Genomic DNA, 57,671 nt, shown 5'->3' on the forward strand with positions numbered 1-57,671 from the left:
GTAAAATAATGGTGAAACATAAATGTTTTTGATTTTGAAAGTGCATAATTTCATTCTGAAAATCTTTAGAATAATTATACATTGTTTGATTGTTATTTTTTACTGCTGTATTAATTAATTCATCATAGCTCATGTATTGCCTAGAAATATCATCTTTAGTGTTTTCTGGTGAATTTTTTGAGATGAATAAGGCTGTAATTTTTATGATTTCGTAAATAATCAAAGAGGTTAGAATAAATAAAATTTGAGATACAAAAATGACTAGCAAATCATCAATTTTTAGTGTTTCTAGAATAATGCTTAGTGGTTTGTTTAAGAATAAATTTCCCGAAATATCTCCCGCAAGCAGCCAAGTTGTGAGTATTAATAACCAATAAAAGAGGGTATTAAAATTATCAAAAAATTTGTGGATGTTGTTTAGCATAGTTAGTTAGATTAAGTATATAATTTGTTTTATAAATAAAAAACCCGACAAGTTAACTCGTCGGGTGGTATTTATTAAATCTTTAAATTACAGATTTTTAATTATTTAAGCGTTTGCTAATTCTTTGATATGCGCTTTAATTTTTACTTCTAATTCATCAGCTAGTTCTGGATTATCTTTAATTAAGGCTTTTACAGCATCGCGTCCTTGTCCTAATTTTGTATCTCCGTAACTAAACCAAGATCCTGCTTTTTTAACGATTTCAAATTCAACCGCTAAGTCAAGAATTTCACCAGTTTTAGAAACTCCTTCTCCGTACATAATGTCGAATTCGGCAGTTTTAAAAGGCGGTGCAACTTTGTTTTTAACGATTTTAACTTTTGTTCTGTTTCCAATTACGTTTTCACCGTCTTTAATTTGAGAAGAACGACGAATATCCAAACGAACTGAAGCGTAGAATTTTAATGCGTTACCACCAGTTGTAGTTTCAGGATTACCGAACATTACACCAATTTTTTCACGCAGCTGGTTGATAAAGAAAACAGTACAGTTGGTTTTACTAATTGTTCCCGTTAATTTTCTTAAAGCCTGAGACATTAAACGTGCGTGAAGACCCATTTTCGAATCTCCCATTTCACCTTCAATTTCACTTTTTGGCGTTAAAGCGGCAACAGAGTCAATAACAACAATATCAATTGCACCAGAACGAATCAGGTTTTCAGCAATTTCTAAAGCTTGTTCTCCATTGTCTGGTTGTGAGATAATTAGGTTTTCGATATCTACACCTAATTTTTCAGCATAATTTCTATCAAAAGCATGCTCTGCATCGATAAATGCAGCAATACCGCCTGCTTTTTGAGCTTCGGCAATAGCATGTAATGTTAATGTAGTCTTACCAGATGATTCTGGACCGTATATTTCAATAATTCTTCCTTTTGGATAACCATTTACCCCAAGAGCTAAATCAACGCCAAGTGAGCCAGAAGAAATCGTTTCTACCTCCACGATGGCTTTATCGCCCATTTTCATTACGGTTCCTTTTCCGTAGGTTTTGTCAAGTTTATCAAGCGTTAATTGTAACGCTTTTAATTTGGCTTCTTTGTCTGAACTCATCTTTTTATTTTGTCTAAAATTGTTATTTTGTTTCTTTTCAATAAAAATCAAAAAGAGTAAACAGTGTCCTGATTTTTATTTTTTAGGCTTGTAATTTGGTAAAAATACTTCTTTTTTTTGAAGTTTAGGCGACTCAGATTGTCATAAATTGTAACAAATTTTACTATAGAAACAAAGCCTTTAGTTCTGTGGCGTCAGACGGTTGCATTTTCCCAGCAAGAACTAAACTCAGCTGTTTACGGCGCAAAGCTGCATCAAATCGTTGTATTTCAAGTTCAGTTTCAGGTAATATTGGCGGTACTTCAACAGGTCTTCCAGTATCATCAACAGCAACAAAAGTATAAATGGCTTCATTTGCTTTTGTTCTGCTTCCAGATTCGCGATCTTCTACCCAAACATCAATGAAAACTTCCATCGAACTTTTGAAAGATCTTGATACTTTTGCTTCAACAGTTACAACACTTCCTAGTGAAATAGCTCTGTTAAAAGCAACGTGATTTACAGATGCCGTTACTACAATTCGGCGAGAATGTCTGCGTGCCGCAATACTTGCTGCACGATCCATACGTGCAAGTAACTCACCGCCAAATAGATTGTTTAAAGGATTTGTTTCACTTGGTAAAACTAAATCGGTTAAAATAGTTAGGGATTCTGAAGGATGTTTTGCATTCATTTTTTGATAAAATTTTATTTTCTTGCGCCGTTTCCAGATTTAAAAATCTTTTAAATTGCGGCTTACTTTTTTAAAATTATGGTCGACTAATTCAACCAATAAACGGCCATTACAGCAGGAATAAAATAAATTACAATGGTTCTTGCACCATCATAATCTTTTGCTAATCGCTGTCCGAAAAGCATCATTAACAAACAAATACACGAGAAAATTGCTCCATAAAAGCCATATTCTCGGCCGCTGTTTGTTAACAACTGAATTGCTCCAACAACACATAAAACACCAGAAATTAATTCTAATATTAATAAATGAAATAGGGCAAGAGGAACTTGGTTTTTTAGAGGTGTTTTGGCAAAATGACCTTTAAGCCATTCAACATTATCTTTCCAATAAAAAATCTTTTCATAACCTGATTGTAAAAAAGTTATGGCTAAAAATGCTAATAATAAAATAGAGGCGGCATTATTCATCTGAAAATTATTTTTTGTGAATTAAACGAGTCAGTTTTATAGATAAATCGGTTAAGATTATTTTTGCATTTCCGTTTCTTTCAATGTGATACATCGCATCTGAAAGTTCTTTGAAAATTTCATGAATATTATTGCCGTTTACAAAAGGCGCGAAATTCTCCAGTTTAAATTTGTCTACTTTAGGTTCAATATAAACCAAAGTTGGCGCTTGATAGTTAAGCAAAAGTGCTTGACGAAACATTTCAATACAAAACTGAATAAACTTTTTTTGGCTTTCGCGGCCAAGTCCTGCAATTTCTTCGCTCCAGGAAATTAAATCCTGAATTGCGGCAGCATTTCCTTTTGCTCTAAAAGCGGCGCGAACCCAATTGACAAACCATTGTTCAAATGGATATTCAGAATCATCTTCTTTGAGCAGATGAAGTGCTTTATTGAAATTTCCCTGGGCTTGATGTGCAATTTTGAAAGCTGATTTTTCGTCGAGATTTTCTTTTGAAATTAAAGCTTCGGCAATTACTTTTTCCGGCAGTCCGTTAAAGTGAATTACTTGACATCGAGAGCGTATGGTTTGAATAATATCTTCTTCATTTTCAGAAATCAGAATAAAAATTGTCTTATCCGAAGGTTCTTCCAGAAGTTTTAATAGTTTGTTTGAAGCTGCAATATTCATTTTGTCAGCCATCCAAATGATCATAATTTTATAACCGCCTTCGTATGATTTCAGTGAAAGTGATTTTAAAACTTCCTGTGCATCTTCAACTCTTATTTCTCCTTGTTTGTTTTGAACGCCAAGTATTTTATACCAGTCAAATAATCCGCCATATGGCATTTCGTGAATGAAAGTTCGCCAATCCTGAATAAAATCTAAGCTTTTTGGTTTTGTTTTTACATCTTCGGTTGTAACCGTAGGGTAAATAAAGTGCAGATCGGGATGCGAAATATTTTGAAATTTCAGGTTACAGGAATCGTTACCATTTTCGTTTTCATTTCCAGAGTTATTGCACAAAATATACTGCGCATAAGCAATTGCTGTCGATAATGTACCGCTTCCTTCGGGGCCGATGAATAATTGTGCATGCGGAATTCGTCCAGAAGACGCGCTTTTTATTAAATGGCTTTTGATGTAATCCTGACCTAAAATTTGTGAAAATTGCATGAAGCAAAGATAGAAGAAAATGATGTAGTCAAAAATTTTCCAGATAAAGATTATGCTGCTGCTTTAATTTATGAGATTCTGATGGATTTTTATAAAAATATTTGTGGTTTGTTAACGGACTTTTGTTAATAAAATAGTTCACGCGAGTAAATATCAAGACTTTTTTGTTAATATTTTTTTCAAAAAAATGACGAACATATGTTTTTTTTGGTTATTTAGAGTAGATTTTGCTCTATTTTTTATGGCTTAAATCTTACGGTTTGGATTTTAACAATTTTAACAGAAAGCACGGTAAAACGCACATTTTCTCGACATAACGCTGGTTTTTAAGCTTTTTTTAAGCTTTTTTTTTGAAAAAACAAATCAATAAAGTTGCAATTTAAGTTAATTTCTATATTTTTGTTTTCATCAACAACCAATTATTTAATAAGAATTTATGAAAGGGAAAATTATTTTATTAAGTGCATTTTTTATCTTGACAACTGCAGCTGCTTCAGCTCAGGCAAAGAATGCTCCAAGAAGTATAATTAGTACGACAGCTCTTATTCGTAAATATCACGATCAAAAAGAATTGAGTGGTATGCAAAAAGGAGAATTGTTAGAGTTATACATTGAACGAATAAAAGTTTTAGTAAAAACTCTCCCTTACATTGCGTTGGTTACAAAACCAGGTGTTACAATGGCAGACTTAGGTATTCCAGACGATAACGAACACAAAAAAGTTTTAGATGCTCAGGCTGTTGGCACAACAAATTTCTTAGACACTACGGTAGAATTTCAAAGAAAAATGATGCCATATTCAGATAAAGGAAACTTAATCGCAGCAATTTTATTTTACGAAAGTACATTGAAATCTTTACACGAATTCAACGATTTGAACGAAATGTAATTTTTATAAAAATATTTTAAATCACTTTTTTGATGCTTGTACGGCTTTTAAGTTTATACTGCATTTTGAAAGAAGAAAGAAAATTAACTCGTTCTCGATGTGTTCTGGATACCAACAGAAAATTTCGAGATGAGTTTTTTCATTTACGCATAACCAAATTTATTATTAACCCCCAATACCCCCCTTATCATGAAAAAAATTACTCAAATGATCTGTATCTTTTTGACAGTCACAAGTATGAGTGCTCAACAAGAGAAAGGAATTATGGGCTACACCAATTGGTTAAACAACTGGACCGAATTTAAGCCTAACAAAGTAGATTACGGAGAAGCAAACCAAATTTTAGCAGGAAACATTTCTGTTAACACAAAATTGCTGAAGAGGAATATTTATGTTTTGCAAGGTAACGTGTATGTTACAAATAATGCAGTTTTAACAATTGAACCAGGAACATTAATTATTGGTGATTTTGAAACAAAAGGAACATTGGTAGTTACTAAAGGTGCACAAATTATGGCCGATGGTTTAGAAACTGATCCAATTGTTTTTACTTCTAACAGAAGCTTGAAAAAAGCTGGAGACTGGGGTGGAGTTGTTATTCTTGGAGATGCTCCAATTAACAAATTTGGAAATGTAGGTTCTTATAACCTAGATCTTGACCCAACTCTTACTACTTATGGTGGTGATAATACAGCTTCAAATTCTGGTATAATGCGATTTGTTAGAATCGAATTTGCTGGAAAAAAAGTTAAAGGTTTAGATACTTTCAACGGATTAACTATCGCTGGAGTTGGTAGTAAAACAATCTTAGAAAATGTAATGGTAAGCTACTCTGGAGGAGATTCATTTGCTTTCTTTGGAGGTGATGTAAATGCTACAAAATTTGTTTCTTATAAATCAATCAACGACGATTACAAATTTACTCAAGGAGTTCAATGTCGTTTATACAATTCATTAGCCGTTAGATCATCTTACTTGTCTAGTAACAAAGATGGATCTCGTTGTATGGAAGTAAAATCATATGAAAAGAAAAGTGAAACAGATTTTACTAAAAAACAAACGCTTGTTGTTGCTACGAATATCACAATGCTTAACGACAGTGAAAACATCAATGCTGATATTCAATCAGGTTTAGTAAAAGAGGCTGTTTATGTGGCCGAAAATGCTTCTCTTGAAATGAAAAGAAGTGTAATCTCTGGATTTAATCCTGCTGTATTGTTAGACAGTAAAACGGAGATCAATGATGCTAATCTTAAAAAAATCAAATTTGAAGAAATGTACTTCAACCTATGTAAAGGAAATATCTTTACAGAGTACAATTCTAACAATGAAGATTTAGAGAGCTGGTACGGAAACAGCGTGTTTTTTAACGTTTATTCTCAAAGCAGCAACAAGGAAACATTCATTGACATTTTCAACGCTAAAAAACCAGATTTTAGATTACAATTAGGAAAAATCACAGCTTCAAGCGGCAATAGATAAATAGATTTCGATTTTTATTTCAACGCGTAAATTTTATTAATAAAGTCCCCAGACACAATTTATGTATCGTCTCAACCGGACCAAATAAAGATCAAGACATAATGGCTCAATCTACAAAAAAGTATTTTTTATATACAATATTTTTGTTTTCGCCTATATCGTTAAGTCTATATGCACAAAGTGCTGCAACAACAGAATCTATAGTTTCTGTTGAAGCTCAGTGCAGTTTGACTTCGTTTAAAGCGACAAACCAAAAAAATGATCCTGCTAAAGGGATCAGTCAATTAGAGAATTCTAATCAGTTTATAGCAGGGCTGTCCACCCCCAAGGACAGCCTTACTATTGCAACTGAAATGAAGGATCTAAGTGCAGACTGTAATGAAAATTCATTAATTAGTGCAACTTCAATTCTTGCAAAAGATATTATTGAGAACTATAAATATGATTTTTCAGAAACATTCATAGATATCTTATTTTTTGAACGTATAGACTTATCTAGAACACGTACTATATGATTCAAAAAATTACTTTTTCTTTTACCAGATTACTTATTTTATTTAGCATAATTCTATTTACTAAATCGAGTTCTTATGGGCAGACTATTATTCCAAAGCAGCTTGATGGATTGGAAAAGTTATGTGCGGGAAGTTCATTTAATGAGTTTTATGCATCATTTAGTTATGTTAATTTTCCTGCTGGAACCACATTTGTCATAGAAATTTTAGACAATTCAAATAATCCTATAGCAACAACTTTTTTAGATGCTGTGGATGTTAGTTCTACACAGAAAACGATAAAATTTGCAGTTCCTGTAAGTTTGACCGGTTCAGATTTGTACGGATTGAGAGTTAAAAGTTCAGGAGCATCTCCTGTTACAAGTGTTCGATTTAAAAACTCTATTGGAGACACTTCTTTTCCTGTTTATTATAAAGATTTTGAATCTAAATTCTTTATTAATAATCAAAATACTAATGTAACGATCTGTCCAGGTGGAAGTGTAACTCTTTCAATAGATAATAGTACACCTTCTATACCTAATTCATCACCTTTAAACTTTACAAAACTTACATATACGTGGTATAAAGACGATATTGCTATTGCTGGTCAAAGCGGTAAAGACCTTGTTGTAAATACAGCAGGGAGTTACTATGTTGTGGTCAATTACGGTAAATGTTCAGATGTTAATATTAGTTCAAACAAAGTGACAGTCGCTACTTCGAGCGGAGGTTCTGGCGTTACAATCGATTCAAACTTAGGAAATCCTTTTTGTTCAAACGGCACAGGTACAATTTTAACAGCAACCGCAGGAAATAAGTATCAATGGAAAAAGAATGGAGTTGCGATTAAAGATGCTGTAGGTCGTTCATATGCCACAAATGAATCTGGTGTTTATTCCGTTGATGTCGATTTTGGAGGCTGCAGCGCTTCAGGATCTATCGATCTTAAAAGTAACGGTTTTACAGCAAGTATAGATGTTGCAGATACTACTTCTCTTAATGAAGGTGAAACAGTTAATGTGAGCCTTACTACAGACGCTGCTAGTCCAGAGTATGAGTGGTCATTAAATGGAAATGTAATCGCAGGAGCAACATCAAGATCATATTTGGTAGCCGCACCTGGTAACTATAAAGCAAAAATTTCTCAGACTACAGGATGTATATCTTCTCAGGAATTTAGTTTTAAAGTTACTGGTCCAACAGCACCATCTACAGTTATTCAGAATATAATTAAGCTCAGCAGTGCAAATCCATATTGGAATATTCCTGATGCTTATAAAAATGCTAGTACTAAAGTAATTATTCTAAGTTCAAACGGCGAAAAAGTGCTTGATGTTTACAACTATCAAGGCGATTGGCCGCAGACGGCAATAGATTTTAAAAATGTAAATCCAGTATATTACTATGTCATTCAATCAGACACCGGTGAAAAAAAAGGATCAATAACTGTGATTAAATAAGATGAAGAAAATTTTACTATTCATAACTTTATTTTACGGTTTTTCAAATGCACTCTATTCTCAGGAACAAAATGAGAATGGAGTTGTTTCGTTTTCAATGCCTATAAGAAATTCTTTAAAGTTCAACAGATATTTAATTAACCCAGCGTTTAGTTTTGTTCGAGAAACAAATGCCTATGCAAGTTTTTATAATAAAAGACAATGGGTACAATTTGACAATGCGCCGCAAACTTATTTGGCGGGTTATTCAGGTCGTTTTAGAGAAAATGAAGCTTTCGCTTTTGGTTTATTTCAACAAAATTATGGTTTAATGACTGTTTTTGGCGGAGTCGGAAATTTTGCTCACAACATCGTATTACAAGAAGACAGCAACTTAACATTCGGTTTGAATGTAGGTGTTTATAAAAGCGGATTAGACAGAGGTAAAATCGTTTCAGATGATATTGAAGTTTTAAACGGAGAATATCCCTCAAATACTTTATTAACTGTTAATCCAGGTATTAATTACGGAACTGCTTTTCTAGATTTCGGATTATCGATAAACAACTTAGTGCTTTACAATTTTGGTTCAGGAATGGTAAAGGATGATCCCGAAAGAGCCATACAATTGCATGGAATGTACACCGGTTATTTGGATAGTTTTGGTTTTTTTGACAGAAGTAAATTTTCGGGACTTGTAAAAACAGAGATTAAAAAAGATAAAACAGTTATTTCTGGACTTGCTATGCTTGCTATTCCGCAAGGAGTTTGGGCGCAGGCAGGATATAATACTTTATATGGAATTTCGGCTGGTTTAGGGGTTAATATCTCGCCTAGCATTTCGATCGAATACAATTATGAAAGAGGAATGGGAAATTTTACCAATATGGGAGGTTCTCATGAGTTTGCAATTGCATATAAATTTAAAAGTAAAAATTACTATTACGGTGAAGATGAAGAAGGTTCATTAATAGATCCTGCAAAACCAAAACCAGTAATGGCTAAGAAAACTACAAGTGCTCCAGTTACGAGAGTGAGTGGTGCCGAAACAGCTAGATTAGCAGCTGAAGCTAAAGCTATTGCTGATGCAGAAGCAAAACAAGTTAGACTTGCCGCTGCAGAAAAAGTGAAGGCTGATGCCGAAGCCGCAGCAAAAGCAAAATTAGAAGCAGATAATAAAGCGAAAGCAGATGCGGAAGCTATTAAGATAAAATTAGCAGCCGATGCTAAAGCGAAAGCTGATGCCGCGGCCAGTGCGAGAGCACAAACCGCAACAGCAAATAGAGCAGTTGCCACAACACAAAAAACACAAACACAATTGGCTGCAGATAAAGCCAGAGCAGATGCTGAAGCGCGCAGAATTAAACTTGCCGCAGATAATAAAGCAAGAGTTGATGCAGCTGCAGCAGCGAGAGCTCAAGCAATTGCAAATAAACCTGCAGCAGCTAGTGCAGCTCCACAAAAAACACAGGCTCAGTTAGCAGCTGATAAAGCAAAAGCAGATGCAGAGGCTCTTAAAGTTAAACTTGCGGCTGATGCCAAGACCAAAGCAGATGCGGAAGCATTAAGAATAAAATTAGCAGCAGATGATAAAGCTAAGGCCGATGCGGCTGAAGCAAAACGAAAAGCGGAAGCTAAAGCGAAAGCAGAAGAAGCAGATTTACAATCTATACTTGCTGCAGATGCAAAAGCAAAAGCAGATTCGGATGCATTGCAAGCTAAGTTAGCTGCCGAAGCAAAAGCAAAAGCTGCAGCTGAAGCAAAAACTAAAGCTTCAATTGATGCTGCAAATAAGGCGAAACTTGCATCAGATGCAAAAGCGAAAGCAGCTGCGGATGCGGCCTTAAAAGAAAAATTAGCTGCCGATGCAAAAGCAAAAGCAGATGCCGAAGCAAGACAAGCATTAATAGCGGCAGAAGCAAAAGCGAAAGCTGATGCCGAAGCTTTAAAAATTAAGCTGGCTGCAGATGCTAAAGCAAAAGCAGATGCCGAAGCACAAGCAAAATTTGCCGCAGAAGCAAAAGCGAAAGCCGATGCTGAAGCACTTCAAGCAAAATTAGTAGCTGATGCTAAAGCAAAAGCCGATGCTCAAGCTAAGCTGGCTGCTGAGGCTAAAGCAAAAGCAGATGCAGAAGCATTACAAGCGAAACTGGCAGCTGAAGCAAAAGTGAAAGCTGATGCAGAAGCGGAACAAGCGAGATTGGCAGCAGAAGCTAAAGCAAAAGCCGATATGGTCGCATTACAAGCGAAACTAATTGCCGATGCTAGAGTGAAAGCTGATGCAGAAGCAACTGCGAAAGCAAAGGCAGACGCTGAAGCTAAACAACTACAACAAGCTGAAGAAGCTCGCTTGGCTAAATTAGCTGCAGATGCAAAAGCGAAAGCCGATGCTGAAGCTCTGAAAGCAAAACAAGCGGCTGAAGAAAAAGCAAAACTTGATGCTGAGGCAAAAGCTAAAGCCGATGCACTTCAAGCTAAACTTGCAGCAGATGCGAAAGCTAAAGCAGATGCAGAAGCCTTACAAGCGAAACTTGCAGCCGATGCAAAAGCTAAAGCAGATGCAGAAGCACTACAAGCTAAGTTAGCTGCAGATGCTAAAGCCAAAGCAGATGCTGAAGCTCTTAGAGCAAAACAAGCAGCGGATGAAAAAGCAAAAGCGGATGCAGAAGCGCGTCAAGCAAAACTAGCAGCTGATGCAAAAGCAAAAGCAGATATGGAGGCGGCTCAGGCTAAATTATTAGCAGATGCCAAAGCTAAAGCTGATGCAGAAGCGACTGAAAAAATGAAAGCGGAAGAAGAAACGAGACAGTTAAGATTAGCAGAAGAAGCACGTGAAGCAAAATTATTGGCAGATGCGAAAGCGAAAGCCGATGCTGAAGCTCTTCAGGCAAGATTAGCAGCTGAAGCAGCTGCAAGAGTGGCAGCAACTCCAAAAGACGATACTGCTAAAGCTATTGAAAACTTAACACAATCGTTAGAAAGTTCAAGTAAAGTACAGAAAGATTTATTGTCTCAGTTTAATACAACAGTAGCTAATAAACAAAGAGACTTGAACGACTTAAGAGAAGAAAACGATTTAAGTGAAAAAGGTATTTATAAAGAGCCAAAACCATTTAAAAGCGTTGCCGCCGAAAACAGTCAGTTAGAAGCTTTAAAAGGACAGCTTGCTGATGCGAGCAGAATGCAAAAAGAAGAGATTGCAAAGCTGACTAATTTGTACAACGAAAGACTTAAAAAAGTTCCAAATAAAAATGACGCTTTAAATAAAGCTTATCTAGATAAGATAAATGAGTTAAAAGCAGCACAGTTAAAAATGGAGCAAGACAGTGCGGTTCTGCTTTCGAATTTGGAGCGTATTAAGACTGAAACAGAGATTGAGAAAAAACGTAGAATTAAACGTGCAGCTTATGAAAATGATCAAGGAAGATATGCACAGGACGTTGCTGCTCTTAAACGTATAAAAGAGACAACAAAATTAAGCAGTACACCATTGAAAGCAAGTGACTTTGATTTTGGTGAAGACCAGTCGAATATGCAGATTATTAAGAATATTAAAAATTCTGATAATGGTTATTATTTAATTATTGCTGTTCACAACAGCGTTGAAAAAAGAGATGAATTCTTAAGAAAAGCTGTAGCAGCTGGACGTGCAGATGTTAATTTCTTCTACAACGTTACAACAAGTAAATATTACATCTATTACGATAAGTTCGATGGATTGCCAGAAGCAACTAAGGCATTAGAAGCTAAAGGATCTAAACCATATAACGGGAAAATGGCTATCGTAAAAGTGGAGAATTAAAAAATATATACAGCTCTCAGCTATCTGAGAGCTTACAGAAATAAATGTTTTAAATACTAATTATTTTGCTTTATGACGCCCCTCAGACAGCAAGATGAAAGTAAACAATAGATTGACTATGAAAAAACCTACTATTTTAAGAACGCTGATTTTTGCCGTTGCAATGTTATTTAATTTTGTGTCCCATTCGCAGAATTTAATAGCATTCGATTCTAAGTTCGATAAGAACTTGAACGAGAATGTATTTTTTAAAGCTGCAAATCAGCTCGACAACTCAATTAGTTTAAGTGATAAAAAAGAAACGTCAAAAACTGAAGCTGTCGCAGAACTTATTAATCCTATAATTCCGTATGCACAAATACCGTATGCAGGGCAAGTTGTAGAATGTCCAAATGATGGAAAAAAACTGCCTAAATTATTTTTATGTGGTGGAAACGATTCTCGACCTATCGACATAAAAATAACAGATGCTCAATCTATTGTTTGGGAAAGATTTATTTCTGGAGGTAGTTGTGTCACAGTTTCAAACAGTGATTGTGCTAATGAAAATGCTGCACCATCTTGCTGGGTACAAGTCGGAACTGGAAAAGATTTTTTAGCAAACTCTGCTGGACAATTTAGAGTAAAAATAGTAGATAAAGCAGGTGCTCCTAGTGTTTTCTATTTTAATGTATATCAGAATACTTTAATTCCAACGGCTGTTACTAAAAGCGATATCATTAAAAATAGTTCCGGAACATGTCAAATTGATGGTAAAATTACCGTTGGTGGTTTCGGAAATGGTTATGAATATAGTTTTACTACAACTGGAGCTCCTGGAAGATGGCAACCAGGTAATACCTTTACTACCAGTACTCCGGGTAATTATACTGCTTTTATCAGAATAAAAGATGTAGTTGGGTCATGTGAATTTAAAGTTATAAATCTAGATATTAAAAATGTGACGCTTGCAGTCACTACAGAAATTGTTTCACCAAGATGTTTCGATGGTAAAGGAAGTATTAAAGTAATTAAAAATGAAGCCACTAAAGAATATATTTATAATATTTATAAGCCGGTAAACAGTACAAGTCCTTTAACATTTTACAATACTAAAGTTGGTGAATTTGATTTTACATTTGATGATTTGGATCCTGGTACATACAGAGTAGAAACATTAGATAAGATTACAAAATGTGTGATTGATAATAAAACGAATGTAGTTATACCAAATGCCCCTGCTCAGTTAACATCAACTTTGACTAAGGTTGATTTTACACCTTGTAATTCCGGTTCTATTACAGTTACGGCAGGAGGAGGAGTAACTCCTTATCGATATTTAGTTGATATTGATAATGGTGGATTTGTTCAGAACGGGACAAAAGTAATTACAACAGTAAGACCAGGAGTTTACACAGTGCGTGTTATAGATGCTAATGGATGTTCTATTGATAAAAAAATTACTCTTGATGAAGTAAATAAACCGGTTTATACAATTACAAAAACCGATGGGGATTGTGCAAATCCTAACGGATTTATAACTGTAGATGTTACAGATAATAATGGATTTGCTCTTGAGTATAGTATCCTTGGTGGTCCTTATGCGACAGCAACATATACAACTTCTGGATCGGTAAATGGTGCAAAAGAAAGTAAAGTTTATATTAATCTTCCTCCAGAGAATTATATTATAAGTGTTAGGTACAAAAAATCTGGAGTTAATAGTGGAAGAAGTTGTACGGATCCTGATTTTCCTATTGCAATTGGTCTTACTACCGCTTTAACGGCATCTGCAGGAGTAGCAGAATTATCTGGTTGTGGTCCTACAGGAAATGTACAACAAGGAAAGGTTAGAATCACAAATGCTGAGGGAGGTGTTCCTTTCACAGCACCTAGGGGGCCTTACGAATACAGTTACGATGGTAAAAAAAACTGGACAACTGATAAAGAGGCCTATGTTGAACCTGGTACACATGTTTTTTACATCAGAGATGCCAAGTGTGAAATTCCTTTAAAAGCAATTACTTTATTGAGTCAGCCTGCCCCGCCAACAATATCAGTTGATAATCCAGTTTTTAATTGTGATGGTTCCGCAACAACAACTGTAACTGTTAAAAATGAAGGAAGCCCAACGACCCAATTTACTTATGACTATTTTATAGATGGTGCTCTTAATACTAATAATCCAACAAATATTTTTAAAAATGTAACACAAGGAGATCATACGATATCAGTAAGTTATAATGTTGTAAACGTTCCTACTGAAAGTGTTTTGTTAAATGAAACTTTTGGTGCAGGACCTGATGTTAGTTCTCCTGGTATTAATCCTAATTTTTGTTGGGAGAGACAGGTAGAAGCCACAAAATGTAATAATGATAAATTATTTGGTAATGGTGAATATACTGTTACTAGTTCTTTAAGAAACAATCCTTATGGTGGTTGGTGGAGTCCTAAAGATAATACTAGTAAAGGTGCCAACACTAATGGAAGATTTTTGGCAGTCGATGCTGGAAATGCAATTCCTAATAATGCGGTTCTTTACAGAAAAACCATTAAAGATATTATTCCAAACGTACCTATTAAGGTTACGTTTGTTGCTACCAATTTACTTATAAAGACCAATACTCAGCCAGATGCTTCACTTACTGTAGAATTACAAAATGGTTCAGGGGTACCTTTATCTTCACAATCTACAGGAAAAATACCAAAAACAGAGTCTTGGGTTCCTTATACGAGAACTATTGATCCAGGTAATAATACTACTTTAGATTTTGTATTGCGATTAGAGCTTTCTCAGGTTAATGGTATTGATTTCGCAGTTGATGACTTGGTAGTTACCCAAATGCCAAAAGCGTGTAATACAGTAGCTAATTTCCCGGTTTATGTTGATGGAAGTAAGGCTTTCTTTGCTGGTATAACAGGATATAAAGATGTAAGATGTAGTGGTGAGCAAAATGGAGAAATTACATTATCAGCTAAAAACTTTGACGCTGCAAAAGGATTCCAATATTTGGTAGCAGGTGATCCTGCTGGCTGGCAGACTGTAATCCCAGTTCCTGCTGCAACAAGCGGTAGTATAACGTTGAAAAATTTAGCCAGTAAAATTTACAACATTAGTATTCGTTACGATAACACAGCTGGCAGTTGTGTTTTTCCAGTAGCTCAGGAAATTAAATCTCCAAAAAAATTAAAAGTAGATGCTTGGGTAGAGCAGGTATTAAAATGTTCCGCTGGAGCAATTATTAAGGCTAAGGCAAGTGATGGAACTCCTGGTTATAAATATGAATTAAGAGAAACAGACGGTGTAACGGTTGTAAAAGCTTTTCAGGATTCAGATACATTTCTAGATATTAAAATAACTGGAAATTATAAAGTTGTAGCCAAAGACTTAAACGATTGTGAGACAGAAGTTTTGGCATCTGTGGATATTGTTGCTCCAGTAAAACCAAAATTAGAGAATATTACATCAAATGTATGTTTTGATAAGAACACAGGAACGAATATTACGATAAAAGTTACAGATGGAGTACCAGATTATACCTATACAGTAAAATATAATGGAGGTAATCCAATTGGGCCAAGTGCAACATTTACCGGACCTAATTTTACCTATAAAGCTGCGAACGAAGGATCTTACGAATTTATAGTTACAGATAGTTTTGGATGCAGCTCAGATCCAATTACTCAAGTTATAACTGCTCAATTACTTGCAGTGACTCCCGTTACAACTCCGCTTGATTGCGATCCCGCACCAGCAAATCGTGCAGTAATTACGGGAACAATCGAAGGAGGTAAAGCACCTTTTACAGTAACAATTACTACTGGAGATAAAACAGGAGATTTGGTGCCGCCTACTACAACTGGAAATACTTTTACGTATACTACAGCGGTGGCTGGTAATTATACTTTTACAATTAAAGATGCAAATAATTGTACAACAACCAGCGATGCTAAGATAGAGGCATTGGTTCCAATTACATTGTCATCAACAGATGTGAATCCAAAATGCAGCAGTTCTTCTGACGGAACAGTATTATTGAAACCAGGTGGAGGATCGGGTAAATTTACTTACAGTAGAGATGGAATTTCTTATGACAATACATCATATTATACAGGTCTTAGTGCTGGTGTAGAGTACACTTTTTATGTAAAAGACGACAATAAATGTACAAAAAGTATAAAGGTTACTTTAACAGCGCCAGATCCAATTAGTGGTACAGCAACAATAACAACTCCGTATACTTGTGACAGCCCTGCTACAATAACTGTTGGCACAGTAGTTACAGGAGGAAATGGTGTTTACAAATACACGCTGAATAGAAATGGAGTTGCATTAATTACTCAGACGACAAAGGTTTTTGATAATATTTCTGTAGCAGGAGATTACACAGTAACTATTACAGATAGTAATTCATGTACATTTACAACAACACCAAAATTAACTATTGTAGATTTGAATCCTCCAAAGGGAATGACAATTTCGACAACTACAGCAGCTACCTGTCCATTGAAAGAGGGAAGTGTCACGATTACTAATGTTGTTGATGCTACAAATACTCCTTTACCAACTGCAGGTTTAGAATATAGAATTGTTTCGCCAACAGCAACAGCATTTCAACCAAGTAACGTATTTGATAATATTAAAGCTGGTGTTACTTATAAATTTGAAGTAAGAGATGCTAATAAATGTACATTTGAAAAAACGCATTTAATAGATTTGCCTAAAGACTTTACAGTAACAGGTACTCCAACTAATATAAAATGTTTTGGCGCTTCTGATGGTTCTGCTATATTTACGGTTAGTGGAATGGTTGTAGGTACAAGCTACTCATATTCAGTAGATACAACACCACCAATAACAGGATCGGGTACTTCGACAACTGATCCTTTTGATATTACTGTTTCTGGATTAGGTGCAGGTTTACATACTATTGCCGTTACAAATTCAGTTACAAAATGCATAGTTAGAGAAAAGGTAACAGTGGCAGGTCCGGCATCTGCATTAAAATTGGATCCTTCAGATCTTACACATGTTACCTGTAAGGTTTTAGGAACAGCAAAAATTAATGCTGTAGGCGGATCAGGAACTTATACATACACTGTTACACAAAAAACGCCAGTTGCTGGAACAGCAATTATTCAAACGAATGATAATCTGTTTAAAAACTTAGCGGCAGGAACTTATAGTGTTTCTGTAACCGATGGTACAGGATGTAATGTAGCGGGTACAGATTTTACGATTAACCCTGAAGTAAAACCAATAGCAAGTATTGATGGATCTTCGGTTTACTGTGCCGGCGGAAGTGGAGCAACTTTAAAAGTAAATCCTAATACACAAACAAATTACACCTACAGCATTAATAAAGGTACATCAAAAGGTGATGGAACTTTCTCAGGATTAACACCTGGAAAATATACAATTAGAGTTACAGATACATCTACCGGATGTTTTATAGATTTAGATGAAGAAATTATTGCTATTCCAATTTCAGCTTCAACTAAATTACTGGCAGATCTAGATTGTGATGTAGCTCCAGCTTCTTCGGATGCGTCAATTGAAGTAACAATTTTAGACGGATATCCAGATTATAAATACAGACATAATACAACAGGAGTTTTTTCTACAGAAGCGTATACTGATGTTGCTGCAGGATCGAATACATTTACTTTTGATACCGGAGCTTCTGGAACTCATTATTTTGAAATTACAGATAAAAAAGGTTGTACAACTATTGTTTCTAGAGTAATTAATGTAAAAGAAACGCCTAAAGCAGTTGCTGCACCAACAAATCCGAAGTGTTATAATGGAACCGATGGTTCTATTGTAGTAACGGCAAGTTTAGGTTTGTCACCTTATACTTATGAAGTTTCAACTACTTCTGCAACAACTGGTTTTAGTACAATGCTAACAAATAAACTTAGTAATGTTGGCGCTGGTACTTATTGGATTAAAGTTACTGACTCTAAAAAATGTTTTGTTGTAGTTTCACAAACACTAACTAATCCAGCAGAATTAACAGCTCATGCAGATGTTACTACTCCATTAACTTGTGGACCATTAAATGGAACGCAATCGGCAACAATTACAGTAACAATTGATAATCCAGGAACACCATTTACAGGTCCTAATAAATATTTATACAGTTATAATGGTGTATTACCAGCTGTAACTTCAAATACGTATACAACAACTACATCGGGCACTGTTTCGGTCGTGGTATACGATGCTAATAACTGTCCGTTTACAGTCGTTGATTCACCAGTTATTGAGGCATTAGATGCGCCAAAGAACATGACATTTGTTGCACCGGTACCAGTTACATGCGCGCCGGGTTCTGATAAAACTAATTTAACGGTTAAAGTAGATAACGGTGTTGCTCCATTTAAATTTGAAATAACAGACACTGATGCCACAGTTGTACCAACAGCTCCTATTGCAACTGGAGTTCTTACACAAGATCATACTTTTAATAGTCTTGCTCCAGGTAAATACTACTTTAAGGTTACTGATGCTAATAAATGTACTACCGACGGAGAATTTACTATTGATAAACCACTACCCGTTCTGGTAGACGGTTCATTAGTTTCGAATGTAGTTTGTAAAGGATCATCTGATGGTAAACTTACCTTTACAGTTTCAGGTAATTCAGGAACATTTACTTATGAACTTAGAAATAGTGCAAACGCTCTTGTACCTATTATTCAATCTACGCAAACAGTAAATGTGATCGATTATATTGGATTACCAGCAGAAACATATACAATAACAATTACGAATCCAGTAACTAAATGTACAGCTTCAAAAACAATAGAAGTAAAAGAAGCTTCAGTGAAATTTGCATTTAATTTACCTACAATAATACCGATTACTTGTTCACCTAATAATGGTAAAGTAGTTATTAATACAGTTGGTGGATGGGGTAATAACAGATACACACTTACCTTGCCAAATGGTACTGTAGTAGGACCGCAATCGAATTCAACATTTAGCAATTTGACTCAGTCAGGAACGTACGGTATCTCTGTTACAGATTTAAGTGGCACTGGATGTACAATTACTAACACATTTGATGTTGACGCTCCAATACAACCAGATGCGAGTATTGATGTAGATGCTTCAGATTTGTGTTATGATGAAACAGGAAAAGCAGAAATCGTTGTGATTCCTGCTGCTGTGTCGCCATCATACAGGTATAATATAAATGATGGAAATTACCAGGTTAGCGGTACTTTCAGTAATCTAATTCCTGGTTCTTATGTTGTCAAGGTAAAAGATATGACTACAGGTTGTATTTTAACATTACCTGCACAAACGATTGAAACAGAGTTAAAATTTAATGCTGGCCTGAATATAGCAGCAGATTGTAAGGGTCAGAATACCGAAATTAAAGGTACCGTTTCAGGAGGAAAAGAACCTTATACATATACTGTAACTATAAATGGTACAGTAGATGCAACTGTTAGAACAGTAACAGGTAAAACGTTTTTATACACAGATCCAAATGCTGCAAACGCATCAATACACACGACTTATTTATTTACTTTAACAGATAATTCTACCGGTAAGTGTAGTGTAACTTCTACAGTAGAAGTAGCACCAAAAACAGACCCTGCATTTACAGCTGCTCCAAACTCTACTATTTTATGTAATGGTGCAGAAACTGGTTCTATAACCGTAACTATTGATCAAAGTAAAGGAATAGGCCCTTATGAGATAAAAGTTGTAAAAGATAATTCGGCTTTAGTTCCCTCAATAGCTGATGTTGATTATGGAACTAAAACAACAGGTTTACCAGCAGGAGACTATAAAATTACAGTTACAGATAGTAAAGGTTGTTTTAAAGTTGAAACTGCTAAAATTGAAGAACCAACTAAAATTGATTTTAAATTAGTTGATACTCAAATTACATGTATTGGTGGTACTACAGGGACTACTTTTGGCTCTATTGCAGTAACATTACTAACAGGGGGTTCGAAGAATGCTGCTCCTGCAAAATCAGGGTATACATATACTTTAACAAGTAACACTAGTCCAACCCAAGTTTATAAACCTACTACAAATGAAGATCATGTATTTCAGATTTTAAATTTTGGTTCTTATGAATTAACTGTTTCTGATATAAATGATTGTTCAGTTACGAAGAAAGTAGACATGGCATCTCCAGTAGATGAAATGGAGATTGTGGTGGCGCCAGGAACTCCATCATGTACAACAGCAAGCCTAATCGTAACCGCTAAGCCAAAAATAGCTGGGGGACCATATTATTTTGCAAAGTATCCATTAGATCCATTAGATCCAAATAAATATGATTATGCAACATATGCTGGCTTATATCAAAGTGCAGACGGAGTTATTCCTACAGTACCAGCTGGAGACCCGCTTTTATTACAATCGACTTTTAATAATCTAAAACCAGGAGTAATTTATTCGTTTATTGTTTATGATTTTACGACAAAATGTTATTACTTTAAACAGGCAGAAGTTGCTACAGAAACAGCATCAACGTTAACTAGTGATGTAAAATCTGCTAATGTAACTTGTACAGGCTTGGGGAATGGAAATGTTTCCTTTACGTTTGACAATGTGCAAGGAGGTACAGATAAAGTTAAATTTGAAATTTATAATTCGTTAACCAATACGTTAGTTTCTCCACCAGTTAGCGGAACTGTAGTTTTACCACTTAAAGGCGCAAACAATGTAGGACCTCTTGTTCCTGGATCTTATTATATTTTGTTTACAGAACAGGATGCTTCTGGTGCTACCGTTTGTGTTAATTCATCAAAACCATTTACAATATCACAATCTGTTGTTCCATTAGCACTAGAGGCTAAATCTAATGTAAATGATAATTGTGGATTGAATAAAGGTTTGGTTGAAGCATTTGCGCGAGGAGGAACTCTTAGAGCTGCAGATGTTGCATTAGGGATAACAGCGCATCCTTATTTGTATCAAATTTATGCTGATACTGGAGCAGTAGGAGCTATTGATGGTACAGATCCAAATCCTATCGATGAAACAACTTTCACTACAGCGTTTGATGTAGCAACTCAAACCAGTAATACTTTCAATAAAGAATTTGGTCATTATATTGTATATGTAAGAGACGCAAATGGTTGTATTCAGAGTGCATTTGTCGAAGTAAAATTAGATGATGAACCTTTTATTACTGCTGTAGTAAACAGTTTTTGTGCTAATGAAGGTTCTTTTGCTATCGATGTTGAGTTAACAACAACAGGTATTGGAACTCATTATTATAATTTAGACAATACAGGATTTGTTCAAATACCTTCAGCAAAATTCTCTATTCCTAACCTTTCGTCAGGAAATCATAGTATAAAGATTAAAGATTTTAACGGATGTGGTAACACAGTAACTTTACCGCTTATTGTTGAGCCTCTTACGATCAAAGCAAGTTTTACAACTCCTCCTAAATGTGAGGATACAGATGGCGAAATTACCGCGGTTGTAACTGGAGGTGCTTTGCCAAACAATTTAGAATATACTTTAGAAAAAACTTCATTGCCAGCGATTACAAATATTGTACAAAACAATGACCCTAAATTTGTAGGCATTGGAGCAGGAAATTATAAGATTACAGTTAAAGATCTTACTACAACGTGTTCAAGATCAACAACCGTAGATTTAGTACTTCCAACTCTTATAGATTTGGTAGCAGCAGATATTAGTACTACTCCTGTAGATTGTACTGGTGCGCAAGGAACAAAGAATAACGGAACACTTACTGTAAATTTAAAAGCAACTAATAATAATCCTGATTACACATATATATTAACACCGGTTTTACCTGCTGGTGCTGCAATTTCGCAGCCAAATAATAATGTATTTACAGGATTAAGTGCAGGAGATTACACTGTAACTGTTAAATCAGGAAGAGGTTGTGAGAAAACAGTACCTGCAAATGTACCAGCTCCACTTGCAGTGGTTGCTAGTGCAGTTGCAACACCATTCAGCTGTGCAGTAGATCCTGCTATAACGACAGTTGTTGTAACAGGTTTAGGCGGTACAGGAAGTTATAATTTTAGTAAAAATGGAACTGACTACTTTGCAAGTAACAGTGCGACGCCAGATAATAAATACACATTTGAAATCGGAGATATTGGAACCGTTCAAAATCCGATTTATTGGGTAAAAGATTCAAATGGATGTGTGCAAACAACAACCTTGACAACAGCATTACAGCCGTTGCCAAAACTAATATCTGCAACTGCGGCAAGATCTAGTCTTCCAGATTCTCAAATTGATTGTTTAAACAATCGAGAGTTAATTGAGGTTACTGTAGTAGGTGGTTCAGTACCGACTAATTTGAAGTATGAAGTTTCTGTAAACAGTACTCCATATTCAATTATTTCGACATCTTCAGCATTACTGACTATTAACTATCCCGCCACAACTGCTGGTGCGACTTACAGATTTAGAATAACAGATAATGTAACTGGTTGCGAAATTTTGACAAATTTATACAGCGTACCATTATTCAATGCAATCAATGTAGTAGCTACAACAGTTGCAGATGTTGAATGTAAATCGGCGAAAAACGGAAGTATTCAAATTACTGTATCAGGTTATTCAGGACCATATACATACGAAGTTTTTGATGGAGCAACTGCAGTAGCAGGATCTGCAGGAACTCATGATACCGCAACTTCGAATCCGTTCATAATTCCATTCGGATTGGGACAAGGAGGAAATTATACAGTTAAAGTTGTAGAACAAGCTTACCCAAACTGTAATACAACTTCTACTGCTGTAATCGTTAAAGAACCAGCAGCTGCTTTAAACTTAGATCCTTTAGATGTTACACCATTAGGTTGTTCAACTGATGGTGCGGTTACAGTTACCGCTCAAGGCGGATGGGGTAATAATGTTTATACACTTACACCTCCATCAGGTCCTGCAATAGTTAATAATGATGGTATTTTTGGAAACCTTAGACTAGATGGACTATATGGAGTATCTGTAAAAGATGCTAATGGTTGTGTCGATACAGACTTATTTACTTTAGTTCTTCCAACTCCTCCAATAGCGACTATTACAGCAACATCTGACTATTGCTATGATGCTGCAAATAAGGCAACATTGGTTGTAAAAGCATCGTTAGGAGTAGGCCCTTATCTTTTCAGTATTGATAATGGTGATACATTCTTACCAAGTAACACTTTGCCTTTACCAGACGATACTTATACTTTTAGTGATTTATCTCCAGGTAGTTATGATATTTTTGTAAAAGATGCTTATGGATGTCAATCTTTAGTTTCTGAAAAAGCAGATATTAAATCGCAGCTTTTTGCTTCAGCAACAAACGAGAAAGATATCTTCTGTGCAGGTACAGTTGATGGAACTATTAAAATTACTGCCGTAGGTGGTTATGGTTCTTATACTTATACCGTTAAGAATCCTGCTGGCGTAGTATCTGCTCCAACAGCATTCCCAGCAGGATTAGACACTGCTTATTATACAGTTCCGGCTGCAGATTCAGGAAACTATGAAATTGTAGTTTATGATGCAAAAAATTGTTCTTATGTAATTACAAACGCAGTTGTTATGAATCCGCCAACTCCAGTAGATTTGTTAATAACAGATATTGATATTACACCAGTAGATTGTAACGCTCCACAAGGAACAAATAACAACGGTACTATTACTGTGAATTTAAGACCAGTAAATGATAGCGATAGTTATAATTATACACTTACACCAACAACACCAGCTGGTTTACCTAAAACACAAAGTATCAATGTGTTTAGCGGATTAGCTCCTGGAAAATATAAGGTAAGTGTTACTTCAAACTTAAATTGCGAAGCAAATGTAGATGTTGAAATATTAGATCCTGTCGCAGTAACAGCAACTGCTGATGCAGTACCATTTAGTTGTACCGTAGATCCAACTAAAACAACCGCAGTTGTTACAGGTGGAGGTGGTACAGGTACTTATACTTTCAGTATAGACGGTATTCGTTATTTCGCAAGTAATAGCATACCTGCAGATAATAAATATACATTTGAGTTAGGAGATAATGGAAGTGTTCAAGATCCAACTTTTTATGTAAAAGACTCAAAAGGTTGTATACAAACAACAACATTGACTACGGCACTAGATCCATTGCCTAAATTAATTTCTGTTGTTGGTCTTTTTGGTACTGACATGGATTGTCTTAATAATAAACAAGAAATAAATGTGACCATCAGTGGTGGAAGTAATGTACCAAATCCGTTTACTTATAACGTATACAAAGACGGTACATTTATTGACGGACCACTTCCAGTTACAGGAAATAAATTTACTTATGATGCTTTATCAGTAGGAAGCTATTATGAGTTTGAAGTTTTGGATAATAACACAAAATGTAGTTTAAAATCTACTTCATACGAAATTCCAGTTTTCGACAAAGTAAAAGTTGTTGCAAGCACTTTTGCAAACGTAGATTGTAGCGGTAATAATTCTGGTTCAATTGAAATTAATATCTTAAATTATTCTGGAAAATATGATTATGCAGTTTATAACGGAACAACTCCAGTAGCTGGAGCTTCAGGTTCTCATGATACTGCTACTTCTAATCCATTTGTTATTCCTTTCGGATTAGTTGAAGGAAACAATTATACAGTAAGAATTGTAGAAACTGATTTCCCAAGTTGTCCTGCAACTTCAAATTCAGTTATTATTACTGAGCCGGATCCTTTAGATTTAAGCGGATTTAAGGTAAGCGTTAAAAATCAGAACTGTCATGATTTAAAAGCAGTTCTTACTATTGACGAAACAACAATTGTAGGAGGAACATCTGTATATATGTATGCAGTAGTACCTACAACAACGCCGCCAACAATTCCAGCAGGTGGAGATTATAATCCATTTACTACTATAGAAATTGCTACAAGTGAGGTGTCTCCGAAATTCGATTCTTACGATGTATATGTAAGAGATGCACAAAATTGTTTTGATCATGTAACAGTTAACATATCACGAGATCCAATGCCAAGTATTACTTCGGCAATACCTACGCAATGTCCAAGTACAGCAGGTACTTATGATATTCCTGTAATAGCATCAGGATTTACTCCAAATCTTCAATACAGTTTAGACGGAAACAGCTGGGGAACAAATAGTATTTTGGTAGTAAAAACTACAGGAAAACATACTGTATATGTTCGTGACGAGAACAAATGTGTGGTTACTCAAGATGTTATTATTTTAGAGCCATTGAAATTATTGTATGATATTACTGGTAATCCTACTTGTAATGGAAATCAAGGTGAAGTAACATTGATTCCATCTGGTGGTACAGTAACACCAAGTTATGAATACACTAAAGACAATTGGTTAAATACTCAAACAACACCTGTATTTAGTGGCTTGAGTCCTGGTAAATACACATTTAGTGTTAGAGATACAGGAACAAATTGTACAAAAGACGTAGAAGTTGTTTTTGAAATTCCAAATACAGCGATCGACTTTAGTTTAACTCCATCAAAAGTACTTTGCAACGGAGGAAGTACAGGAAGTATTACTGTAAATATGGCCGCTCAAACAACAACAGTAAACAATAATCCTGTTTATACTTACGCAATCGATCCATCACCAATTGGAACGGTTTTAGTTGGTAATGTATTTACAAATCTTCCTAAAGGAAGGTATACAGTTACAGTAACTTCAGGAAAAGGTTGTCCAGTTGACAAAATTATTGATGTTGAAGAACCGTTGGCAATCACAATTCCTAATCCAAATGTATTAGAATTTGGATGTACAACGATAAATAAAACGAATAATGCAACAATTACAGTTGGTCTGCCATCTGGTGGTTCTAACGATTATAAAGTTTATGAATTTTTGAAAAATGGAAATCCTATTCCAGTTCAAAGAGGAGATAATCCTGTTTATATCGAATCTGATCTATTAGGAGGTAGCTATGTAATCAATGTTTACGATACTAATGGTTGTTTAGGAACAACAAATGCAGTAATCAAACCATTCGTGGCTATTGATTTTGCAACTCCTTCAGCTATTACAGTAACTAAGGAAAATACTTGTATCAATGATCAAGAGATTCAAGTTAATGTTACCATGACGGGAACAACAACTCCTATGCCGGTATTGAGTTACAACGTAAAAGGAGTTAGTGCAGGAAGCACATATGATGTTATAAATAATGATGGTGCCTTCTCTGGATTAACAATAGGAAATTATTTAGTTAAAGTTACTAATCTTAGTACAGGATGTGTACTAACAATGATTCATTATGTTAACGATCCAAATACATTTGAGTTAGTGGCAGATAATATTAAAAATGTTATTTGTTATGGTAGCTCAACAGGAAGTGTTGATTTAACGATGGTAGACAAGGAACTTATTCCAAGTAATAATGCAGGAGCATTTCATTACACTATTACGGGACCAATAACTGCTGCTGGACCGCTAATTATTAGTGGAACATCAGGAGGTGCTACAATAAATATTCCTAATTTACCTGCTGGAAGATATACAGTTAAAACACAATTAGTTGGACCCCCAACTTGTGATGTTGAAACTAGTTTCTTGATCGAACAGCCGGAATCTGCGTTGGTATTATCAGAAATTCACACTCCAATTACTTGTGATCCTGGTAATGATGGTACAATTCAGGCAGCTGCCGAAGGTGGATGGCTAGGTGGAGACTACCTTTATGAATTGGTAGGTCCAGTTAGTGTTGCATACTCAACTCAATCTTATTTCGAAAACTTAAAAGACGGAGTTTACACGTTAAATGTTAAAGACATTAATGGATGTACAGATACTAAAACAATAACATTAAAAATTCCAGATCCAATATTGGTAACTGCTAATGCAACTGTTGGTAATTTACTGTGTAATGGTGATAACAGTGGTGAAATTACAGTTGATCTTCCAACAGGAGGACAGGGAACTAATTATTTATATATTCTAAATTACCATTCTGTAGTTCCTGCAGTTTCATCTGCACCTCAAAGTTCACCTGTTTTCTCAGGACTAACAGCTGGAACATATTCAGTAACAGTTGTAGATGGTCTTAACTGTGTTTCACAACCAAGTGCAGACGTAGTAATAAATGAGCCATCTAGAGTAGAAGCCGAATTAAAACTGGCTACAGGAATAACTTGTAAAACAAGTGCAACATTGACTTTAAGTGCAATTGGAGGAACTGGACAATATGAATACAGTATAGACAAAACTTTTGCTGTAATTGCGGGTCAATTCTCTTCATCAGTAACATTTGCTGTTGGATTAGGTGATCATCAGTACTATGTAAGAGATTCTAGAGGATGTATTGGAGCGATCTCTAATAATATTACCATAAATCCTGTAACACCTTTAGATCTTAAGCTAGATTTAATCAATGCAGTAGTTTATTGTAAAGGAAGTTCGACAGCAGTGATTGATGCTGAAGCAGTAGGCGGTTTAGGAAATTATATATATACTTTACTTGATAGCGCAGGCGGAATAGTTAGACCAGCGCAACCTACAGGTTACTTTGATCTGCTTCCAAAAGGAGTTTATGTTGTAAGAGTAGACAGTGGTGATTGTCAGTACTCTTCACAAGCAATAACAATAAATGAACCTGCAGAAGCATTATCTGTTACACCAACAGTAACCGATGTGACATGTTTTGGAGCTGACGATGGTAAAATAGTAATCGCTGCAACTGGAGGAACAGGAGTTATTAAGTATGCAATTTCTCCAAATTTAGGTTTGTTCGATACTAAATCTGTCTTTGATCATTTAGTTCCAGGTTTATACCAAATTATTGTTCAAGACGAAAATTCATGTTTCCAAATTATTGAGCGTGAAATCAAAGAACCAACAGTTTTAGAGGCGAAAGTAGTAGGGCCTATTATACAAGAAATATGTGATGGAGATAAAGATGGTGCATTTACCATAGAAATTACTGGAGGAAAACCACCTTATAGTATTAGTCTTGATAATGAAAACGGAACTTATGCACCAGTTATTGGTACACAGCATAGTTTTGCTAACCTTAAAGGAGGAGCACATAAGGTGTTTGTTAAAGATGCTACTTGTTTAACTTCAAGAGACGTTATAATGGACAAAGCAGTTGTTCTTGATCCAATTACCGAAGTATCTTACCACTGTGTTAACAATGCACAAGCAAACATGGTAGTAGTAAAAATTAACGACAGCAATGATATTGCCGATGTTGATTACTCACTTGACGGAACAGGAACTTATCAGCCAAGTAACGTCTTTATGAATGTAGCGCCAGGAACTCACTTTATTGTGGCTAGACATACAAACGGATGTGAGACGCAAACAACAAGTTTCAAGATCGTTTCATACGAACCTTTTGCTCTTACATTAGCTGAAGATAAAGGAGTATGGAACATTATTAAAGCTACAGCTACCGGCGGTGGAGGTGATTATGAGTATAGTATTGATGGCGTAAACTTTAGCACTAAAAATGAGTTCAAAATTTACAAAACAGGTACTTACACCATAACCGTAAGAGATAAAAATGGCTGTACAGTTTCTCAAGATTACTACATTAAATACATTGATGTTTGTCTTGATAATTACTTTACACCAAATGGAGACGGCGTTTACGACACTTGGGGACCTGGATGTACAAATATCTATGACAAACTGGAATTCTCAATATTTGACAGATACGGTCGTACAATTGCTAAGTATCACTATGGTCAAAAATGGGATGGTAGATACAACGGTGCTGAATTACCTTCTGGTGATTACTGGTATGTTCTTAAACTAAATGACGAGAATGATGCAAGAGAGTTTGTTGGACATTTCACTTTATACAGATAACAAAATAAATGCCCCTATGATGTTGTCTAAAAAAATTATTACAATGAAAAAGTTTATTTTATCCTTAGTACTCATGGCTGTAACAACAAGTTACAGCCAAGAGTTAAACCTACCAGTATTTACTCAGTATTTGGCAGATAACCCTTTTGTAATTTCACCAGCTTTTGCGGGTATTGGTGATAATCTTAGAATACGTGCCAACGGCCTTACACAATGGGTTGGGATTAAAGATGCGCCCGACAATCAATCGCTGTATGCCGATTTTAGAGTTCTAGATCGTTCAGGAGTTGGTTTAAATGTCTACAATGATAAAAATGGATATACCAGACAAACAGGAGCAAAAGTTTCATTTGCACACCATTTGATTCTCGATTATTATTCAAAACAATATTTGTCTTTTGGACTTTCATACAACTTCAATACGTTTAGAATTGATATTGATGAATTTAATAACACGATCGAACGCCCAATTCTTGATCCAGCCGTAACAGACAATCGTTATACAACAAACAGTAACTTTGATATTAGTGCGCTGTATCGTAACAAAGGGTTTTATGTAAGTTTCAACGCCAATAACGTCTTAAAAAAGAACACAGATAAATATCGTGGTGTAGAACCAAGTTTGCTTTCAAACTATCAAATCTATTCCGGTTTTGTATTTACTGACGGCGAAAACAGACGTATAGAATATGAACCATCAATTTACTATCAGTATTTTGCCAGCGATAAGCGTTCAACAACCGATTTCAACTTTAAGTACAGACGTTATAATCGTTACGAAGATTATTATTGGATTGGAGTTTCATACCGTTTCTTAAACGATCAATTTCCTAAACCACTGTCAGTTGGACCAATGGTTGGTTTCATGAAATCAAAATTCTATTTTGGATACTCCTATCAAGTAATGTTCAATAATTTAGGAAGTTACAATACCGGTACACATTCAATTACAATTGGTTTTGATTTCTTCTCATCAATCAGTAACTGTCCTTGTACACAAAGTCCAGTACACGATTAATAACAACCGCAGTAAAAATTTATATTTTAAAACATTTTTTGTTTTATTTCCTAATTTACATCGTTTTCGTTGTTAATCAGCAGTTATTTTTGTTTTTTTCGAATTTAATACAACCGTAAAAGTTCTATATTTGTTTTTCTTTCAAAAAAACTAAAAAATTATCAAATGAAAACTTTAAACGATTTCGATTTTAAAAATAAAAAGGCAATTATCCGTGTTGATTTTAATGTGCCGTTAGATGAGAATTTTAATGTAACAGATACAACACGTATTGATGCAGCAAAACCAACAATTGATGCTATTTTAGCACAAGGCGGAAGCGTAATTTTAATGTCGCACTTAGGAAGACCAAAAGGAGCAGAAGAAAAATATTCGTTAAAACATATTTTAAAAACAGCTTCTCAAATTTTAGGAGTTGAGGTTAAATTTGCTGAAAACTGTATTGGAGAACCAGCACAAACAGCAGCTAAAAATTTAAAGCCAGGAGAAGTTTTATTACTTGAAAATTTACGTTTTCATGCTGAAGAAGAAGCTGGTGATGTTGCTTTTGCAAAAGAATTAGCATCTCTAGGAGATATTTATGTAAATGATGCATTTGGTACAGCACACAGAGCGCACGCTTCAACAACAATTATTGCACAGTTTTTTCCAAACGAAAAATGTTTCGGAACATTATTAGCAAAAGAAATTGAAAGCTTAAACAAAGTACTTAAAAACAGTGAAAAACCAGTAACAGCAGTTTTAGGAGGTTCAAAAGTTTCTTCTAAAATTACCGTTATCGAAAATATTCTTGACAAAGTAGATCACATGATTATTGGTGGTGGAATGACTTTTACTTTCGTTAAAGCACAAGGCGGTAAAATTGGTGAATCAATCTGCGAAGATGACAAACTAGATTTAGCACTTGAAATTTTAAGATTAGCAAAAGAGAAAAATGTGCAAGTTCACATTCCAGTTGACGTAGTTGCTGCTGATGACTTTTCAAATACAGCAAATACACAAATTGTAGATGTAACTGCAATTCCTGACGGATGGCAAGGACTTGATGCAGGACCTAAATCTTTAGAAAACTTTAAAAAAGTGATTTTAGAGTCAAAAACAATTCTATGGAATGGTCCATTAGGTGTTTTTGAAATGGAAACATTCTCTAAAGGAACAATAGCTTTAGGTGATTATATTGCCGAAGCAACAGAAAAAGGAGCATTTTCATTAGTTGGAGGCGGTGATTCAGTTGCAGCCGTAAAACAATTCGGTTTTGAAGACAAAATGAGCTATGTTTCTACTGGTGGCGGGGCAATGCTTGAAATGTTAGAAGGAAGAACTTTACCTGGAATCGCTGCGATTTTAGACTAAAATATCACATTTAACATTTTTTTGCATAGTTTTCTTCGTTAAACCATTTATTTTTGCAAAAACGAGGTCTTATAATTGTTTGAATTATAAGAGCTTAAAAAAAGATGTTATATGATTGTAAAAAAAATCTCACTAGCGGTATCTGTCCTTTTTTCGATGTCGATGTTTGCGCAGGAAACGGCAAAAACCGAATTAGAACTTAAGCCAGTTGTTAAGTTATCATATTTAGATTCAATAAAAAGCACTTTCAAAAAAGATGACATGGCAACACGCGTTGACAGTCTTTGGATGAATGAGTTAGTAAGTCTCGATATTTATGATGATTTAACAAAAGATATTCAAACCATTAACTCAGATGTTACAGTAGATGAAGAACTGCCAACAGAACTTCTAAAACAACGTCTGCAGGCAATGAATGAAAAATCACCATTTGATATTCAATACAATCAAGGTTTAGAAAATATCATAAAGTCATTTCTTAAGAATCGTAAAAAATCGTTTTCTCGATTAATGGCTTTATCTGAATATTACTTTCCAATTTTTGAGGAAACGTTTGCCAAAGAAAAAATTCCTTTGGAAATTAAATATTTAGCCGTTGTAGAATCTGCTTTAAACCCTAAAGCAGTTTCTAAAATGGGCGCTACCGGACTTTGGCAGTTTATGTACGGAACCGGAAAACAATACGCTTTAAAAATCGATTCTTATGTAGATGAACGAAGCGATGCACTCAAAGCTACAGCCGCAGCTTCAGATTACATGACCAGAATGTTTAACGTTTTTAACGATTGGGAACTAGTTTTAGCTTCATACAACTCAGGGCCAGGAAACGTAACAAAAGCAATTCGTCGCTCCGGCGGAAAAACAAACTACTGGGACATTCGTAACCATCTTCCAAAAGAAACTCAAGGATACGTTCCAGCATTTTACGCTACAATGTACCTTTTCGAATACCATAAAGAGCACGGAATTAATCCAGAAAGAGCAGTTGTTAAAAACTTTGAAACAGACACAGTTGCAGTAAAAAACCAAATGTCTTTCAAACAGATTGCCGATTTACTCGATATGCCGCAATCTCAGATTCAGCTCTTAAACCCTTCTTATAAATTAAATGTAGTCCCTTATTACCAAGGAGAGCAGCATTTCCTTCGTTTACCGAAAGATAAAATTGCCACCTTCGTTTCAAACGAAGATAAGATTTATGCCTACGTTAAATACCAATCTGGATTTAAAACAATGTCGACACAATTAGCAATGAAAGTGGCGCCAAAAGTAAAACCAGCGGTAACCAGAGAAGCAGTTACAGCATCAAAAGACATCCAATTTTATAAAGTTAGAAAAGGAGACAACTTAGGCGCAATCGCAGATAAGTATAACGTTAACATTTCTGATTTAAAAAAATGGAATAATCTTAAATCCAATGCAGTTGCATTTGGAAGAACATTAAAAATCAAATCAGAAGCAGAAACAGTTTCTAAAAACATAAAAGAGCCTAAAACTCCGGCAATTATCGAAAGAAATCACGAAGAAGCTATTGCCGCTGCTGACGAAAAAGATAAAAATGCTGTGCAAACTCAAGAGTACACCGTTGCAGCTGGAGATAATTTAGGAAACATTGCTAAAAAATTCGGTACGACTATTGCGGACTTAAAAGAACTGAATAATCTAAATTCAAATACAATTGCTTTAGGAAAAACATTAGTAGTTTCTAAAACAGTTTCTGAAATAGAAGAACCAGCATCAACTGCAATAGCACTTAATTCTGTTGATTCTTTCAAGAAAAAAGCACCATCTGCAAAAAGTTTGGGTGAAGATTATTACGTAAAAAAAGGAGATTCTTTATACAGTATTTCTAAAAAATATCCAGGAGTAACAATCTCAGATATTAAAAAATGGAATGGTATTAAAGATGAAGACATTAAACCCGGAATGAAACTTAAAATAAACGGATAATAAAAAATCTTATTTAAATTTGGGTTTTATTTCATAAATTAAGAAAATGAATAAAACCCATTTTTTATTGCTGTTAATCCCATTTTTACTATTGTCTTGCTTAAAGACAGATAAGCAGTCAGAGCCAGTTTCAGGAAAAACAAATACTATTTCTATCATTATTGACGATCAATTGTGGTATGGAGAAGTAGGCGATAGTATTAGAAACAAATTTGCCTCACCAGTTTTGGGATTGACCCAAGAAGAGCCCTTATTTACAATAAATCAATATCCGGCTAGACTACTTGAAGGTTTTGTAACAGACAGCCGCAGTATAATTGTAGTTAAAAAAACTGCAGTAGATAAATTCGAAATTACACGAAGCAAAGCCCTGCCGCATAATACATTTCGCATTTACGGAAAATCAGTTGATGATATTATTTGCAGCATCGAATTAAATTCAGCGCAAATAATCAAAATGATTCGTGATGCCGAAATCCAAAAAATTCAAGAAGACAACAGCAAATCACTATTAAACCCAGCTGTTATAAAAAACAAATTTCATATCGATCTCCAAATTCCAACCGGATATGAATACATGCTGCACAAAAAGAATTTCATTTGGCTTAAAAAAGATATTATAAGCGGCAATACAAGTTTACTTATTTATCAAATACCGCTTCATAACTTTAAAACTAAAGGAAACGTTGTTGGTAACATAATCAAAATGAGAGATTCGATTGGTTATTACATCAAAGGGCGTGAACCCAATACACGTATGATTACCGGAGAAGCTTATGCACCATATTTCTCAAACACAACTTTAGACCAAAAAGAAGCCTTTGAAACAAAAGGAACTTGGGAGCTCAAAAATGATTTCATGGCAGGACCATTTATCAATTACGCAATCGTCGATCCAGTTTATAATAGAATCTTAGTTATAGAAGGATTCTGTTATTCCCCATCCAATCAAGAAAGAGATTTAATGTTAGAACTAGAAGCCATAATAAAATCCGTAAAAATCGATAAACGTTAATTTCTAACTTTGCAGCTAAACTGCTCAAAATAAAGCATCAAACAATTCTAAATTAATATATTTCTTACTTTTGTTTTATAACAAACAATAAAACAAAGACTTATGAAAAAATTAACCACAACATTGTTATTGCTTGCATTGTGTTTTACCTCTTGTAAAAAAGAAACAAAAACAGAAGATGCCGAAAAAACAATCAAAGACAGCGTTGCTGTAGAAGAACCAGCTGCAGAACAGCCTTTAGACTCAGCAGCACAAATGAAAGCTTGGGCAGCTTATGCAACTCCAGGAAACGAGCATAAATTAATGGCCGATGAAGTTGGAACTTGGAATTGTGAAATGACATTTTGGTATGAACCAAATGGCAAACCTGAAAAAGCCACTTCAACTGCTAATGTAAAAATGATTCTTGGCGGACGTTATCAAGAAGCTATTTATATTGGAACCATGATGGGACAACCATTTGAGGGCAAAAGCACATTAGCTTACAATAATGCCAGCAAAGAATTCACCAGTACTTTTATCGATAATATGGGAACTGGAATGATGGTAGGATTTGGTAAATACGACGAAAAAACCAAAAGTATCGAATTTAAAGGCGATATGGTAAACCCAATGAACGGTATAAAAACACCTTATAGAGAGATTTATACTATTGTAGATCCTAAGACCCGAAAAATGGAAATGTTTGACATGAAAAACGGAGAAGAATATAAAAGCATGGAAATCATAATGAAGAAAAAGTAATTTTCTATTTACATACAAAGACACAAAGACACAAAGGTTTATTCAAGGAGATGGAACTTTGTGTCTTTGCAATTTCTATAAGAAATTTTAACGCAGCTAAAAAATTATATAACTTAGCGCCTTCGTGCCTTTGTGGCAAAAAATAAGGAAGAATGGAATTAAAATGGAAAATAAAGCCGTTTGAGGCATTAAATGTAAACGAGCTATATGATTTACTCAAATTAAGAAGTGAGATCTTTGTGCTAGAGCAAAACTGCGTTTATTTAGATCTTGACGGCAAAGACAAGAAAGCATTGCACCTAATTGGTGAGTACGACAATAAAATTGTTGCCTATGTACGTTTATTTGATGCAGGAATCACTTTTGATAACGCTTCAATAGGGCGAGTAGTTGTTGATGCCGATTATCGTGATAGAAAATGGGGACATGATTTAATGCGTGAAGCAATTTCTGCAATAAAATCAAACTTCAATAAAGAAAAGATTACCATTGGCGCACAATTGTATTTAAAGAAATTTTACGAAAGCCACGGCTTTGTACAATCAAGCGAAATGTATTTAGAAGATGATATTCCGCATATTGAAATGATTAGAGAATAATAAAGAGGATACTTTATTGAAATTAAAAAGCTTGGTGATTTTGTAATTTAATCTCGCAAAATCGCCAAGTTTTATAAGCAGATTCCTTTTTTACTATTCGTTTAAGACAGTAGTCTTTAATTCATGTAGTCACGAAAAAAGATTAAATCTTAGTAATCAGAAATTCAACACGGCGATCATAATTATCGCCCTTTTTTAAAGGAAATTTATTGCCGCAGCCTTGATAAGTCATTCTGTTTTTAGAGATTTTTTTAGAGCTTAAATAGTAAAAAACCGTTTTGGCACGATTCCAAGACAAGCGTCTTTCCTTTGTGTCCTTGTCAATTCCATCACTATAGATTTCCGGAGTACAGCAAACGTGACCTCTAATTTCGAACTGTATGTTTTTTTGCTTTTGCAAAAGGACCGCAATTTTGTCTAACTCCTTTTTAGAATTATTCGTAAGTTTTGCACTTCCAAGATCGAAGAGGATATTATCCAAATAAATCCTGTCACCAACCTTTAATTTATCTTTAAACGAAGAATAAACACCTTTGCCAAAACTGTTGCGTTTAACAACAATCAAATCAACCCGCCGATTTCTAGATCTCGTTTCGTACAAATTTTCGACCGTATCTGGTCGAAGCACCACACGGCCCTTTCCTTCTAAAACAACAATTTTAGTTTGATTAAATCCAGAAGCAAGCAGCAAGTCTTGAATTGTATTTACTCTGTCATGAGACAGTCGAAAATTATAATCATCACTTCCTCGATCATCGCAGTAGCCGTAAATTTGTATAGACTCAACTTTAGAGGTATCTATTGTTTTAATAAAATTCTTTACAACTTCGATCTGCTGGCTGGTAAGATCAAATTTATCGAAATCAAAATAAACCGTTTCGATAGGTTTTTGCTGTGCCGATACATTGTAAATTAAAAACAGAAATAGGGCTCTATAAAGTTTCATTCATTACATTTTTAGAATCGTTTTATATTCCGTTTGATTATTTAATACACTTACAGCCTTTTTAATTTCCGAATTATTTTTGATGTAAAACTGATACAAACCTTCCTGATATTGGTATCTTTTTATGAGTTCTTCCTGAATTAGATTTTTAATTTCTTTTTGATTTTTATCCAATAAAGTGTTTTCACTTTTCTCCAAAGCCGCTATTAACTGTTGGTATTCAGGAGCAATTGTTTCATCAATTTTCTCGTTTTTAGCAGCAGCCAAAGTATTTTTTAGAGCAATTTCAGTTTCAGTATCAAAACTAATTTTGTTCGATTTTAAGTATTGTTTAAAACTTCCGTAATCAGCATCAGTAATCACAGGAATTTTATCTCCTAAATTTGGATTCTTGTAATAATACGACGTTGCATAATCAAAAATTCCGTCATTTTTTAGAAGAGCAGTCGTAATCGGACTCATTTTTGTCTCGTCCAATTCGATATCTGGTAAAACTCCGCCGCCGTCATAAACCGTTCTTCCTTTTCTCGTTTTAAAAGCATTAAAATTTTTAGCATCCGTTTTTTGCGCTACGCCATTTTTGTCCTTATGAGCATAATCCAAAGCCTGAATACATCTTCCAGAAGGAGTGTAATATCTAGAAATAGTCACTTTTAACTGCGTTCCGTAAGTAAGATCTACAGAGCGCTGCACCAAACCTTTACCAAAACTGCGGCTTCCTAAAATAACTGCACGATCCAAATCCTGCAAAGCTCCAGAAACAATTTCAGAAGCCGAAGCACTGCGTCCGTTTACCAAAATTGCTAAAGGAATTTCAGTATCAACAGGTTCTTTGGTCGTTTTATAAGTATTATTGTGTTTCTCAATTCTCGATTTAGTAGTTACAATAATTTCATTTTTAGGAACAAATAAATTACAAATATCAATTGCTTCATTTAATAAACCTCCAGGATTTCCTCTTAAATCAAGAACAATTTGTGTTGCCCCGTCAGCCTTTAATTTTTCAAGAGCATCTTTAACTTCAGCAGAAGCTTTTCGGCTGAAGTGAGACAAAACAATGTAACCCGTTTTGTTGTCGATTTTACCATAAAAAGGAACCGATTTGATATCAACCTCGTCCAAAACCAATTCAGTAGTATACATTTTTCCCTGACGAAGGTATTTTACAGCAATTTTGGTGTTTTTCGCCCCTTTTAAAAGCTGCGAAGCGTCATCTTTAAAATCAGCAATTAAAACATCACCAATTTGTATAATTTCGTCGCCCGCTTTCAATCCCGCTTTATCAGCAGGATAATTTTTATAAGGCTCGCGAACAATTAAGCGGTCTTTTTTACGCGCTATCATAGCGCCAATTCCAGTATATTCGCCAGTATTATTAATTTTAAAATTAACAACATCCTGTTCGTTAAAGTAAACCGTGTAAGGATCTAAACTTCCAAGCATACTTTTGATAGCTTTATCCATCAAATCACCAGGATTCGTTTCATCTACATAATTAGTGTTAACCGCTTTAAATAGAGTAGTAAAAATTTCTATTTGCTTGGCAATTTCAAAGAAATCATCTTTAAAACTGGTTCCAACAAATAAAAACCCTGCCGCAACAGCCGGTATGATAAATTTCTTTTTGAAATAAGGATACATGATTATTGTTTTTTTCTTTTAAATCTTCTTCTAATAAAATAAACCGCCGCACAAACCATCAATACAAATGGCCAAACACTTAACAGCCAAATGAAAAAACTGGATAAGCCAAAAAATCCAGATTTAAATGCCGTCCAGATTTTAGCACCATAAGATGTTTTAACTCCTTCCTGTTCTGCGATTGTTTTGTAAAATTCAATAGTAACGGTACTTTCAGAAACTCGGTTTTCCAAATATTTTAGTTGACCTTGTTTCGCTTCAATTTCTTCACGAATCGCCGAAATTTGCTTTTCAATTTCTAAAATCTCACTAATTTTAGTCGCTTTTTGAAGAATTTGCAGATAACGCTCTTCCAGTTTTTGTTTCGTTTTTAATCGCGAATTCAGATCAATGTATTGTTCCGTAACATCTTCTGCCGAAATATCTTTGCGTTCAAAATACGAAACGCCTTTTGAGACCGAACTTAAAAAAGGATCAAAATTCTCACTTGGAACTTTTATAGTTAAATTTCTAAAAATAGTGTTATAATCTTTTCCTTCAGAATCACTTAGAATAGTTCCTTTATTAGCCGTAATAGCCGTTTTGATTTGATCGAAAGTTTTTTCTAAATCATTAGTTTCAAATCGAAGCGAAGCTTGTTTGATAATTTTCTGCGGAATTTCGGGCGAAGCCTCATTTTTATCTTGATCTTTTCTATTAGATTCACTTGCACCTGCTGGCGGTGGCGGTGGCATTTCTAAATTACTTACGGCAAGATCTTCATGCTTTGCATCAGCTTTATTGCAGCCCGAAAGAACTAAAAAACAACATGTTAAAAAGAAAATATATCGCATAAAGTTTCAATTTAGAGCTAAAACTACAATTTTTTTATAATTTTTTGTCTAAATTAAGATACAAAATGAGTTTTGAGGTCTACAACTCTGTTTTATTTTCAGATTCCTGAGTTTTCTTAATTTGAAGTATGAATTTTTCAAACAATTGAATCGTTTTAGTGTTGATTTCTTCGTAAGATAATCTGTCTTTTGTTTGATAAAAAAACATGAAAGAATAAGGCTGATCCAGATTATCTAGAAGTAAATGCTTGTTTAAACGATAGGTTTCTCTTAAAACCCTTTTGAAATAATTACGATCGACCGCTTTTTTAAAATATTTTTTAGATACCGAAACCCCAATTTTTGTTTGTTCTTCTGAATTTTCTGCCACTGGACGATAAACCAAACGAAGCGGGTATTTTGAAACCGATTTCCCTTCAGAAAACAGTAATCCAATTGTCGTTTTGCTCTTTAAGCGTTCATTTTTAGGGTAAGTAAAGTTCATTTAATTCAGAAAAAATTTGCAAATTTTAGCACAAAGGTACAATTAAAGCATAAAAATGGTTATTGTTTTTAATTTTTATACCGCTAAAGATATATTTATTACTTTTGGCCTTTAATTTTAGAAGCATGCAAAAGGTAATTTCGTATCCTATATCTGTAATTTATTATTTATGTTTTGGATTATGCTTAGCGGTTTTTCATCCGATACAATGGGTTTGTTTGAACCTTTTTGGTTACCAAGCGCATAAGAAAAGCGTTGATTATTTGAACTTTTGCCTTTTAAAATGTACAAATCTTGTTGGAACAACCTATAAAATTGAAGGCGTAGATACAATTCCTAAAGGAGTGCCGCTTATTTTTGTCTCAAATCATCAAAGTATGTACGATATCGTGACAATGATTTGGTACTTTAGACGTTTTCATTGTAAATTTGTAAGTAAGAAGGAGTTAGGAAGCGGAATTCCGAGTGTGTCTTTTAATTTACGCCACGGAGGATCTGTACTAATTGACCGTAAAGACCCTAAACAAGCGATTCCAGTAATCAAAGGCTTGTCTGAATATATAGAAAAAAATACTAGATCTGCTGTGATTTTTCCAGAAGGAACCCGCAGCAAGACTGGAAAACCAAAAGAATTTGCCCAAAGCGGTTTAAAAATTCTTTGCAAATATGCGCCTTCAGCGTATGTTGTGCCAGTAAGTATTAACAATTCATGGAAAATGGTGCGTTATGGAATGTTTCCTGTTGGTTTAGGAAATCGCCTTACCTTTACAGTGCATAAAGCTATGGCTGTAAAAGATTATGATTTTGCAGAACTGATGGCTTTAACAGAAAAGGCAGTTGTAGAAGGAGTAAACGAGTATAAACAGATTTAATTTTAGTAAAAAGCTAAACTTAAATCCAAATTTAAAATAAGTAATGTCTATAAAAAACATTAGATTAGAAGTGATGCAGTTTTTGGAAAAAAACGTTGACAGCTTCGTTGAACAGTATTTAATTCCTGTGGAAAAAATTTGGCAGCCGTCTGATTTTTTGCCTAATTCAGAAGGTGAAAACTTTTTTGAAGAGGTAAAAGAATTGCGTGAAATTGCCAAAGAGCTGCCATACGATTTCTGGGTAACACTTGTAGGTGATACAATCACCGAAGAAGCTTTGCCAACTTACGAGTCTTGGTTAATGGATGTAGAAGGTATAAACCAAGTAGAAAATGGCGGTAATGGCTGGTCTAAATGGATCAGACAATGGACAGGAGAAGAAAATCGTCACGGTGATCTTTTAAATAAATACTTGTATTTGTCTGGTCGTGTAAATATGCGTGAAATCGAAATGACAACACAGCATTTAATTAACGACGGTTTTGATATTGGAACAGGAACTGATCCATACAAAAACTTTGTATACACCAGTTTTCAAGAATTAGCAACTTACGTTTCACACAATAGAGTAGCACAAATCGCTAAGAAATTTGGTGATAACAAGTTGTCTAAAATGTGTAAAATGATTGCTGGTGACGAAATGCGTCATCACCATGCTTACAGTGAATTTGTTACCAGAATTTTCCAAGTTGATCCAAGCGAAATGATGTTGGCTTTTCAATACATGATGAAGCAGAAAATTGTTATGCCGGCTCACTTTTTAAGAGAATCAGGTCAAAAAATAAGCACAGCTTTTGAGCAATTCTCAGATTCAGCACAACGTATCGGTGTTTACACAGCTAACGATTATGTTGATATTATGCAGAAATTAATCAACAAATGGGAAATCGATAAAGTTTCTAATTTGACTGATGAAGCTGAAAAAGCACGTGATTATTTAATGAAATTACCAGCTCGTATGGCTAGAATTTCTGAAAGATTAGTAATTCCTGCTGAAGGACACATCTTTAAATGGGTTGAACCAGCAAGACTATAAATTTTAGATTGCAGATTACTGATTTTTAGTCCCGAAGCCTCAGGATAAAATTGATTTTTGCAATTGATATTGAAAACATTGTTGATTGTTAAAGTCTTAAAGCTTTAACAATCAACTTTTTTTATTTTGAATAATTAAAAGCAGCATAAAACCGTTTAATCTGATTTATCTGTGGCATTTTATCACAAACCATAATACACCTATGAATAATTCTGAACTTATAACTAAAACAATCACATTTGTAAAAGAGAAATTAAATGATGCTGAAGGCGGACACGATTGGTTTCATATTGAACGTGTTTACAAGAATGCACTCTTAATTACTAATGATACCAATTGTGATCTTACTATTGTTCAGTTAGGAGCTTTACTTCATGATATTGCCGACAGTAAATTTCATAACGGAGACGAGACAATTGGACCCAAAACAGCACGTTTGTTTCTAGAGTCAGAAAATGTTTCAGAAGAAATTATCCAGCACGTTGTCAATATCATTGAAAATATCTCTTATAAAGGCGGAAATTTTGAAAAAAAGTTCTCTTCGATCGAATTAGATGTTGTTCAAGATGCTGATCGTTTAGATGCAATTGGAGCAATTGGAGTTGCAAGAGCATTTAATTACGGCGGATTCAAAAATAGAGCCTTGCACAATCCTGAAATTGCGCCCATTACAAACATGACAAAAGAAGAGTACAAAAAAAACAGCGCGCCAACAATAAACCATTTTTACGAAAAGCTGTTACTCCTAAAAGATAAAATGAATACAGAGAAAGGAAAACAAATTGCAGCCGAAAGACATCGTTTTATGGAAACATTCCTCGCTCAGTTTTACGCAGAGTGGGAAGGAGTGAAGTAAAGCAAAGCGAAGCAAAGTTTTCAAAGACAGTCAAAATATCCAGTCTTTCATCTTCAATCTTCAATCTTTCATCTCTCGTCTTTTCATCTTCAATCTTTCATCTTCAATCTCCCATCTCCCGCCGTCAGTCGTTTTTCTGCACAAATTTCTGCACAGCATTTTTAAACTCTGTGTTCTCTTCGTAGTATAAAATATGGCCTCCCTTAATAATTTTAACCTCTTGATTTGGGAATTTGAACAAACGATAATGATCAGGACCAATGCTGTGGTCATTTGATCCTGAAATTACAAGTGTAGGAACTTTTATAAATGCTGTTTGCTTTGTAAAATCGCTTAAATAAATAGGCATTCCTAATGCTTGTTGTGCAAATGAGGAGTTTCTTTTAAAACTGCTGTCAATACGGTCTAGTTTTTCTACATTCTTTTCAATGTCAGATAATATTTTATAATCAAGACCTGCTTTTTTAATACGTTTTTTTGCTTCTATAAAAGGCATCAATGGAGATTCACCGTTTTTAACAGCTATGTTTTCACCAAGAGTTTTACCCATAAAAGAAATTTGATTAAGAAGAGAATCATTTATGTCAAGAGTGGCATTTAAGAGAATTAAGCCCTTAACATGTTCAGGGTATTTGCCAGCATAATTTGCAGCTAAAATTCCTCCGAAAGAATGCCCTATTATAAATACTTTTGGAGCATTTAGACTTTTACGAATGTCCTCAATATCGTCTAACATTCTATTTAAGCTATAATCATTGTTTGGTGAAGAAGCAGAGCGTCCGCAGCCTCTTTGGTCAAAATAACACATAGTTAATTTATCCTCAAGTACATTTCCTCCCATCTCTTCAAAAGATTTGCTCCAAGCGCCGGGACCGCCGTGTATAAAAATACATACATCACCTTTTCCGGATATTTTTAAATATAATGGCACTCCATCTGAAGCAATAATAGTACTGTCGTTTATTTTTTTTGGGAAAGTGTTTTTTTGACTGAAACCATGATTTGCAAAACACAAGATGAAGAGAAAAACAAAAGAAACTTTTTGTGTCATTTTAGATCTTATTTATCAATTATTTGTTGAGTTTAAAGACGTGTAAAATTAGGATTAAAACAACGATTTTAAAAATAAAAAAAGCTTCACAAAGAGTTTTGAAAATCTCTGTGAAGCCAATTAAAAAATATTTTAAAATGTATTAGTTTTTGAACCTAAAAATCAAGAACATCCGCAATTACCGTCGCCGCAGTCTTTTTTCTTTTTTGACTTCCAAAAAAACTTTTTGATCAAAAAAGCAACCGCGATAAAAAGGATTCCAAAAGCAATTATTTCTTGTATCATGGTGATTTATTTTAAAAATTGATAAGCCAAAAGAGCCGTAAAATAAGCTAATCCGGTCATAAAGAAAAGCTGCGCTGCAGGCCATTTCCATGAATTAGTTTCTTTTTTTGTAATTGCTAATGTACTCGCACATTGCATTGCAAAAGCATAAAACAATAACAATGAAATACCGCTGGCAAAATTGAATATCTTTTCGCCCGTTTCAGGATTTACTTCCTTTTGCATTTTGCTCTTAATTGTCGATTCATTATCACTGTCTCCAACGCTGTAGATTGTTGCTAACGTTCCTACCAAAACTTCACGAGCGGCAAATGAACTAATAATAGCTATTCCTATTTTCCAATCATAACCCAAAGGAGAAATTACAGGTTCGATAGCCTTACCCATAATCCCGATATAAGAATTCTCTATTTTTTGAGACGCTACTTCATTTTCAAATTGAGCCTCATTTAAAGTCGTATTTGCGAATCTTTCTTTTACAATGTTTTCCGCGTCGTTAAAATCTTTTCCAGGTCCGAAAGAAGCTAAAAACCATAAAATAACAGATATTGCTAAGATGATTTTACCCGCACCAAGAACAAAAGCTTTCGTTTTTTCGACAACGTTGATTCCAACATTCTTTAAAAGGGGTAACTTGTAACTTGGCATTTCAACAACAAAATACGATTTTGAGTTTAGTTTTAAAACCTTATTTAAAACATATGCCGAAAGTATAGCCGCAACAAATCCTAGTAAATACAAAAACATTAAAGACAATCCCTGCAGATTAAAAATTCCTAAAACGCGTTTATTAGGAATCACTAACGAAATCATGATCGCATAAACAGGTAATCTCGCAGAACAAGTTGTAAAAGGTGTTACCAAAATAGTAATTAAACGCTCTTTCCAGTTTTCGATATTTCGTGTCGCCATAATTGCTGGAATCGCACAAGCTGTTCCTGAAATTAACGGCACAACACTTTTTCCAGAAAGCCCAAATTTGCGCATTATTTTATCCATTAAAAAAACAACACGGCTCATATAACCGCTCTCTTCCAGAATTGAAATAAATAAAAACAAGAAGGCAATTTGCGGAATAAAAATAATAACCCCTCCAATTCCTGGAATAATTCCCTGCGAAAGCAAATCAGTCAAAATACCGCTTGGCAATTCAGCAGCAACCCAGCTGCTTAACGATGCAAAAGAGCTGTCAATAAAATCCATTGGTATCGTCGACCAGCTGAAAATAGACTGGAAAATGATAAACAAAATACCTAGGAAAATAGCATAACCCCAAAATTTATGAGTTAAAACACGATCTAGTTTTGCTCTAAAATCTTTAGCCATCGAAGCATCGACTTTTAAACCTTCCTTTAAAACATCATTTATAAATTGATACCTTTTAATGGTTTCTTTTTGCTGCAGACGTTTTAATTCTGAATGCGATTTGGTAAAAGTGCTTCGAATTTCATTTCGATCTAAATTAGAGAAATTAACATCCTGCGTAATTACCAGCCACAATTTGTACATTAATTGATTAGGAAATGCCTTTTGTAAATTTTCAAAATATTCAGGATCAATTACAGAAGCATTTAAACATGGTTCGTGCGGAATTGTTTTGTACGAAACAATTAATTCTTTTAATTGCTCAATTCCCAAACCTTTACGAGAACTTACTAAAGCAATTTTAGTTTTTAGTTTTTCTTCTAAATATGGAATGTCTAAACTAATTCCCTTGCTTTCCATACGATCAGACATATTAATAACCAGAATCGTCGGAATTTCAAGATCTTTTATCTGAGTGTAAATCAGTAGATTTCGTTTCAGGTTTTCAACATCAGTTACCACAACAGCAACATCAGGATACAATTTGTCGTTTTTGTTCAACAAAAGTTCAATAACAACACTTTCGTCCATCGAACTTGCATTCAAACTGTACGTTCCCGGCAAATCCAGAATGTTAGCTTTGATGTTATGCGGTAGTTTACAGAAACCTATTTTTTTCTCAACCGTAATTCCGGGATAATTCCCCACTTGTTGATTTAGACCCGTAAGTTGATTAAAAACAGAAGTTTTTCCAGTATTTGGATTCCCAATAAGGGCAACATTGATATTTTGAATGCTCATTACAAATTGTTTTTGATAAGTTCAACTTCAATTTCACGAGCAGTTTCAACACGTATCGCTACGTGCGAACCATTTATATCTAAATATAAAGGATCTCCAAAAGGAGCAATTTGAAGCAATTCGACTAAGCTGCCCGGCAAACAACCCATCTCTAATAATTTTAAAGGAATCAAATCGATATCAAAATCTTTGATAATGGCTTTATCGCCTTTTTTCAGGGTATGGATTGTATTTTGCAAGCTTATTTAGATTGAGTTTAGATTGCAAAAATAGGCAATAATTCTTTATTTCAAGGCATTTAACAGTTTTCTAAATGCTAAATGTTTCTAAAAATTTGGTTTAGTAATTTTGTTGCTTATTTTGTTTTTAAAGAAATATGCTACATTTGGTTTAAAACAATACTAAAAACTTAAATAATTAGGAATAAAATTTTTATAAGTTAACATTTACTTGTTTCCTTGTCTCATCTTTAGTTAGTTCATGTTCTATGGAGGATTTAAAGAATGAAAACAATGAAAATAGTAGTAGAGTAAATCAAGCTGAAGAAGACTTTAATAACAATGAAGTTTAAAATAAAGTATAATATATATATCTGACGCACCAGATTGGAAGAATGCAAGCTTTAAAAATGACTCAATACTAATATCTGTAATATTTGATAGTCCTTCTATCTATGGAGGATATGAATAATTGGCGTAAAGAAACCAATTAGAAACATCTTGAAAAAATAAAACGATGAAACAATTAAACAAATTATTTCTAATCATTTCTTTCTTTACTTTATCGTGTGTCAGTGCACAAGATATAGAAAATTATGAGCCTATCAATGTGTTTTTAGAAACTCAGAAAATTGATAAGAGCAAAAAACACATACTGCAAGCTAATAAGGCTTTAAATAGAGAAGCTTTAAGGATTTTTAATGGAGGCAATGGACCTGATCATATTATAGATCCAAAGAATTATATAGATCATACAGATAGTTTATTTGTAGAAAAACATTGGAAAAAAATGTATGAAGAATACGCGCATGATACCATAAAAAGATACTGGAAAAAAGAAGATTTTCCTGAATATAATTTTATACTTGAAAATGACGCAGGGGCATTTAAATACGATTTTATGATTAAGTATATGAATACTGGATTGCAATATGAAGCTATAGTGATTTCGGAACCCATGTATTACATGAATAGAAAATATATTATGTTTTTTTATGGTGAAGCATCTGCCGCGGGTGGTGGAAAATATTCTACTGTCATTATGGAAAAACAAAAGGAAAAATGGGTTGTTGTCAGGGTAATAGGAGATTATGCTTTTTATTAATTATATCAGATAATTTTCTAAAACCTGCTCAAGTATATAACGAACAGGATTTTTTATAAAGAAGTTAATGTGTTAAAGGAAGCCCTTTGTTAAAATTTATATATGAAACAATTAAATAAATTATTCGTAATCATTTTTTTATTTTCTTTATCGTGTGTCAGTGCACAAGATATAGAAAGATTATAAAAAAGTATTGTAACCCGTTGGGTGTATTCATAAAATTCAATTTAACACATAGAAACATAGATTTTATTTATGAAGAAGGATACAAAAAGAAACGTATTCCTTTCACATAACCAGCTAAGGTAAATGGACAGTTCTCGGAGAGATTAGAGATGGCATTTATTGTTGATTAAGTTTTTTAAGATAAAGAACTTTTTAAATTTAAAAAAAGACGTTAAGAATTTAAACTAATATTCTTAACGTCTTTTCTATTTTATCGTCTAATAAACGTTCAGTTTTACTCCTTACACAAGAAATCGATGTCTTCCAACAGACGTTTAATTTCTTCTTTGTTCGTTCCGTCATAAAAACCGCGAACACGTCTTTTTTGATCAACCAAAACAAAATTTTCGGTATGAACCATATCGTACAATTGATCAGGTCGACCTAATTTTACCGCCAAATACGATTTTCTCGCCATCGTATAGATTTCTTTTTTGTCGCCCGTAACCAAATTCCATTTACTGTCTACAACGCCATGTTTTACTGCATAAGCTTTCAAAACAGGAATGCTGTCCACTTCTGGAAAAACAGTGTGCGAAAGCAGCATTACTTTTGGATTGTTTAAAACGGCTTTTTGCACCTCTTCAAGATTCGTTGTCATTTTTGGACAAATAGAACCGCAGGTTGTAAAGAAAAAATCTGCAACATAAATTTTTCCCTCGTAGTTTTTTTGAGTAATCGTGTCTCCATTTTGATTTACAAACGAAAAATCAGCAATTGTATGGTATTTACTTTTGTATTGAACAGTGCTGTCAACTAATTCTGGATTAACATCAGCAGGATTAAAAATAGGCAGCGTTTTTTGTGGTTTTAAAGCCGAATAAAATAAAGATATAGTGACAACCGAAAAGACAATTAATACAATAAAGAATTTGCGGTATTTGTATAGAAGCGATTTCATAAAAACAATTTGGCGCAAAAATACGAAAAGAGCACTTTAAAAGGCACAATTATAACGCTTTTTAACAGCTTTGATTTTTTAATCTTGTAAAGGTGCAGTGCTTTTTGTTTTATGTGGATTTTACAGATTTAAGTAAATTTTAGAACAAAGGCACACACTGCTGAAACCTGCTTTTATAGAAATTGTACACGGTTTAAATCTTAAAAAGCAGAAATGGCGGAGGTTATACTTTTTACTAAAAAACCGCCGCAAATTATTGCTTTGATTTTAACACAAAATTCCAAATATTAACAATATTTTTGTATTAACACAAAAATCACACTCGAAAATGAACAAACAATTTACAAAACCCTTATTTTGTGTTTTTTCTGTAATGTTTTCATTAACTGCAGTAAAAGCTCAAAATACAGCTCCAAAAGAGCCCGGTATTAATGTTTCCTACATGAATACCAAAGTTAGTCCAGGTGAGGACTTTTTTCAATATGTAAACGGAACTTGGTTAAGCAAAACCGAAATCCCAAGCGATCGTACAACTTGGGGAAGTTTCAATGAATTGATAAAAAAAACAGACAAAGATGCAATGTCTATTTTAAAAGAAGCATCAAAAAACCCTAAGTACAAATCAGATACTGATCAAGGAAAAGCAGTAAATTTATTTGCAACTGTTCTAGATACTGTGGGCAGAAACAAACAAGGAATTGCACCTTTGCAAACCTATTTGAAAAAAATTGATGCAATTAAAAATGTTGCGGATCTTCAAAAATACTTAACTGAAGTAGAACAAGAAGGAGCTGCTGGTTTTTTTGGAACTTATGTTGGTGCTGACGAAAAAAACAGTTCTAAAAATTCGGTATACCTTGGAGTAAACCAATTGGGATTGCCAGATAAAGATTATTATATTTCAGAAGATAAAGATTCTAAAGAAAAGCGTGCAAAATACCTATTGCATGTTGCAAAGATGATGCAGTTTATTGGCGAATCTCCTGAAAAATCAAAACAAAGCGCTTCAGCTATTTTAGCTTTAGAAACTGAATTGTCAAAACCAAGATTGAATCGTGTTGAAAGCAGAGACAGCCGTTTACAATATAATCCAATGACAATTGCGGAACTTCAAAAGTTAACACCAGCTATAAAATGGGAAGCTTATTTTACTGGAATAGGTTTAGCAAAGCTGGATACAGTTATAGTTATGGAGCCTAAATACATGAAAGCACTTCAAACTGTTTTTACAGCTAACAAAGTAGCACAATGGAAAGAGTATTTAAAATGGGATTTAATCCATACTTATGCAACGAAATTATCAACAAATGTTGAAACTGCTAATTTCGATTTCTACAGCAAAACTTTAAGAGGTGCAATAAAACAATTGCCGCGTGAAGAAAAAGCGTTGCAAATTGTAAATAACGATATTGGTGAAGCACTTGGTAAATTGTACGTTGAGAAAGTTTTTCCAGCTGAAGCTAAAACTAAAGCTTTAGATATGATTCAAAATGTAATTACTGCATACCAAAATCGTATCAATAACTTAACTTGGATGTCTGCGCCGACAAAAGTAAAAGCAATCGAAAAATTAAATAAAATTACCATTAAAGTAGGTTATCCTGATAAATGGAAAGATTATTCAGCGCTTGAAATTAAAAGTATTGCAGATGGCGGAAGTTATTTTGAGAATTCACGCAATATAGCAAAATGGAATTTCAAAAAAGGAATTGAAAAATTGAAAAAACCAGTTGATAAAACAGAGTGGGGAATGTCACCGCAAACAGTAAATGCGTATTACAATCCATCATACAACGAAATTGTTTTCCCAGCAGCAATTTTACAACCTCCATTTTACAATTATCAAGCTGATGAAGCTGTAAATTATGGTGGAATTGGAGCTGTAATCGGACATGAAATTTCACATGGTTTTGATGATTCTGGAGCACGTTACAATGCCGAAGGAAATCTTGTAGACTGGTGGACGCCTGAAGATTTAAAGCAATTTACTGCACTTGGAGATAAATTAGCAGATCAATACAGCGCTTTAGAACCTTTACCGGGAATTAAAGTAGATGGTAAATTTACGTTAGGTGAAAACATTGGAGATTTAGGTGGAATAAATGCGGCTTATGATGGATTACAGCTGTATTTAAAGAAACACGGAAATCCAGGTTTAATTGACGGATTTACACCAGAACAGAGATTCTTTATTTCTTGGGCAACAGTTTGGAGAACAAAATCAAGAGATGAAGCCATAAAAAATCAAGTAAAAACTGATCCGCATTCTCCAGGAATGTACAGAGCTTATGTTCCAATTCAAAATATGGATGCTTTTTACAACGCTTTTGGAATTAAAAGCGGCGATAAAATGTTTGTAAGTCCAGATAAAAGAGTAAAAATTTGGTAACATAATTCCAAATCATAAAAAACGGCGCTGAATCAGCGCCGTTTTTGTTTGTATAAAGTGTAAAATCATGATTTTCATTTGTCCATTTTATTGAATCTGTTAGGTTTAATTAGAGAATGGCACCCATCAAATTAATTATTTGATGTATTTTATACATAGTTTAGAATAATTGCAATATGTTTGTATATATACTAAAAACCATAAATAAAAATGATTAAACAACTAAGAAAACCTATGTTTTGTGTTGTTTCTGCAATGATTACAATTACTGCAGTTCAGGCACAAGACGCCAAAAAGAAAGAACCGGGAATCAATCTTTCTAATATGGACACGAAAGTGAGCCCAAAAAATGATTTTTTTCGTTACGTAAATGGAGCTTGGCTGGACAAAACAGAAATTCCAAGTGATAGAAATTCATGGGGAAGTTTTAACGAATTGCGTCAGAAGACTGATAATGATGCGCTTGCTATTTTAAAAGAAGCATCAAAAGATCCTAAATACAAATCAAATACAGATCAAGGTAAAGCAATTGCTTTGTTTAACACGATTATGGATACGGTTGGTCGTAATAAAAATGGAATTACGCCTCTTCAGCCTGTTTTGAAGAAAATCGATGCTATTAAAAACGTTACCGATCTTCAGAATTTCTTTATCGAAATGCAGCCGCAAGGTGGTATTGGTTTTTTTGGAGTATATGTTGGAGCAGATGCTAAAAACAGTAACAAAAACACCGTTAACTTAGGACCAGGAGGTTTAGGATTATCTGATAAAGATTACTACAATTCAGACGATAAAGATTCAAAAGAAAAACGTGAAAAATACGAAGTACACGTTGCGAGAATGTTACAGTATATTGGAGAATCTCCTGCAAAAGCTAAAGAAAGTGCAAAACAAATTTTAGCTTTAGAAATTGAACTTTCTGCTCCAAGATTAGACCGTGTTGAAAGAAGAGACCGCAGAAAACAATACAATCCAACTGCGATTGCTGATTTAAAGAAAAATACACCTTCTATTCAATGGGAGAAATATTTCACTGGAATCGGAATGACGAAATTGGATTCAGTAAACGTAGCACAGCCACGTTATATGATTGCTTTAGAAAAAACATTTTCGGAAAAAAAAGTAGAAGCATGGAAAGAATATTTGAAATGGTCTTTATTGAACAGAAATGCTTCAACGTTGACTACAGATATTGAAAAAGCGAATTTTGATTTCTACGGAAAAACCCTTACAGGAGCGTTGAAACAACGTCCTCGTGAAGAAATGGCATTGCAGGTAATTAACGGTGCTACCGGAGAAGCTTTAGGAAAATTGTATGTAGAAAAATTATTTCCTGCTGAAGCAAAAGACAAAGCAAAGAACATGATTGCTAATGTAATGTTAGCTTACGAAAACAGAATCAACGCATTGCCTTGGATGTCTGCGCCAACAAAGACAAAAGCAATTGAAAAACTAAAGAGACTTACCATTAAAATTGGATATCCTGATAAATGGAAAGATTATTCTAAACTAGAACTTAAAAACGTTAACGAAGGCGGAACTTATTTTGATAACATGAAAAACATATCAAAATGGTCTTATGCAGAAAGTTTAGCGAAATTGGGTAAACCAGTTGATAAAACAGAGTGGGGAATGTCACCTCAAACGGTTAATGCTTATTTCAATCCATCGTATAACGAAATTGTATTCCCAGCGGCAATCTTACAACCGCCTTTCTATAATTACCAAGCTGATGAAGCGGTTAATTACGGTGGAATTGGTGCTGTTATCGGTCATGAAATTTCTCATGGTTTTGATGATTCTGGAGCACGTTATAATGCAGATGGAAATCTTGTTGACTGGTGGACACCAGAAGATCTAAAACAATTTACAGCTCTAGGAACTGCTTTAGCAGATCAATACAGCGCTTTAGAGCCTTTACCTGGAATTCACGTAGATGGTAAATTTACTTTAGGGGAAAACATTGGAGATTTAGGCGGAATCAATGCTGCTTATGACGGGTTGCAATTGTATTTGAAAGCAAACGGAAATCCTGGTTTAATTGACGGATTTACGCCAGAACAACGTTTCTTTATTTCTTGGGCTACCGTTTGGAGAACAAAATCTAGAGATGAAGCAATTAAGAGTCAGGTTAAAACTGATCCGCATTCTCCTGGAATGTACAGAGCAGTTGTGCCAATTCAGAACGTAGATGCTTTTTATCAAGCTTTTGATATTAAAAAAGGAGATAAAATGTATATTGATCCTGCTAAGAGAGTTAAAATCTGGTAAGAATAAAATCCATAAAAAAACGGCGCTGATTCAGCGCCGTTTTTGTTTTTATGTCTTATCGAATTGCGATGTAAATATCAACTTCTGCATTTTTTGGGTCTTGGACTTTTTCTCCATAAACTTCAAAATCTGCTGTAAAAATACGATCTAGATCTGAATTCCAAATCTCCAGCCATTTATTATAAACAATACCTTCGGTCAAATTTCCTTCGGCAATAATTTTTTCATAATCAGCTGCTTCAACTGTTTTACCAACCATATTTTCAGGTACGAAATCTAAACTTTCAACTTTACAGCCTAAAATAGTCGTGTAAGGTTTGGTGTGATCTTTTTCATAATCGGTATAAATACAAAAAATCTCTTCTGAAATTTTACCTGGAATTTTTTGCTGAATTCCTTCTGTCATAAATTTGTTCCAAAGAGCAGGAATATCCTGAGCTGATTGACCATTTTCGTTTGTGGTTCTTACCGAAATACCAATAATATCGAATTTCTGAATTTTCATTTTACTTCATTTTTGTTGAATTGTAAATTTAAAATGAGGTAGTGACAACTGTATGTCAACAGGAACATAAAACTATTTTAATTGACTGTAGATATACGTTTCAATAGCCTTTAATTCTTCATCAGACATTGCCTGCGTTATCGGAATATTAGTTTTCATAACTGCAAATTGACTTGGATCAACAATTGGTTCCGCTTTTCCTTTTAAGAATGTAACGATATCAGCATTTTTATCTTTGTAAATCTGCGCTATTTCTTTAATGCTTGGTCCAATTACTTTTTGATCAACTTGATGACAAGAAGTACAGTTTCCTCTTCCTTCAAAAATTTCTTTTCCTAAAGCTTCCGGTGTTTTGGCTTCTGCAGATTCTCCTTCAGTATACGTTTCAGTTGGATTATGATCTGGGTTTTCGGCCGCTTCTTTTTTGCATGAAGCAAATGCTAAAACAGCAGATAAGAATAATACTTTTTTCATGCTATTTATTTAAAATTACGGCAGCTTCTTTTGCGAAATATGTAGAGATAATACTAGCGCCTGCACGCTTAATGCAATAAAGTTGCTCTATCATAATTTTATCGTGATCTAACCATCCTCTTTCGGCTGCGGCCTTTACCATAGCGTACTCACCAGAAACTTGGTAAACAGCAACAGGAACATGAACCGCATTTTTTACCTCACGAACAATGTCTAAATATGCCATTCCTGGTTTTACCATAACAATATCTGCACCTTCTTCAACATCTAATAATGCTTCGCGAATTCCTTCAATTCGGTTAGCGTAATCCATTTGATATGTTTTCTTGTCTTTTGGAATATTCTGAGAATCTACTGGAGCAGAATCTAAAGCATCACGAAAAGGACCATAAAATGCCGAAGCATATTTAGCACTATAACTCATAATTCCAACATTATGATGTCCGTTTTCTTCCAAAGCCTTTCTAATAGCCAGAACTCTTCCATCCATCATGTCACTCGGAGCAACAAAATCAGCTCCAGCTTCTGCGTGACTTAGACTCATTCGAGTTAAAGCATCAACAGTCGCATCATTGATTAATTGACCATTTTCAATAATTCCATCATGACCATAGATTGAATATGGATCTAAAGCTACATCCGGCATAACGATCATTTCTGGAACAGCATCTTTTATGGCACGAATAGTTTGCTGCATCAAGCCGTCTTTATTCCAAGCTTCAGTTCCTTTATTGTCTTTTAAATTATCGCTGACTTTTACATAGATGTTTACCGCTTTTATACCTAAATCCCATGCTTCTTTTACTTCTTTGATTGTGTTATCTAATGAATGACGGTAAATTCCCGGCATTGACGGAATAGCTGCTTTTACATCTTTTCCTTCAGCAACAAACATTGGAAGCATAAAATCCTGCGGACTTAAACTGGTTTCACGTACTAAAGAACGAATTGATTCATTGGTTCTCAAACGACGGTTTCTTTGTAATGGGAACATATAATTTTAGATTTTAGATTTTAGATTTCAGACTTTAAACCTGATTTCTTGGAAAACAGATTGATTCATCTTTATTTCTAAAAGTGCAGTTGTTATTTTATTTTTTTGAAGATTATTTCACTTTTTTAACAAGTAGCGCAAAGTTAATGAAAAATCAACAGAATTAGGCTTTTAGACCAATGTAGAATCCGTTAATATTATCTAAAAATTGATGCTTTTATAAGCTGAATTTTAAGAAACCTTTGCTGTAGGTTTTTAAAATATTTCGCATAAATTTGCGAAATGAAGAAAATTCTTGCTTTCTGCTGCTGTTTGCTCTTGACGAGTTGTTTTGAGATAACAGAAAGAATCAAACATCACGACGACCAAAGTGGTGAATATACATTGATGATCGATTTTTCGAAATCATGGTTTAAAACCAAATCCGCTATTTTTTTAGAAGAAGTAGATGGAGTTAAAATCCCAAACGAACAGGAAATCTCACAGAAATTAGAAGACTTTAAAGTGAAAGCTTCAAAAATTGCAGGAATTTCAAATGTTACAACCAAAACTGATTTTGAAAATTACATTTTCATCATCAAACTTAATTACGCCAACATTAAAGCTTTGAATGCGGTAGTGAATACGATTAACAATCAACGTGATCAGATTCATTTTAGCAGTAATGCTAAAAATTTTGAACGAATCGCTTCTTATCCAGTTCCCGAAAAAGTAATTAAAGATCCCAAGAAAAAGAAAGATCTTGAAGAAGCCAGTATAACAGCGATTTATACTTTCGATAAAGATATTGCATCTGTTGAAAATGCTGCTAGTAAAATATCAAAGAATAAAAAGACGGTTTTTTTAAAACAAAGTATGTACAGCGTACTTAAAAAATCGTCATTAATGAATAATACAATCCAATTAACGCCCTGATTTATGAAGCAATTATGCACCTTATTTTTAGTATTCGCCACTTATCTGACCTTTGGTCAAAACAATCAAAATAAATACGACTATTTTGTACAATTTAATGGAAATCAGCTTTCAAAAAAAGTAAATATCGATGAGGTATTAAATCATCCTGTGTTGAATAAGTACAAAGATGGAAATTCAGGTTTTGACATCAGTAAGTACACCTCTCTTTTTTATTTAGACAAGCAATTAACCGTTCACGGAAATTTTACAGACAGTATTCCGTATTGTCAAATCACTATTCCGATAAAGAATAAAGAAGCTGCAAGACAGTTTTTACTGCAAGAATACAGCATTAACAAAAATACAGATTCGGTTATAGTTCCAATCATTCAAGATTTTGGAAATTTCAGCATTCTTAACTCAAAAAACGAAAAAGAATCATTTGCGTGGAATGATAATTATTTGGTAATACTAAAATTAACAAAGAAATTTCACTCAAACCGATACGATCTCTCATCTGCAGATGCACTTCAGGATTCAATTGCAATAGATGAACCATATAAAGAATTATCAATTGAAGAGCCGGCAGCTGCTGATAATTCAACGGCTGTAGAAGAATCTGAAACAGAAGAAGATTCATATGATACGGAATCTTATGCAGCATACACAAAAGAAGAAGATGACTTTAATCAAAAACTGGCTGAACAGCAAAATTTGATGATAAAAGCATTGTTTGAAAAAGGGTTTACTCTTCCTGTATCTGATAAAATAAATGCACTTGCGGATATTTCGTCATGGGTAAATTACGGTGCAGTTATGACTGGCTTATATTCCTCGTATTCATATCCAATGGCAGTTTTTGGAGGTTATGATAAGTTTTTACCAAACCAGAAAAATTTAGGCAATTTTGTAAAGGGTGTTAATCTTGATTTTTATTTCGACAGCAATAATGCACGTATAGAAGAAGTTATCGAATATTCAGAGCAGATTGCAGAAGTTGTAGGGAAAATCAGCAATAGAAAAATCAACAAAAACATATTTAACTACTTTCCTGCAAACAAGCCTTTGGGTTATATGTCTTATCATATCAATACACAAGCAGCGTTTGAAAACATTCCATCTTTAATGACTGATTTGTTTAATAGCCCAAAGTTACAGAGAGATGATTTGGCTGTAGTTACAGATTTAATCTCGACGATTATTGATGAAGAGGCCGTGGCGAAGCTTTTTGACGGTGATTTGAGCCTGTTTTTGTACGATAGCAAGAAAGTTGAGGTAGTTTCTAAATCGTACGACTACGACGAAAATTTTGAGCCAATAGAAAAAGAAGAAAAGATTAAGAAAACAGTTCCGCTTTTTGCTGTAATTTTTACCTCTACACATCCAACATTTGGCGATAAGCTTTTACAGTTAGGCGTTCGCAAGCAATTTTTAACTCAAAATGGAAATACTTTCCTGATAGAAGGAACAAAAGAATACGGCGATTTGTTTATTATCAAAGATAAAGATGTTGTTGTGGTAGCAAACACACTTGACTATTTTAGTAAAGGAAAAGGATCATTTTTAGTGGAAGCAAAAAAAGATTTAAAGAAAAATTATATGTTCGGAAAGCTGAATATTGGTGAGACAATAAATGTCTTTGGTAAATCAGAAAATACGAATGCATCTGATTTTGAGAAGTACAATAAGATCTCGAAGCAATTTTCAGATATTACTTTTGAGTCTCCTAAAAAACTAATGAATAACAAATTGATTTTTGCAGTTAAATTGAATGCTTTAAAATCTGATAAAAATATCATTTTACAGACACTAGATTTAGCTGACGAAATGACTTCTAAATAAGCTATAAAATACAAATCCCCGAAAAATTAATTTTCGGGGATTTTTTTTAAGCTTTAAATAACGATTTGTTAGGTAATAGAAGCATCGTAAATGGCCTTTATCGTTTGTTTCAGCGTATTGTTAAAATCATTATCAGATTGGTCAGCACTAAGTCCTTCAGATAATGCTCGTGAGAAACTCGCAATTAATCCATGGTTTTGTGCAAGTCTGTCGTTGGCATCTTCTCTCGAATATCCGCCAGAAAGAGCCACAACTCTAACGACATTCTGGTTAGACATTAATTCGCTGTAAAAATCATTAACGGTTGGAATCGATAATTTCAACATCACT

The 57,671-nt window shown here is 34.3% G+C and carries 38 protein-coding genes (1 of these 38 running past the window's edge); 20 read left to right on the forward strand and 18 right to left on the reverse strand.

Annotated features, from left to right (window positions below; translation table 11 throughout):
* The 5 genes from B0A81_RS04905 to B0A81_RS04925 all read right to left on the reverse strand — a co-directional run.
* The coding region (locus B0A81_RS04905; RefSeq protein WP_133063642.1) for a hypothetical protein at positions 1–424 on the reverse strand (424 nt) is incomplete at its 3' end.
* Positions 425–529: 105 nt separating this feature from the next.
* A complete protein-coding gene (gene recA / locus B0A81_RS04910; RefSeq protein ID WP_089053501.1) occupies positions 530–1,537 on the reverse strand; it encodes a recombinase RecA in 1,008 nt (335 codons plus the stop codon).
* A 163-nt stretch (positions 1,538–1,700) separates the two neighbouring features.
* Entirely contained in the window at positions 1,701–2,210 is a 510-nt protein-coding gene (locus tag B0A81_RS04915) for an acyl-CoA thioesterase (RefSeq protein WP_089056990.1), read from the reverse strand.
* Between the two features lie 86 nt (positions 2,211–2,296).
* Positions 2,297–2,680: a DoxX family protein gene (locus B0A81_RS04920; protein ID WP_089053499.1), complete on the reverse strand. Its 384-nt coding sequence runs from the start codon at positions 2,678–2,680 to the stop codon at positions 2,297–2,299.
* Between the two features lie 7 nt (positions 2,681–2,687).
* Positions 2,688–3,836 (reverse strand): DNA polymerase III subunit, encoded by a 1,149-nt coding sequence (locus tag B0A81_RS04925; RefSeq protein ID WP_089056991.1) that lies wholly within the window; start codon positions 3,834–3,836, stop codon positions 2,688–2,690.
* 436 nt (positions 3,837–4,272) lie between these two features.
* Here B0A81_RS04925 and B0A81_RS04930 point away from each other — a divergent pair, with 436 nt between their 5' ends.
* The 12 genes from B0A81_RS04930 (at position 4,273) to B0A81_RS04985 (ending at position 35,410) form a co-directional block, all read left to right on the forward strand.
* On the forward strand, positions 4,273–4,725 hold the full coding sequence (locus B0A81_RS04930; RefSeq protein WP_089056992.1) for a hypothetical protein: 453 nt from the start codon (positions 4,273–4,275) through the stop codon (positions 4,723–4,725).
* A 189-nt stretch (positions 4,726–4,914) separates the two neighbouring features.
* Complete coding sequence (locus B0A81_RS04935; protein ID WP_089056993.1) at positions 4,915–6,207, forward strand: hypothetical protein; 1,293 nt, start codon at positions 4,915–4,917, stop codon at positions 6,205–6,207.
* Positions 6,208–6,308: 101 nt separating this feature from the next.
* Positions 6,309–6,722 (forward strand): hypothetical protein, encoded by a 414-nt coding sequence (locus tag B0A81_RS04940; protein ID WP_089056994.1) that lies wholly within the window; start codon positions 6,309–6,311, stop codon positions 6,720–6,722.
* Positions 6,719–8,164, forward strand: coding sequence for a gliding motility protein SprC (sprC, locus tag B0A81_RS04945; protein WP_089056995.1), 1,446 nt, complete (start codon positions 6,719–6,721; stop codon positions 8,162–8,164). Before B0A81_RS04940 ends, sprC begins: the two co-directional genes overlap by 4 nt.
* Before the next feature lies 1 nt (position 8,165).
* Positions 8,166–11,945 carry a PorP/SprF family type IX secretion system membrane protein gene (locus tag B0A81_RS04950; protein WP_089056996.1) on the forward strand — a complete coding sequence of 1,260 codons (3,780 nt, stop codon included), beginning with the start codon at positions 8,166–8,168 and terminating at the stop codon, positions 11,943–11,945.
* A 118-nt stretch (positions 11,946–12,063) separates the two neighbouring features.
* Positions 12,064–28,731 carry a T9SS type B sorting domain-containing protein gene (locus B0A81_RS04955; protein ID WP_165768036.1) on the forward strand — a complete coding sequence of 5,556 codons (16,668 nt, stop codon included), beginning with the start codon at positions 12,064–12,066 and terminating at the stop codon, positions 28,729–28,731.
* A gap of 43 nt (positions 28,732–28,774) precedes the next feature.
* A complete protein-coding gene (locus B0A81_RS04960) occupies positions 28,775–29,749 on the forward strand; it encodes a PorP/SprF family type IX secretion system membrane protein (RefSeq protein ID WP_233206951.1) in 975 nt (324 codons plus the stop codon).
* A gap of 165 nt (positions 29,750–29,914) precedes the next feature.
* Positions 29,915–31,102 carry a phosphoglycerate kinase gene (locus tag B0A81_RS04965; RefSeq protein WP_089056998.1) on the forward strand — a complete coding sequence of 396 codons (1,188 nt, stop codon included), beginning with the start codon at positions 29,915–29,917 and terminating at the stop codon, positions 31,100–31,102.
* 111 nt (positions 31,103–31,213) lie between these two features.
* The gene (locus B0A81_RS04970) at positions 31,214–33,052 is read left to right on the forward strand and encodes a LysM peptidoglycan-binding domain-containing protein (RefSeq protein ID WP_089056999.1); all 1,839 of its coding nucleotides are present in this window, start codon (positions 31,214–31,216) and stop codon (positions 33,050–33,052) included.
* Positions 33,053–33,098: 46 nt separating this feature from the next.
* Positions 33,099–34,067 carry a DUF4837 family protein gene (locus B0A81_RS04975; RefSeq protein WP_089057000.1) on the forward strand — a complete coding sequence of 323 codons (969 nt, stop codon included), beginning with the start codon at positions 33,099–33,101 and terminating at the stop codon, positions 34,065–34,067.
* Positions 34,068–34,169: 102 nt separating this feature from the next.
* Entirely contained in the window at positions 34,170–34,811 is a 642-nt protein-coding gene (locus tag B0A81_RS04980; protein ID WP_089057001.1) for a DUF1579 domain-containing protein, read from the forward strand.
* Between the two features lie 152 nt (positions 34,812–34,963).
* The gene (locus tag B0A81_RS04985; RefSeq protein WP_089057002.1) at positions 34,964–35,410 is read left to right on the forward strand and encodes a GNAT family N-acetyltransferase; all 447 of its coding nucleotides are present in this window, start codon (positions 34,964–34,966) and stop codon (positions 35,408–35,410) included.
* A 142-nt stretch (positions 35,411–35,552) separates the two neighbouring features.
* Here B0A81_RS04985 and B0A81_RS04990 read toward each other — a convergent pair whose 3' ends face one another.
* From B0A81_RS04990 to rnpA, 4 genes are all read right to left on the reverse strand, one after another.
* Complete coding sequence (locus tag B0A81_RS04990) at positions 35,553–36,356, reverse strand: OmpA family protein (protein WP_089057003.1); 804 nt, start codon at positions 36,354–36,356, stop codon at positions 35,553–35,555.
* Between the two features lie 3 nt (positions 36,357–36,359).
* Positions 36,360–37,997 (reverse strand): S41 family peptidase, encoded by a 1,638-nt coding sequence (locus tag B0A81_RS04995; protein ID WP_089057004.1) that lies wholly within the window; start codon positions 37,995–37,997, stop codon positions 36,360–36,362.
* Between the two features lie 2 nt (positions 37,998–37,999).
* Complete coding sequence (locus B0A81_RS05000; protein ID WP_089057005.1) at positions 38,000–38,830, reverse strand: DUF4349 domain-containing protein; 831 nt, start codon at positions 38,828–38,830, stop codon at positions 38,000–38,002.
* Between the two features lie 79 nt (positions 38,831–38,909).
* Positions 38,910–39,314, reverse strand: a complete 405-nt coding sequence (gene rnpA, locus B0A81_RS05005; protein ID WP_089057006.1) for a ribonuclease P protein component — start codon at positions 39,312–39,314, stop codon at positions 38,910–38,912.
* A gap of 125 nt (positions 39,315–39,439) precedes the next feature.
* Here rnpA and B0A81_RS05010 point away from each other — a divergent pair, with 125 nt between their 5' ends.
* The 3 genes from B0A81_RS05010 to B0A81_RS05020 all read left to right on the forward strand — a co-directional run bounded on the left by B0A81_RS05010 (position 39,440) and on the right by B0A81_RS05020 (position 42,078).
* Positions 39,440–40,186: a lysophospholipid acyltransferase family protein gene (locus B0A81_RS05010; protein WP_089057007.1), complete on the forward strand. Its 747-nt coding sequence runs from the start codon at positions 39,440–39,442 to the stop codon at positions 40,184–40,186.
* Between the two features lie 43 nt (positions 40,187–40,229).
* On the forward strand, positions 40,230–41,222 hold the full coding sequence (locus B0A81_RS05015; RefSeq protein ID WP_089057008.1) for an acyl-ACP desaturase: 993 nt from the start codon (positions 40,230–40,232) through the stop codon (positions 41,220–41,222).
* Between the two features lie 202 nt (positions 41,223–41,424).
* Positions 41,425–42,078: an HD domain-containing protein gene (locus tag B0A81_RS05020; RefSeq protein ID WP_089057009.1), complete on the forward strand. Its 654-nt coding sequence runs from the start codon at positions 41,425–41,427 to the stop codon at positions 42,076–42,078.
* Between the two features lie 124 nt (positions 42,079–42,202).
* Here B0A81_RS05020 and B0A81_RS05025 read toward each other — a convergent pair whose 3' ends face one another.
* The 4 genes from B0A81_RS05025 to B0A81_RS05040 form a co-directional block, all read right to left on the reverse strand.
* Positions 42,203–43,129 (reverse strand): alpha/beta fold hydrolase, encoded by a 927-nt coding sequence (locus tag B0A81_RS05025; protein ID WP_089057010.1) that lies wholly within the window; start codon positions 43,127–43,129, stop codon positions 42,203–42,205.
* A gap of 162 nt (positions 43,130–43,291) precedes the next feature.
* Positions 43,292–43,414 (reverse strand): FeoB-associated Cys-rich membrane protein, encoded by a 123-nt coding sequence (locus B0A81_RS05030; protein WP_089053480.1) that lies wholly within the window; start codon positions 43,412–43,414, stop codon positions 43,292–43,294.
* Between the two features lie 6 nt (positions 43,415–43,420).
* Positions 43,421–45,520: a ferrous iron transport protein B gene (gene feoB, locus B0A81_RS05035; RefSeq protein WP_089057011.1), complete on the reverse strand. Its 2,100-nt coding sequence runs from the start codon at positions 45,518–45,520 to the stop codon at positions 43,421–43,423.
* Positions 45,520–45,759 (reverse strand): FeoA family protein, encoded by a 240-nt coding sequence (locus B0A81_RS05040; RefSeq protein WP_071635705.1) that lies wholly within the window; start codon positions 45,757–45,759, stop codon positions 45,520–45,522. The genes feoB and B0A81_RS05040 overlap by 1 nt, the downstream gene beginning before the upstream one ends.
* A 496-nt stretch (positions 45,760–46,255) precedes the next feature.
* On the opposite strand from B0A81_RS05040, the gene B0A81_RS05045 reads away from it, so the two are divergent.
* Entirely contained in the window at positions 46,256–46,843 is a 588-nt protein-coding gene (locus B0A81_RS05045) for a hypothetical protein (protein ID WP_089057012.1), read from the forward strand.
* A gap of 460 nt (positions 46,844–47,303) precedes the next feature.
* Here the strand turns inward: B0A81_RS05045 and B0A81_RS05050 are convergent, their stop codons facing one another.
* Entirely contained in the window at positions 47,304–47,969 is a 666-nt protein-coding gene (locus B0A81_RS05050; RefSeq protein ID WP_089053477.1) for an SCO family protein, read from the reverse strand.
* A 328-nt stretch (positions 47,970–48,297) separates the two neighbouring features.
* Here B0A81_RS05050 and B0A81_RS05055 point away from each other — a divergent pair, with 328 nt between their 5' ends.
* Complete coding sequence (locus B0A81_RS05055) at positions 48,298–50,358, forward strand: M13 family metallopeptidase (RefSeq protein WP_089057013.1); 2,061 nt, start codon at positions 48,298–48,300, stop codon at positions 50,356–50,358.
* Positions 50,359–50,568: 210 nt separating this feature from the next.
* Positions 50,569–52,629, forward strand: a complete 2,061-nt coding sequence (locus B0A81_RS05060) for a M13 family metallopeptidase (RefSeq protein ID WP_089057014.1) — start codon at positions 50,569–50,571, stop codon at positions 52,627–52,629.
* 55 nt (positions 52,630–52,684) lie between these two features.
* Here the strand turns inward: B0A81_RS05060 and B0A81_RS05065 are convergent, their stop codons facing one another.
* The 3 genes from B0A81_RS05065 to hemB all read right to left on the reverse strand — a co-directional run bounded on the left by B0A81_RS05065 (position 52,685) and on the right by hemB (position 54,602).
* Complete coding sequence (locus tag B0A81_RS05065) at positions 52,685–53,134, reverse strand: GyrI-like domain-containing protein (RefSeq protein WP_089057015.1); 450 nt, start codon at positions 53,132–53,134, stop codon at positions 52,685–52,687.
* A 72-nt stretch (positions 53,135–53,206) separates the two neighbouring features.
* Complete coding sequence (locus B0A81_RS05070; RefSeq protein ID WP_089057016.1) at positions 53,207–53,608, reverse strand: c-type cytochrome; 402 nt, start codon at positions 53,606–53,608, stop codon at positions 53,207–53,209.
* A 1-nt stretch (position 53,609) separates the two neighbouring features.
* The gene (gene hemB, locus B0A81_RS05075; protein ID WP_089053472.1) at positions 53,610–54,602 is read right to left on the reverse strand and encodes a porphobilinogen synthase; all 993 of its coding nucleotides are present in this window, start codon (positions 54,600–54,602) and stop codon (positions 53,610–53,612) included.
* Positions 54,603–54,884: 282 nt separating this feature from the next.
* Here hemB and B0A81_RS05080 point away from each other — a divergent pair, with 282 nt between their 5' ends.
* Together B0A81_RS05080 and B0A81_RS05085 are read left to right on the forward strand one after the other, a co-directional pair.
* Positions 54,885–55,517 (forward strand): hypothetical protein, encoded by a 633-nt coding sequence (locus tag B0A81_RS05080; protein ID WP_089057017.1) that lies wholly within the window; start codon positions 54,885–54,887, stop codon positions 55,515–55,517.
* A 3-nt stretch (positions 55,518–55,520) separates the two neighbouring features.
* Positions 55,521–57,341 carry a hypothetical protein gene (locus tag B0A81_RS05085; RefSeq protein WP_089057018.1) on the forward strand — a complete coding sequence of 607 codons (1,821 nt, stop codon included), beginning with the start codon at positions 55,521–55,523 and terminating at the stop codon, positions 57,339–57,341.
* A gap of 68 nt (positions 57,342–57,409) precedes the next feature.
* On the opposite strand, the gene B0A81_RS05090 is transcribed toward B0A81_RS05085, so the two are convergent.
* Positions 57,410–57,671, reverse strand: the 3' end of a protein-coding gene (locus tag B0A81_RS05090) for a fructose bisphosphate aldolase (RefSeq protein WP_089057021.1). It continues 626 nt past the right edge of the window; the window shows 262 of its 888 coding nt (coding positions 627–888); the start codon falls outside the window, past its right edge; the stop codon is at positions 57,410–57,412.

The organism is Flavobacterium plurextorum (assembly GCF_002217395.1).
Lineage (GTDB): Bacteria > Bacteroidota > Bacteroidia > Flavobacteriales > Flavobacteriaceae > Flavobacterium > Flavobacterium plurextorum.

Excerpts from the sequence above, each read along its gene's own strand:
- B0A81_RS04915 (WP_089056990.1), bottom strand. The coding sequence starts at position 2,210 with ATGAATGCAAAACATCCTTCAGAATCCCTAACTATTTTAACCGATTTA.
- B0A81_RS04955 (WP_165768036.1), top strand. The coding sequence starts at position 12,064 with ATGAAAAAACCTACTATTTTAAGAACGCTGATTTTTGCCGTTGCAATG.
- B0A81_RS05055 (WP_089057013.1), top strand. The coding sequence starts at position 48,298 with ATGAACAAACAATTTACAAAACCCTTATTTTGTGTTTTTTCTGTAATG.
- B0A81_RS04930 (WP_089056992.1), top strand. The coding sequence starts at position 4,273 with ATGAAAGGGAAAATTATTTTATTAAGTGCATTTTTTATCTTGACAACT.
- rnpA (WP_089057006.1), bottom strand. The coding sequence starts at position 39,314 with ATGAACTTTACTTACCCTAAAAATGAACGCTTAAAGAGCAAAACGACA.
- B0A81_RS05065 (WP_089057015.1), bottom strand. The coding sequence starts at position 53,134 with ATGAAAATTCAGAAATTCGATATTATTGGTATTTCGGTAAGAACCACA.
- B0A81_RS04990 (WP_089057003.1), bottom strand. The coding sequence starts at position 36,356 with ATGAAACTTTATAGAGCCCTATTTCTGTTTTTAATTTACAATGTATCG.
- B0A81_RS05045 (WP_089057012.1), top strand. The coding sequence starts at position 46,256 with ATGAAACAATTAAACAAATTATTTCTAATCATTTCTTTCTTTACTTTA.
- B0A81_RS04940 (WP_089056994.1), top strand. The coding sequence starts at position 6,309 with ATGGCTCAATCTACAAAAAAGTATTTTTTATATACAATATTTTTGTTT.
- B0A81_RS05020 (WP_089057009.1), top strand. The coding sequence starts at position 41,425 with ATGAATAATTCTGAACTTATAACTAAAACAATCACATTTGTAAAAGAG.
- B0A81_RS04965 (WP_089056998.1), top strand. The coding sequence starts at position 29,915 with ATGAAAACTTTAAACGATTTCGATTTTAAAAATAAAAAGGCAATTATC.
- B0A81_RS05070 (WP_089057016.1), bottom strand. The coding sequence starts at position 53,608 with ATGAAAAAAGTATTATTCTTATCTGCTGTTTTAGCATTTGCTTCATGC.
- B0A81_RS04925 (WP_089056991.1), bottom strand. The coding sequence starts at position 3,836 with ATGCAATTTTCACAAATTTTAGGTCAGGATTACATCAAAAGCCATTTA.
- B0A81_RS04950 (WP_089056996.1), top strand. The coding sequence starts at position 8,166 with ATGAAGAAAATTTTACTATTCATAACTTTATTTTACGGTTTTTCAAAT.
- B0A81_RS04985 (WP_089057002.1), top strand. The coding sequence starts at position 34,964 with ATGGAATTAAAATGGAAAATAAAGCCGTTTGAGGCATTAAATGTAAAC.
- B0A81_RS04980 (WP_089057001.1), top strand. The coding sequence starts at position 34,170 with ATGAAAAAATTAACCACAACATTGTTATTGCTTGCATTGTGTTTTACC.
- B0A81_RS05030 (WP_089053480.1), bottom strand. The coding sequence starts at position 43,414 with ATGATACAAGAAATAATTGCTTTTGGAATCCTTTTTATCGCGGTTGCT.
- B0A81_RS04995 (WP_089057004.1), bottom strand. The coding sequence starts at position 37,997 with ATGTATCCTTATTTCAAAAAGAAATTTATCATACCGGCTGTTGCGGCA.
- B0A81_RS05000 (WP_089057005.1), bottom strand. The coding sequence starts at position 38,830 with ATGCGATATATTTTCTTTTTAACATGTTGTTTTTTAGTTCTTTCGGGC.
- B0A81_RS04960 (WP_233206951.1), top strand. The coding sequence starts at position 28,775 with ATGAAAAAGTTTATTTTATCCTTAGTACTCATGGCTGTAACAACAAGT.
- B0A81_RS04975 (WP_089057000.1), top strand. The coding sequence starts at position 33,099 with ATGAATAAAACCCATTTTTTATTGCTGTTAATCCCATTTTTACTATTG.
- B0A81_RS04920 (WP_089053499.1), bottom strand. The coding sequence starts at position 2,680 with ATGAATAATGCCGCCTCTATTTTATTATTAGCATTTTTAGCCATAACT.
- recA (WP_089053501.1), bottom strand. The coding sequence starts at position 1,537 with ATGAGTTCAGACAAAGAAGCCAAATTAAAAGCGTTACAATTAACGCTT.
- hemB (WP_089053472.1), bottom strand. The coding sequence starts at position 54,602 with ATGTTCCCATTACAAAGAAACCGTCGTTTGAGAACCAATGAATCAATT.
- B0A81_RS05080 (WP_089057017.1), top strand. The coding sequence starts at position 54,885 with ATGAAGAAAATTCTTGCTTTCTGCTGCTGTTTGCTCTTGACGAGTTGT.
- B0A81_RS05050 (WP_089053477.1), bottom strand. The coding sequence starts at position 47,969 with ATGAAATCGCTTCTATACAAATACCGCAAATTCTTTATTGTATTAATT.
- B0A81_RS04935 (WP_089056993.1), top strand. The coding sequence starts at position 4,915 with ATGAAAAAAATTACTCAAATGATCTGTATCTTTTTGACAGTCACAAGT.
- B0A81_RS05025 (WP_089057010.1), bottom strand. The coding sequence starts at position 43,129 with ATGACACAAAAAGTTTCTTTTGTTTTTCTCTTCATCTTGTGTTTTGCA.
- B0A81_RS05085 (WP_089057018.1), top strand. The coding sequence starts at position 55,521 with ATGAAGCAATTATGCACCTTATTTTTAGTATTCGCCACTTATCTGACC.
- B0A81_RS04970 (WP_089056999.1), top strand. The coding sequence starts at position 31,214 with ATGATTGTAAAAAAAATCTCACTAGCGGTATCTGTCCTTTTTTCGATG.
- sprC (WP_089056995.1), top strand. The coding sequence starts at position 6,719 with ATGATTCAAAAAATTACTTTTTCTTTTACCAGATTACTTATTTTATTT.
- B0A81_RS05015 (WP_089057008.1), top strand. The coding sequence starts at position 40,230 with ATGTCTATAAAAAACATTAGATTAGAAGTGATGCAGTTTTTGGAAAAA.
- B0A81_RS05010 (WP_089057007.1), top strand. The coding sequence starts at position 39,440 with ATGCAAAAGGTAATTTCGTATCCTATATCTGTAATTTATTATTTATGT.
- B0A81_RS05060 (WP_089057014.1), top strand. The coding sequence starts at position 50,569 with ATGATTAAACAACTAAGAAAACCTATGTTTTGTGTTGTTTCTGCAATG.
- feoB (WP_089057011.1), bottom strand. The coding sequence starts at position 45,520 with ATGAGCATTCAAAATATCAATGTTGCCCTTATTGGGAATCCAAATACT.